Annotated in this window: 55 protein-coding genes; 32 read left to right on the top strand and 23 right to left on the bottom strand. The window is 62.5% G+C overall.

Annotation, left to right across the window (positions count from 1 at the left end; all coding sequences use genetic code 11):
- The first annotated feature begins 638 nt into the window (after positions 1–638).
- The 3 genes from BN1233_RS10335 to BN1233_RS10325 all read left to right on the top strand — a co-directional run bounded on the left by BN1233_RS10335 (position 639) and on the right by BN1233_RS10325 (position 4,005).
- Positions 639–2,291, top strand: a complete 1,653-nt coding sequence (locus tag BN1233_RS10335) for an FAD-dependent oxidoreductase (protein ID WP_046863891.1) — start codon at positions 639–641, stop codon at positions 2,289–2,291.
- A gap of 91 nt (positions 2,292–2,382) precedes the next feature.
- Entirely contained in the window at positions 2,383–3,042 is a 660-nt protein-coding gene (locus tag BN1233_RS10330; RefSeq protein ID WP_046863477.1) for a hypothetical protein, read from the top strand.
- A gap of 108 nt (positions 3,043–3,150) precedes the next feature.
- A complete protein-coding gene (locus tag BN1233_RS10325; protein ID WP_147707123.1) occupies positions 3,151–4,005 on the top strand; it encodes a universal stress protein in 855 nt (284 codons plus the stop codon).
- 330 nt (positions 4,006–4,335) lie between these two features.
- On the opposite strand, the gene BN1233_RS42740 is transcribed toward BN1233_RS10325, so the two are convergent.
- The 4 genes from BN1233_RS42740 to BN1233_RS10305 form a co-directional block, all read right to left on the bottom strand.
- Positions 4,336–4,647 carry a hypothetical protein gene (locus tag BN1233_RS42740; RefSeq protein ID WP_048707674.1) on the bottom strand — a complete coding sequence of 104 codons (312 nt, stop codon included), beginning with the start codon at positions 4,645–4,647 and terminating at the stop codon, positions 4,336–4,338.
- A gap of 539 nt (positions 4,648–5,186) precedes the next feature.
- On the bottom strand, positions 5,187–6,293 hold the full coding sequence (locus tag BN1233_RS10315) for an AI-2E family transporter (RefSeq protein WP_048707670.1): 1,107 nt from the start codon (positions 6,291–6,293) through the stop codon (positions 5,187–5,189).
- A gap of 91 nt (positions 6,294–6,384) precedes the next feature.
- On the bottom strand, positions 6,385–6,960 hold the full coding sequence (locus tag BN1233_RS10310; RefSeq protein WP_046863475.1) for a DUF421 domain-containing protein: 576 nt from the start codon (positions 6,958–6,960) through the stop codon (positions 6,385–6,387).
- A 260-nt stretch (positions 6,961–7,220) separates the two neighbouring features.
- Complete coding sequence (locus BN1233_RS10305; RefSeq protein ID WP_046863474.1) at positions 7,221–7,697, bottom strand: YidB family protein; 477 nt, start codon at positions 7,695–7,697, stop codon at positions 7,221–7,223.
- Positions 7,698–8,041: 344 nt separating this feature from the next.
- Here BN1233_RS10305 and BN1233_RS10295 point away from each other — a divergent pair, with 344 nt between their 5' ends.
- Complete coding sequence (locus BN1233_RS10295) at positions 8,042–8,425, top strand: response regulator (protein ID WP_046863472.1); 384 nt, start codon at positions 8,042–8,044, stop codon at positions 8,423–8,425.
- 101 nt (positions 8,426–8,526) lie between these two features.
- On the opposite strand, the gene BN1233_RS10290 is transcribed toward BN1233_RS10295, so the two are convergent.
- On the bottom strand, positions 8,527–9,222 hold the full coding sequence (locus tag BN1233_RS10290; RefSeq protein WP_046863471.1) for a TetR/AcrR family transcriptional regulator: 696 nt from the start codon (positions 9,220–9,222) through the stop codon (positions 8,527–8,529).
- Between the two features lie 116 nt (positions 9,223–9,338).
- Here BN1233_RS10290 and BN1233_RS10285 point away from each other — a divergent pair, with 116 nt between their 5' ends.
- From BN1233_RS10285 to BN1233_RS10265, 5 genes are all read left to right on the top strand, one after another.
- A complete protein-coding gene (locus BN1233_RS10285; RefSeq protein ID WP_046863470.1) occupies positions 9,339–10,526 on the top strand; it encodes an HlyD family secretion protein in 1,188 nt (395 codons plus the stop codon).
- A gap of 134 nt (positions 10,527–10,660) precedes the next feature.
- A complete protein-coding gene (locus BN1233_RS10280; protein ID WP_046863469.1) occupies positions 10,661–12,253 on the top strand; it encodes a DHA2 family efflux MFS transporter permease subunit in 1,593 nt (530 codons plus the stop codon).
- A 142-nt stretch (positions 12,254–12,395) separates the two neighbouring features.
- Positions 12,396–12,923, top strand: coding sequence for a GNAT family N-acetyltransferase (locus BN1233_RS10275; RefSeq protein WP_046863468.1), 528 nt, complete (start codon positions 12,396–12,398; stop codon positions 12,921–12,923).
- Positions 12,924–13,043: 120 nt separating this feature from the next.
- Positions 13,044–13,259: a hypothetical protein gene (locus tag BN1233_RS10270; protein WP_046863467.1), complete on the top strand. Its 216-nt coding sequence runs from the start codon at positions 13,044–13,046 to the stop codon at positions 13,257–13,259.
- 179 nt (positions 13,260–13,438) lie between these two features.
- Positions 13,439–14,473: a uroporphyrinogen decarboxylase family protein gene (locus tag BN1233_RS10265; protein ID WP_046863466.1), complete on the top strand. Its 1,035-nt coding sequence runs from the start codon at positions 13,439–13,441 to the stop codon at positions 14,471–14,473.
- Between the two features lie 129 nt (positions 14,474–14,602).
- On the opposite strand, the gene BN1233_RS10260 is transcribed toward BN1233_RS10265, so the two are convergent.
- From BN1233_RS10260 to BN1233_RS10230, 7 genes are all read right to left on the bottom strand, one after another.
- Positions 14,603–15,790, bottom strand: a complete 1,188-nt coding sequence (locus BN1233_RS10260) for an ABC transporter substrate-binding protein (RefSeq protein ID WP_046863465.1) — start codon at positions 15,788–15,790, stop codon at positions 14,603–14,605.
- Between the two features lie 68 nt (positions 15,791–15,858).
- The gene (locus tag BN1233_RS10255; protein WP_048707666.1) at positions 15,859–16,581 is read right to left on the bottom strand and encodes an ABC transporter ATP-binding protein; all 723 of its coding nucleotides are present in this window, start codon (positions 16,579–16,581) and stop codon (positions 15,859–15,861) included.
- Positions 16,578–17,306: an ABC transporter ATP-binding protein gene (locus BN1233_RS10250; RefSeq protein WP_046863464.1), complete on the bottom strand. Its 729-nt coding sequence runs from the start codon at positions 17,304–17,306 to the stop codon at positions 16,578–16,580. Before BN1233_RS10250 ends, BN1233_RS10255 begins: the two co-directional genes overlap by 4 nt.
- On the bottom strand, positions 17,303–18,262 hold the full coding sequence (locus BN1233_RS10245) for a branched-chain amino acid ABC transporter permease (protein ID WP_046863463.1): 960 nt from the start codon (positions 18,260–18,262) through the stop codon (positions 17,303–17,305). The genes BN1233_RS10250 and BN1233_RS10245 overlap by 4 nt, the downstream gene beginning before the upstream one ends.
- On the bottom strand, positions 18,259–19,140 hold the full coding sequence (locus tag BN1233_RS10240; protein ID WP_046863462.1) for a branched-chain amino acid ABC transporter permease: 882 nt from the start codon (positions 19,138–19,140) through the stop codon (positions 18,259–18,261). Before BN1233_RS10240 ends, BN1233_RS10245 begins: the two co-directional genes overlap by 4 nt.
- A gap of 27 nt (positions 19,141–19,167) precedes the next feature.
- The gene (locus BN1233_RS10235) at positions 19,168–20,499 is read right to left on the bottom strand and encodes a phenylacetate--CoA ligase family protein (protein WP_046863461.1); all 1,332 of its coding nucleotides are present in this window, start codon (positions 20,497–20,499) and stop codon (positions 19,168–19,170) included.
- 16 nt (positions 20,500–20,515) lie between these two features.
- Positions 20,516–21,298 carry a citryl-CoA lyase gene (locus BN1233_RS10230; RefSeq protein WP_046863460.1) on the bottom strand — a complete coding sequence of 261 codons (783 nt, stop codon included), beginning with the start codon at positions 21,296–21,298 and terminating at the stop codon, positions 20,516–20,518.
- A 203-nt stretch (positions 21,299–21,501) separates the two neighbouring features.
- Here BN1233_RS10230 and BN1233_RS10225 point away from each other — a divergent pair, with 203 nt between their 5' ends.
- Entirely contained in the window at positions 21,502–22,221 is a 720-nt protein-coding gene (locus BN1233_RS10225; protein ID WP_046863459.1) for a GntR family transcriptional regulator, read from the top strand.
- A gap of 82 nt (positions 22,222–22,303) precedes the next feature.
- Here BN1233_RS10225 and BN1233_RS10220 read toward each other — a convergent pair whose 3' ends face one another.
- Positions 22,304–22,795 carry a flavodoxin family protein gene (locus BN1233_RS10220; RefSeq protein ID WP_046863887.1) on the bottom strand — a complete coding sequence of 164 codons (492 nt, stop codon included), beginning with the start codon at positions 22,793–22,795 and terminating at the stop codon, positions 22,304–22,306.
- 385 nt (positions 22,796–23,180) lie between these two features.
- On the opposite strand from BN1233_RS10220, the gene BN1233_RS10215 reads away from it, so the two are divergent.
- The gene (locus tag BN1233_RS10215; RefSeq protein ID WP_046863458.1) at positions 23,181–23,822 is read left to right on the top strand and encodes a glutathione S-transferase family protein; all 642 of its coding nucleotides are present in this window, start codon (positions 23,181–23,183) and stop codon (positions 23,820–23,822) included.
- 123 nt (positions 23,823–23,945) lie between these two features.
- On the top strand, positions 23,946–24,926 hold the full coding sequence (locus BN1233_RS10210) for a quinone oxidoreductase family protein (RefSeq protein WP_046863457.1): 981 nt from the start codon (positions 23,946–23,948) through the stop codon (positions 24,924–24,926).
- 37 nt (positions 24,927–24,963) lie between these two features.
- On the opposite strand, the gene BN1233_RS10205 is transcribed toward BN1233_RS10210, so the two are convergent.
- The gene (locus BN1233_RS10205; protein ID WP_046863456.1) at positions 24,964–25,359 is read right to left on the bottom strand and encodes a hypothetical protein; all 396 of its coding nucleotides are present in this window, start codon (positions 25,357–25,359) and stop codon (positions 24,964–24,966) included.
- Positions 25,360–26,250: 891 nt separating this feature from the next.
- Positions 26,251–26,508, bottom strand: coding sequence for a GcrA family cell cycle regulator (locus tag BN1233_RS44580; protein WP_147707117.1), 258 nt, complete (start codon positions 26,506–26,508; stop codon positions 26,251–26,253).
- Between the two features lie 734 nt (positions 26,509–27,242).
- Between BN1233_RS44580 and BN1233_RS10190 the strand changes: the two genes are divergently transcribed.
- Positions 27,243–28,595, top strand: a complete 1,353-nt coding sequence (locus BN1233_RS10190; RefSeq protein ID WP_082145343.1) for a DUF763 domain-containing protein — start codon at positions 27,243–27,245, stop codon at positions 28,593–28,595.
- A 39-nt stretch (positions 28,596–28,634) separates the two neighbouring features.
- Here BN1233_RS10190 and BN1233_RS10185 read toward each other — a convergent pair whose 3' ends face one another.
- Positions 28,635–29,381, bottom strand: a complete 747-nt coding sequence (locus tag BN1233_RS10185) for a phosphodiester glycosidase family protein (protein ID WP_046863885.1) — start codon at positions 29,379–29,381, stop codon at positions 28,635–28,637.
- Between the two features lie 711 nt (positions 29,382–30,092).
- On the opposite strand from BN1233_RS10185, the gene BN1233_RS46760 reads away from it, so the two are divergent.
- From BN1233_RS46760 to BN1233_RS42735, 3 genes are all read left to right on the top strand, one after another.
- Positions 30,093–30,593: a hypothetical protein gene (locus BN1233_RS46760; protein WP_147707115.1), complete on the top strand. Its 501-nt coding sequence runs from the start codon at positions 30,093–30,095 to the stop codon at positions 30,591–30,593.
- A gap of 621 nt (positions 30,594–31,214) precedes the next feature.
- The gene (locus BN1233_RS10180) at positions 31,215–33,818 is read left to right on the top strand and encodes a DUF2235 domain-containing protein (protein WP_048707663.1); all 2,604 of its coding nucleotides are present in this window, start codon (positions 31,215–31,217) and stop codon (positions 33,816–33,818) included.
- A 313-nt stretch (positions 33,819–34,131) separates the two neighbouring features.
- Positions 34,132–34,662 (top strand): PRC-barrel domain-containing protein, encoded by a 531-nt coding sequence (locus tag BN1233_RS42735; protein WP_052763748.1) that lies wholly within the window; start codon positions 34,132–34,134, stop codon positions 34,660–34,662.
- A 205-nt stretch (positions 34,663–34,867) separates the two neighbouring features.
- On the opposite strand, the gene BN1233_RS10170 is transcribed toward BN1233_RS42735, so the two are convergent.
- Positions 34,868–36,541: a chloride channel protein gene (locus BN1233_RS10170; protein ID WP_048707659.1), complete on the bottom strand. Its 1,674-nt coding sequence runs from the start codon at positions 36,539–36,541 to the stop codon at positions 34,868–34,870.
- Positions 36,542–37,279: 738 nt separating this feature from the next.
- On the opposite strand from BN1233_RS10170, the gene ybaK reads away from it, so the two are divergent.
- A complete protein-coding gene (ybaK, locus tag BN1233_RS10165; RefSeq protein ID WP_046863452.1) occupies positions 37,280–37,753 on the top strand; it encodes a Cys-tRNA(Pro) deacylase in 474 nt (157 codons plus the stop codon).
- A gap of 495 nt (positions 37,754–38,248) precedes the next feature.
- On the opposite strand, the gene BN1233_RS46755 is transcribed toward ybaK, so the two are convergent.
- Complete coding sequence (locus BN1233_RS46755) at positions 38,249–38,416, bottom strand: hypothetical protein (RefSeq protein ID WP_154678261.1); 168 nt, start codon at positions 38,414–38,416, stop codon at positions 38,249–38,251.
- Positions 38,413–38,739, bottom strand: a complete 327-nt coding sequence (locus BN1233_RS50500; protein ID WP_046863451.1) for a GreA/GreB family elongation factor — start codon at positions 38,737–38,739, stop codon at positions 38,413–38,415. The genes BN1233_RS46755 and BN1233_RS50500 overlap by 4 nt, the downstream gene beginning before the upstream one ends.
- Before the next feature lie 632 nt (positions 38,740–39,371).
- On the opposite strand from BN1233_RS50500, the gene BN1233_RS10155 reads away from it, so the two are divergent.
- Complete coding sequence (locus BN1233_RS10155) at positions 39,372–40,283, top strand: CBS domain-containing protein (protein ID WP_187144272.1); 912 nt, start codon at positions 39,372–39,374, stop codon at positions 40,281–40,283.
- A gap of 254 nt (positions 40,284–40,537) precedes the next feature.
- On the opposite strand, the gene speB is transcribed toward BN1233_RS10155, so the two are convergent.
- Positions 40,538–41,512 carry an agmatinase gene (speB, locus tag BN1233_RS10150; RefSeq protein WP_046863450.1) on the bottom strand — a complete coding sequence of 325 codons (975 nt, stop codon included), beginning with the start codon at positions 41,510–41,512 and terminating at the stop codon, positions 40,538–40,540.
- Positions 41,513–41,891: 379 nt separating this feature from the next.
- Between speB and BN1233_RS10145 the strand changes: the two genes are divergently transcribed.
- A complete protein-coding gene (locus BN1233_RS10145; protein WP_046863449.1) occupies positions 41,892–42,584 on the top strand; it encodes a Crp/Fnr family transcriptional regulator in 693 nt (230 codons plus the stop codon).
- Between the two features lie 232 nt (positions 42,585–42,816).
- Here BN1233_RS10145 and BN1233_RS10140 read toward each other — a convergent pair whose 3' ends face one another.
- On the bottom strand, positions 42,817–43,473 hold the full coding sequence (locus BN1233_RS10140) for a CGNR zinc finger domain-containing protein (protein ID WP_046863448.1): 657 nt from the start codon (positions 43,471–43,473) through the stop codon (positions 42,817–42,819).
- Positions 43,474–43,536: 63 nt separating this feature from the next.
- Here BN1233_RS10140 and BN1233_RS10135 point away from each other — a divergent pair, with 63 nt between their 5' ends.
- Positions 43,537–44,649, top strand: a complete 1,113-nt coding sequence (locus BN1233_RS10135) for a branched-chain amino acid ABC transporter substrate-binding protein (RefSeq protein WP_046863447.1) — start codon at positions 43,537–43,539, stop codon at positions 44,647–44,649.
- A gap of 136 nt (positions 44,650–44,785) precedes the next feature.
- On the opposite strand, the gene BN1233_RS49585 is transcribed toward BN1233_RS10135, so the two are convergent.
- Positions 44,786–45,229, bottom strand: coding sequence for a cupredoxin domain-containing protein (locus BN1233_RS49585; protein WP_244470665.1), 444 nt, complete (start codon positions 45,227–45,229; stop codon positions 44,786–44,788).
- Between the two features lie 208 nt (positions 45,230–45,437).
- On the opposite strand from BN1233_RS49585, the gene BN1233_RS10125 reads away from it, so the two are divergent.
- Entirely contained in the window at positions 45,438–46,619 is a 1,182-nt protein-coding gene (locus BN1233_RS10125; RefSeq protein WP_046863445.1) for an NnrS family protein, read from the top strand.
- A 60-nt stretch (positions 46,620–46,679) separates the two neighbouring features.
- Here BN1233_RS10125 and BN1233_RS46750 read toward each other — a convergent pair whose 3' ends face one another.
- A complete protein-coding gene (locus BN1233_RS46750) occupies positions 46,680–46,934 on the bottom strand; it encodes a hypothetical protein (RefSeq protein ID WP_147707113.1) in 255 nt (84 codons plus the stop codon).
- A 66-nt stretch (positions 46,935–47,000) separates the two neighbouring features.
- Between BN1233_RS46750 and BN1233_RS10120 the strand changes: the two genes are divergently transcribed.
- The 11 genes from BN1233_RS10120 to BN1233_RS49095 all read left to right on the top strand — a co-directional run.
- Positions 47,001–48,143 (top strand): glycosyltransferase family 61 protein, encoded by a 1,143-nt coding sequence (locus BN1233_RS10120; RefSeq protein ID WP_046863444.1) that lies wholly within the window; start codon positions 47,001–47,003, stop codon positions 48,141–48,143.
- Entirely contained in the window at positions 48,136–49,080 is a 945-nt protein-coding gene (locus tag BN1233_RS10115; RefSeq protein ID WP_048707656.1) for an alginate O-acetyltransferase AlgX-related protein, read from the top strand. The genes BN1233_RS10120 and BN1233_RS10115 overlap by 8 nt, the downstream gene beginning before the upstream one ends.
- A 129-nt stretch (positions 49,081–49,209) precedes the next feature.
- Positions 49,210–49,401, top strand: a complete 192-nt coding sequence (locus BN1233_RS10110) for a DUF6494 family protein (RefSeq protein ID WP_046863443.1) — start codon at positions 49,210–49,212, stop codon at positions 49,399–49,401.
- 450 nt (positions 49,402–49,851) lie between these two features.
- On the top strand, positions 49,852–50,496 hold the full coding sequence (locus tag BN1233_RS10105; protein ID WP_046863442.1) for a DUF47 domain-containing protein: 645 nt from the start codon (positions 49,852–49,854) through the stop codon (positions 50,494–50,496).
- Positions 50,497–50,516: 20 nt separating this feature from the next.
- Positions 50,517–51,521: an inorganic phosphate transporter gene (locus BN1233_RS10100; RefSeq protein WP_046863880.1), complete on the top strand. Its 1,005-nt coding sequence runs from the start codon at positions 50,517–50,519 to the stop codon at positions 51,519–51,521.
- Positions 51,522–51,571: 50 nt separating this feature from the next.
- A complete protein-coding gene (locus tag BN1233_RS10095; protein WP_046863441.1) occupies positions 51,572–52,033 on the top strand; it encodes an NUDIX hydrolase in 462 nt (153 codons plus the stop codon).
- Positions 52,034–52,470: 437 nt separating this feature from the next.
- The gene (locus BN1233_RS10090; RefSeq protein ID WP_046863440.1) at positions 52,471–52,773 is read left to right on the top strand and encodes a hypothetical protein; all 303 of its coding nucleotides are present in this window, start codon (positions 52,471–52,473) and stop codon (positions 52,771–52,773) included.
- 218 nt (positions 52,774–52,991) lie between these two features.
- Positions 52,992–53,879 (top strand): PIG-L deacetylase family protein, encoded by an 888-nt coding sequence (locus BN1233_RS10085; protein WP_147707110.1) that lies wholly within the window; start codon positions 52,992–52,994, stop codon positions 53,877–53,879.
- A complete protein-coding gene (locus BN1233_RS10080; RefSeq protein ID WP_197094526.1) occupies positions 53,873–54,904 on the top strand; it encodes a glycosyltransferase in 1,032 nt (343 codons plus the stop codon). The genes BN1233_RS10085 and BN1233_RS10080 overlap by 7 nt, the downstream gene beginning before the upstream one ends.
- Positions 54,901–55,830 carry a GNAT family N-acetyltransferase gene (locus BN1233_RS10075; protein WP_046863439.1) on the top strand — a complete coding sequence of 310 codons (930 nt, stop codon included), beginning with the start codon at positions 54,901–54,903 and terminating at the stop codon, positions 55,828–55,830. Before BN1233_RS10080 ends, BN1233_RS10075 begins: the two co-directional genes overlap by 4 nt.
- Positions 55,831–55,866: 36 nt before the next feature.
- Positions 55,867–56,091, top strand: a 225-nt coding sequence (locus tag BN1233_RS49095; protein WP_210168213.1) for a hypothetical protein, incomplete at its 3' end; no start/stop codon positions are given.

The raw sequence follows: 56,091 nt of genomic DNA, 5'->3' as shown, positions 1-56,091 counted from the left end.
CGTTTGGACTGAAGCAAATCTCCGTGATCGTGAATGGGAATGGGCAGAAAGGCCTCGCGAGACCAGACCGGCCATCTTGTGAATCAAGTCGAGACAGCTGGTTTTGCGGTTGCGGCATAGCCGGCCGGCAAGATAGCAGCGGCTACCCGTCCTGCTACATCGTCCACGGAGGGTGATGCTCACGAAACGCCCGGTTCCGCTGTGACCGGCGCTTGACGTCCAATTGGTCCGGCCAGTGTCGCGAGGCATCCTGGACAAACCGGCCAGTGGAGCTACGCCACATCGCCATCATTGCCGCGGCGGCAAGAGCGCCAACAAGGGCGCCGATGGCCAGGCTTACGGGAAATCCATAATCGTGGTGCTGTCCCGGATTTGGCATTCTTGTTCCTGCATTCGAAGTTCCGGTCACGGCTCCCAACTCTCTCGACAAGAGCATCTTCAGCGTATCTGGCGCATTGTCCTTTGGTTGGAACAGCGGCTTCAGCGCGTCTGGAACAATAATCCGCAGATCTCGTCATCTCTCAGCGCAGTTGCACCGGTCAGGGATGTTCGGAATCGTCGTGAAAAGCTGCGCCCGATGGCAAGGGCCCGACAGCTCGCTCGTGCCTCCGACGCAAGCCCAAACGCGAGAGACGGTCGTGGCGAACACGTTCTCAGTCCTGGAAGAGCAAGCCTTCCCTGTTCTCACCAGTGAGCAGATCGCACGTCTAGGATCATTCGGCGCCAGCAAGGCTACGCAGCCAGGCGACATTCTGTTCGATGTCGGAGATTCCGGCTACAGCCTGGTTGTGGTACTCGAGGGAAGGACGGATATCGTCGACCGCGCCAACGGCGACCACGTTCTCAAGACGAGCGGGCCTGGGGAGTTCAACGGCGAGCTTGGACTGCTGACCGGCCAGAGTACTTTCGCGGCCTGCATCGTGCGGCAGGCAGGAAAGGTGCTTCTCGTGCCTCCTGCGAGTGTGCACGAGATCGTCTCAACCATGCCGGAGTTGAGTTCGCTTCTGGTGACCGCCTTCGCGGCGCGACGCCAACTCCTGATGGCGAGTGCTGTCGCCTCGCTGACGATCATAGGTCGCGATGAGGATCCCGATGTCCTGCGGCTGCTCGAATTCGCTGACCGCAACCGCGTCCCTTATCGTTGGCTCGATCCCGACAAGCCGAAAGACGTGCCCGCGATCACGCAGTGCGGAGTGACCGACCGCGGCACATTCCGGGCGGTGTGGGGAGGCGGGAGGCGCACTCTGGACCGGCCGACACCGCTGGCGCTGGCGCGAGCAATCGGGCTCGATCTTCTGGTGAAGCAGGATGCGCCGAGCGACCTGATCGTGGTCGGGGCCGGACCGGCCGGTCTGGCAGCAGCCGTCTATGGCGCCTCCGAGGGACTTTCGACCCTCGTGGTCGAGGACACGGCCATCGGAGGTCAGGCCGGAACCTCCTCATGCATCGAGAACTATATCGGCTTTCCGGCCGGGATATCAGGCGGGGATCTCGCGTTTCGAGCCGAAGTGCAGGCAGTGAAGTTCGGGGCCCGCATCACTGTTCCCCGTCATGCGACTGCGCTGGAGCGGCGTGACGGTATCTATGCGGTGCAGCTCGACGACGGTGGAATCCTGCTCGGTCGCAGCATCGTGATCGCAACCGGCGCACGCTATCGGCGCCTCCGCTTGTCCGAGCAGGAAGCCTTCGAGGGGGCTGGCATCTACTATGCCGCAACTGAAATCGAAGCGAGACGCTGTCGAGGAGGGGAGGCGGTCATCGTCGGCGGGGGAAATTCGGCAGGGCAAGCGGCGATGTTTCTCTCCGAGCGCGCGCGGCTCGTGCACATCCTCTGCCGCGGTCCCGATCTGGCCCGAAGCATGTCTCAATACCTGATCAGCCGGCTCGAGAGCACGCCGAACATCAGAATCCGCCTCTATACGCAAGTCACGGAAGTCCGAGGCGGCGAGACCCTCGAGAGCGTCACCATAGCCAACCGCTTGACCGGCGAGGTCCGAACGCTTTCGGCCTGTGCATTGTTCGTGATGATCGGGGCGAACCCGTGCACGGAGTGGCTGAGCGGGACGGTTGGCCTCGACGAGAAAGGCTTCGTTGTGACCGGCTCTTCGCGTTCAGACGGACATCTGCCTTACGAGACGGGCCTAGCCGGCGTCTTCGCGGTTGGCGATGTCAGGAGCGGCTCGGTCAAACGAGTGGCCTCCGCGGTTGGAGAGGGATCTGTCGTCATTCAGGGCGTTCACCGGCATATCGCGGCCCTGCGGGATGCCGGAAACCCACCGGAGAAAACGTGAGCCTAGTCCCGGTCCCAAACTCAGGGACCACGGGAACCTGAGGTGCCGAAAGGAACTCAGGAAAAGGCTGCAAACTCGGAGGAATTTCGGAATGGCCGAGACTCACGAAAAATCAACCGTCTCTATCGAGACCGTACGCGTGCGCGAGGCTGTCGGCGTGGTCCATAGTCGCGAACAGCTCGAAGCGCTGGTTGGGAAATTGATGACTGCCGGCTTCGATCGGGCCGCCATCGATTTGATGGCCAGTCAGGATGCAGTCAATCGCAAGCTCGGCACCGTCTATGCGAATCCGGTTGCTGCAGCAGAAGTGCCAGAAGTGCCAAGACGGGAACTCATCCTGCCATCGGACGAGACCAGTTCGACGGCGCTGATCTTCGGGACTCTGATCAGCATCGGCAGCATCGGTGCGGCCATGCCGATCCTGGCATCGGGCGGTGCTCTTGCAGCTGCTTTGGCGGCGGGCGTCGGAGGTGCGGCGGTTGCAGGTGGACTCGCGAAGTTCATCAGGGACCACGTCGTGAAACGGTCCGACGAGATCGATCTCGAGAACGAACTCAGCCAAGGGGGTCTCGTGATCTTCGTGCGCGTGCGCGACGCCGAGCGCGAGGCACGGGCGGTCGCGATCATGCAGGGCTGTGGCGTAGAAAGAGTCCACGTGCATGAGATCGAAATTCCGAAGGCAGCGGAAGATATCCCGCTCGAGAACCTTGCTCCCGACCCGCTGCTGGGCCCGGAAAAGCTGGGCGATTGACCCGGATCACCGACAAAGGAGCGCCTGTTCTCAGTGCGTCGTCGTGCACCGCCTCCAGGGTCAATTACTCAATGACGGGACTTGCCGGCGCCCTAGGGATGTAGTGTGGTGAGCCCCCTGAGAGAGGTGGCTCCGATGGCGATCAAGGATATTCTCGTTCTGCTCGACGCGAATTCCGATGCGACAGGCTCGTATGCCGTCTCGCTGGCATCCGCTTTCCAGGCGCATCTGACCGCCGTGGCGCTCGTGGTCAATCCGACTGCCGGCATGGCATTTCCCAATGTCCCAGCGGATTTCCTGATCTCGGCCCTCGAAAACGCCAGAGACGCTGCTCGCAGGATCCCGGAGGCACTCGCGGCGAAGGCACGAGCCTCCGGGGTCGCACTCGAGACCGATATCGTCGAGACGGCAGTCGCAGGCACGGACCAGGCGATTGGAGCTCTCGCACGGAATTTCGACCTCACGATTATCGGACAGCCCAATCCGGACACACCCGGCGACAGGGAGAGCCTGATCGAAGCGGCCTTGTTCGGGTCAGGCCGGCCCGTGCTCGTGGTTCCCTATATCCAGACTCCGCCACTCCTCCTGGAGAAGATCACGATAGCCTGGGATGGCAGCGCGACGGCAGCGCGTGCGGTCGGCGATGCGGCCCCCTTCCTTGACCGGGCCAAGGAGGTCGAACTCGTTACCGTGGCCGATCCTTCTGAAACCGATGAGGAAGCCGAAGCCGCCACGCACAGGATCAGACGCCACCTGGCTCGCCACGACGTCGAGACGAAATTTCGCACGCTTCCACGAGCCGGAGACGTTGCGGGCACACTCCTGTCCTATGCCTTCGATTCCGGAACCGATCTGATGGTGATGGGCGGCTATGGCCACTCGCGCTTCCGCGAAGTGGTCCTCGGCGGGGCCACGCGCGGCATGATCGAAGCGATGACCGTGCCGGTTCTGATGTCACATTGATCATGCCACGGTTGGACTTGGCGCCTGCTCGTCCGTGAGGTGACGTTTGCTGATTGCGAGAGATGGCTCGGATCAGGCGTGCATAGACGCACTCACTTTGCGCTGTGAATCACAGACGACATCGCGCCGCCTCGTCTGTCGTATTCCCGTCACTGCGAGTCGCAGGCGAGGCGAACCATCCGTTGGCGGGGTCGATTGCTTCACTGCGTTCGCAATGACGAGGAGGGGACGAGGACCGGCGCAGCGCTACCGGAAATTAATACCCGGAAACACTCCGCGGAATTGGCAGCGGGAGGCGCTGCGCGATCGCGAAGCCGCCGACGAGCCGTCCTAACGATCCTTTCGACCGAGCGTGTCGCCAGCGTCACGTCGCGGGGGAGCCTCCTGCTTCTCAGTCGCGCCCTGATCGGCGGGAGAGGCTCCGGGGCGGCGGGGGAGACCTCGCCTCGCCGGATCTTCGAACGCGTCCTGCCCGAGGCCGAGTCCGCTTCCTGCCGTCTCTTTGCCGTCCGAGCCGCCAAGGTCGAATCCCGGGCGATCTTTGGAGTCGGGGCGGGGAGGGCGGTCCGCCGCACTGGGATCGGGATACTCCGTTGGGACGTTCGGCTGCTCCGGGCCGGGGCGCTTGCCGACCTTGTTCATTGTGACCTCCTCATTGGTTGTATGAGAGCAAGAGATATTCCCGGGGGCCTCAACCGAGTCCCGGATCGACGTCGTTACCCTCCGTAGGCAATGGGCCGGCACCTTCAGCCGGGGTTGAAACCTCGCGCGTTGCCGCGGGCGACACAGACGGATTGCCGTCGCGCCTATGAGGACTGATCTCGTGCCAAGGCGGCGTCAGGCCCGGCTCGATCCTGGCGAACCTGGCATGCTCGATCCGAGATTGCAGTCGTGGATCCGTATTCCGTTGGTCCTGGCGGGTAGCGGTCGGCGTCGTTTGATCCCGTGGTAGGGCGTCAGGACCGTCCTCTCGCCGAAGCAGTTCGTCCGGGTCGCCTGGTTTCCCAGGAGGCTCGGCGTGATTGCCATAGCCCGCATAGCCCATGACACGCTCCTCTCGACGGATAACCCGCTGCCGCTGGCGAGGTTGCAGCCGTAGGATGCGCATTTGGCTCATGCCGGGAAATACGCTTCAACAGGATGCCTCCACGGCTCGGCCTCCGGCCTATCAGGGTCAGCCGCTATGAGTGCTCGAGCGCAGCTTTGGCACCCTTGGAATCCTGGAGTGCATCTTCGACCCAAAGGCGCAGCACGACGATGCGCAACACGGCAAGCAGAGGTGCCGCGAGGATGAACCCCCAGATCCCGAAGAGTATCCCGAGGATCGTGAGTCCTCCGATGATCAGAGCAGGCGAAAGACTGACGCTCCAGCGCTCGACCATCGGCGATATGACATAACTTTCGACCAGCTGCACCAGCAGGTAGACACCAAACGCCCAGACCACCATCGTGCCCCCCTGGGCGAGACCGACGAGCACGATGATTGCGCCGGAGACGAATGAACCGATGTAGGGAATGAAGGCAAACAGGCCGGTGATCACGGCGAGAATGAAGGCTCCCGGCATCCCGACCAGCAGGAGAGCCACGAAGGTCAGCCCGGCGATGATCGTCATCGAGACGAGTTGCCCGACAACCCACCAACGGAGCGCTCCGGCTGTTTCGTCGAGCACGGCACCAACCCGTTGGCGCTTGTCGCGCGGCAGCAACAACAGCGTGCCGCTACGATACACCTCGGGGTCGATCGCGACGTAGAGTCCTAGAAACAGGATCACCACGAGATTGCCGAGAACGCCGGTCACGCCCCCGAGTGCCGACGTGACGGACCGCAGGAGCGTACTCGGTTCGGGTAGAAAGCTACTGATCGTCGTATCACTCTGAGCATCTGCAGTTTGCTCGCCCTGCAGGGGCCCGTGGCCACCGAGTTCGCTCCGAAGCGCCTGCAACTGGTCTTGCACCGTCGCCACGAGTTCGTCAGCTTGCTGCACGATCGTGTAGCCGCCAAAGCTCAGCCCTCCGACGCCCAGGAACGCGAGCACGATGCAAACCGCTGCCAGGCGCCAGCCACGTGCTCCGTTCCAGATCAAGCCGAAACCTCGTGTGCATGCGTCGAGGAAGGTGGCAAACAGCAAACCGGCGAAAACGAGAAAGAGGCCACCCGACGCTCGCCAGATGAGGAACAGCACCGCTGCCGTACCGAGCGCGATGGCCACGAGCTCGAAACCGCGCCGAGCGAAATGGTCAGTCAGCGCGACTGCGCGGGTCGGTGATCCGGTTTGAGGATCGTTCATCTGAGTTTTCCATCACCTCATTCGTCCGTTGCTCGTCGCTCCGGAACGTCTCGGGCCCGACATCGGGCCCCACTTGTCCTTGCGGTGAGCTTCAGCTTCCGAATTCGATGCGAACGGTCTGGACACCGTCGGCGATCCTGACTTCGACGACCTTTGGGTCGGCCCTGGCTTTGATCACGCTCAGCTCGCCGCTGCGTTCCAGGTGGGCCAGGGACACCTGTTCGACGCTCGACATGCTCTTGGCACGCAGATCCTCCCAGAGATCCTTGTCCGTCATGTGAGCCCGGCGCATGGCATCTTCGTCCACGTGACCGTCCCGAACGAGGATCAACGCTTCACCCTTGATGGCGTGCCCGAATCCATGCCAGCGCAGAGAGATCCAGGAGAAGATCCAATGCATGCCCACGAGGACAGCAGCCGCCGCGAGCGCCGGCAGGAGCGGAGCATTGCCCGTTACGGCGCGGCTCACGATGGATCCGAGCATGATTCCCAGGATGACGTCGAAGGCAGTCGCCCGGCCCATGAAGCGCTTCTTCGCCATCCGCACAATGAGTAGGGTCACGAGATAGACCAGGGCCGCGCGCAGGCCCATCTGCACGATGGTGATGTCCCGGCTCTCCAGCCCCGCTCCGAGCAGGAGGCGCACCCATCCTTCCACCTCGCTCATATGCAAACCTCGAACGTTGCCATCGAGCCAATCAACGCCCGGTGACGGGGAGCCGTTCAGAGGAGGGCGAGGCGGATCGGAGGCATACCCGACAAGCATTCGGAAATCGGACCTCGTGACTGAACGGGCTCAACTGAGGGCCGTTCAGTCACGTTCTGCCCTGACACCATCATGCCGAGGCGGCCGTGACTGATGTTAGAGGCGTGTTAGTCTCGTCCGAACGATTGACGAAGTCAGCATTCCGGCGCAGCCGCCGTTTCTCAGGTCGGGAGCCTTCCTTCGGGCGTATATTTGTCCACCGCATCGGGCAGCTCTCGGGACAGCCGGGCGAGGATCTCTTCACGGGAGAGTCCAGTGTGCTGTGTCAGTTGCTGCATCGCGTCCGGCCCAATGGCCTGTTCGAGTTGGTTTGGTTCAACTCGTTTGTTGGGGCCGGTTCCGACCCACGAATCCGCAACTTCGCCATATCCATTCTGCCGGAAACTATCGACCAGTTCGCCTAGCCCGCCGCTGAGCAAACCGCCGAGCCCCCCAGCTGCGCCGGCGCTACCCAGATTTCCGAGTAACCCGCCGAGCCCGCTCTGTTGCTGATCGGTTCTTTGCCCAGGAGTACCGGGCGTGTTTGGTGCCGAACCGCCGGCCCCGCCAAGCATTTCGGCCAGCTTGTCACGGTTCTGATAGCCCGCAATGGCGAGAAGGCCCAGAAGGGCCGTCATAGATGGGAATCCGCGATTCATCTCGGTGCTCCTCTCCTTAGCCAATAGAAAGAGCGATGCTGCAAGATCGGTTCCGGTAAAGCCGCGCCGTGAATTCACATTTCGAGCACACCGGCCGGAAACCCGCGTCCGGCCGAGATTTCGATGAGCGCGACCGTATTGGCCTCGACGCGAACCGTCCGTTTCACCAGCGGATCCGGAATTGCAGGAACCTTGGAGTCATCAATGCGTTCCGACCCCTGTCGCGCCTCGCATGCCGTTTTGGGTGCGCGGGGACGGCACCGCAGGGAGGTCACCAGGTCCGAGGAGGCCGCCGGGACCTCCCTGCACCGCCGCATTTTTGATCTCTTTGCGAGGAGGTAGCGATGGGACAGGCAGTTCGGCAGAAGGTTCTCGTGGTCGAAGATGAGCCGGATCTTCGCAGCCTCGCCGCCACGCTCATCGAAGAGACGGACCTGCAGGTCGTGGAGATGGGCAGCGCCGATGCGGCGCTGGCGTTCCTTGAAGGCCACGCCGACGAGGTCGTGCTGGTGTTCACCGACGTGGGCTTGCCCGGCAAGTCCGACGGGGTCGACCTCACGCTTGCCTGCGCGGCGCGCTGGCCTCACATCCGGGTGCTCGTCACGTCGGGGCGCGTGAGGCTGCCGAACGACGGACTGCCGAAGACGGCCCGGTTCATCCCGAAGCCCTGGCGGGCCTTGGACGTCCTGGTCGCCGCCGAGCGGGCGGCCGCTCACGGCCGGCATTGAAGATCCGAACCGGCTGGGCTCCAGGTCCAAAGCCTAACCGCCCGAGGAACTTTGCGAGGTGACGGACGCGCTCTGTGGCCGAACGGAGCGTTGACGGGGTGCTACTGATGTTCTGCACATTCGTGCGCATCGCGAGGCTCCGCCGATGGGCCGTAGGCAGCAAAGAAGACCCTGACGGCGCTCTGCACGTTGTGAGCGATTTCTTGCGGAGTAGCATCATTCCCCGCCCCGAACAGCAAGCGGCGCAGCAGGCCCGACTGGCAGAGGTCGAGGAACTGCATTGCGGCCAGTTCGGTGTCTTCCACGACGAGGCGTCCGGCCTCGACCTGCCTGTCGAGATAGCTCTTGAGGCGAGCCGTCCCTCGCCGCCGGCCAGCTTCATAGAACATCTGCCCGAGCCGCGGGAATTTCTCCGCCACGCCGATGACCATGCGGATCGAGGAGATATGGTCCGGTTGCGCCATCGTGGTCAGATAGCTCAGGCCGAGCCGCGTCAGGACCGCGCGTACGTCGGGATCCTCGGCGTCGAGACTGAACAGCGCCTCGGCGAGACTCTCCTTCTCTTCGATCGTCAGGGCCTCGAAGAGCTTCTCCTTGCTGTCGAAATAGACATAGAGCGTGCCCTTCGAGACGCCGGCCACTCGCGCGATCTGTCCCATGCTCGCTCCGTCGAAGCCTTGAGCCAGGAAAACCTGCCGCGCTCCGTCCAGGATCTGCCGGCGCTTGGCAGTCTCCGTGTTCGCTTCACCGCTATCGCTCCACGCCACTGGCAGGGTTGCATCAACCGCATCACTCATTATGTCCATCGCCCCTTGACCGAACCGTTCGGTCAAAACATATGACCCCAGCGACACGGAATTCAACGCAAGCTGCCAACAGGCGCGTGACCTCGGCAGCAGACGAGAGTTCGAACATGGCCTATCGGGAGGAATACGCAGACGGCGCGAGCGAGGTTCGGCCCAACCTGCGACGGACCGAAGCGAAACAAGCAGACAAGGCTCCCTCAGCCCCCGCGCCTGCCGAGCCACGACCCGAGCGCAAGTTCCGCAAGCGGCCGCTGATCTTTGCCGTTCTCGCTGTTGCCCTGTCTTTCGGGGCGTACGAGGGATACGGCTGGTGGGAGAACGGACGCTTCGTCGTGTGGACGGACGATGCTTACGTCCAAGGCGACATCACGGTCCTTGCGGCCAAGGTTTCAGGCTACGTGACCGACGTGGCGGTGACGAGCAACCAGAGCGTCAAGGCCGGTGATCTCATTGCCAAGATCGATGACGGCGACTATCGCCTCGCCCTCCGGTCGGCGCAGGACAAGCTCGCGACCCAACAGAGCACGATCGCTCGCATCGGACGCCAGATCGAGGCTGCGCAATCGGCGGTTGCGCAGGCTGCTGCTCAGATCGAGGCCAGCCGCGCGGACGCCGAACGCGCGGCCAGCGACTTCGCGCGTCAGCAGCAGCTTGCTCAGTCCGACTTTGCGAGTCGTGCGCGTTTCGACCAGGCCAAAGCGGATCGGGATCGCACGGAAGCCGCGGTAAAAAGCGCAGAAGCCGCTCTCGCGGCCGCAAAGGCGAACGTGGACGTCCTCTCGGCACAGCGGACGGAAGCAGAGCGCGTCGCCTCCGAGTTGCAGACAGCCGTCGCGAAGGCCGAGCGGGATCTCTCGTTCACGGAAATCCGTGCGCCCGTCGACGGCGTCGTCGGGAACAAGGCGGTCGAGGTCGGCACCTACGTGCAGCCCGGCGCCCGCCTTGCAGCCATCGTGCCGCTCGCTACGGTGCACGTGGACGCAAACTTCAAGGAAACCCAGCTCGCCGCCCTGCACCCAGGGCAGAAGGTGCATATCGAGGTCGATGCCTACCCGGATCGCGACATCACGGGATCGGTCGAAAGCATCTCGCCGGCGTCCGGCTCGGTATTCAGCCTCCTGCCGGCCGAGAACGCGACAGGCAACTTCACGAAGATCGTCCAGCGCGTCCCGGTACGGATCGCGGTCGATCCGAAGGTGGCGGACGAGGGCATCCTGCGTCCCGGTCTCTCCGTGGTGGTGAGCGTCGACCGGCGTGATCGTCCGGCGACGAGGATCGCTCAACGAAACGGGTAATCGGCCCAAGCATGTAGGACGAACCCGATCCGGGCTGCTTCCGTGGAGACGGAAGCGGCCCGCGCATCTTCCGAGACATCCGGGCGGGAGCCTTCCCGGACAGGATGCATACCGGAATGACAGGATGAACAATTATGGCCGCTTCAGCTGCCAACCCAGGCATTGACGCCCGATCGGCGCCGACCCGCTCCGCGCCGCTCGACCGGCGCCGGATGGTGGCGTTTATCTGCATGGTGTTCGGGATGTTCATGGCCATCCTCGACATCCAGATCGTGTCCGCCTCGCTTGCCGAAATCCAGGCCGGCCTGTCCGCCTCCGCGGATGAGATCTCGTGGGTGCAGACGAGCTATCTCATTGCGGAAGTGATCATGATCCCGCTCTCGGGCACGCTCTCGCGCATCCTGTCGACCCGCTGGATGTTCGTGATCTCCGCTGCCGGCTTCACGGCCATGAGCGCGATGTGCGCCACGTCCTCTTCCATCGAGGAAATGATCGTTTGGCGCGCGCTGCAGGGCTTCATCGGCGGCGGCATGATCCCCACGGTGTTCGCGGCTGCCTATACCGTCTTTCCTCCAGAGAAGCGCTCCATCGTGTCGCCGATGATCGGTCTCGTCGCGACGCTCGCGCCGACCATCGGGCCGACGGTCGGCGGCTATCTCACCGATCTCTTCTCCTGGCACTGGCTGTTCCTCGTAAACATCGTGCCGGGCATCGTCGTGGTTATTTCCACCTATCTTCTCGTCGATTTCGACGAGCCCGATTTCAGCCTCGGCAAGACCTTCGATTGGACCGGGCTCGGGTTCATGGCGGTCTTCCTCGGCTCACTCGAATACGTGCTCGAAGAGGGACCGTCGAACGACTGGTTCCAGGACAACATCGTGCTGACGCTTGCGATCCTGTGCGGGGTGTCTGCGGTAGCCTTCTTCTATCGTGCGTTCACGGCGCGACACCCGATCGTCGACCTGCGTTCCTTCAGGGACCGGAACTTCGCCGCGGGATCGGCCTTCAGCTTCGTGATGGGCATCGGCCTCTATGGCCTGACCTATCTCTATCCGTTGTATCTCGCGCGGGTGCGGGGCTACTCGGCCCTGCAGATCGGAGAGACGATGTTCGTGACGGGCATCTGTATGTTCTTCATGGCACCCGTCGCCGGCTTTTTGTCACGCAAGCTCGATCCCCGCATCATGATGGGACTCGGATTCGTCGGCTTCGCGATCGGCACCTGGCTGGTCACCGGCCTGACGAAGGACTGGGACTTCTGGGAACTCTTCCTTCCGCAAGTCTTCCGTGGCGTGTCGCTGATGATCTGCATGGTGCCGATCAACAATATCGCGCTTGGCACGCTCCCGCCGGACCGTGTCAAGAATGCATCGGGCCTCTACAACCTGACACGCAATCTCGGTGGCGCGGTTGGCCTTGCCGTCATCAACACGATCCTGGACAATCGCTTCGACCTGCACTTCGCGCGCCTGCGGGAGAGCCTGACCTGGAGCCGATCCTCGGTAGACGAGACGATTGCGGGCCTCACCTCGAAACTGCAGGAGCTCGGCTCGGAAGCAGGATTGGCCGCCTTGAAGACCCTGTCGGACATCGTCAGGCGCGAGGCAATGGTGATGTCCTTCGCGGATGTCTTCTATCTCCTCACCTTCCTTTTCCTGGCCCTTGCCTGCGCGCTGCCGCTCGTCCGGAAGCCTGCGCCGAGCGCTGGCAGCGCTGCGGGTCATTAAGGTGGGATGAGGCTGGCCGGGCTCTAGGCGCACCCGCCGGAAGGGCGCCTGGCCGACCACGACAGATCACCCGAGTTCGAAGAGACGCGCTCCTGTGGCGATGATGCCCGTTGTAGAGCCGTGCCGATGCAGGAATTTCTCCATGCTCAAGAAATCCCATGCCCGCGCGAAGGGCGAATGGCGAAGGATGTCCCCTCGCGATCTTCCGATGGTCTGCGAAATCGCAGCCGTCGTGCACCGGAATCATCCGGAAGATCCGGAAATCTTCGCCGAACGTCTTCAGCTCTATCCCGAGGGGTGCCTGATGCTTGAATGCGGAGGCAAACCGCAAGGCTATGTAATCAGCCATCCGTGGGTCCTGCTGCAACCGCCCGACCTGAACACGAAGATCGGAGCAATCCCGGCCAGACCGGGAACCTACTACATTCATGATCTTGCCCTGCTGCCCGATGCGCGCGGCCTCGGGGTTGCGGCTAAAGTCGTCGGAATGCTGATCGACCACGCGCGGGCAGTAGGGCTCCCGAATGCATCTCTCGTCGCGGTCAGCGGATCTACGCCATTCTGGCAGCGCTGCGGTTTTCGTCCCGTCGACGATTTGGACTTGGCCGAAAAGCTCGAGAGCTACGGAATGGCACGCTACATGGTCCGGACCGTCGAGTCGCGACCGTAGATCTCCAGAGAGCTTACGGGAGCAGGACCGGTAGAGCAGGGGAGTAGTGTTCCTATACAGTCCGACAAGCCCGGTTTAGTTCAGTTTGCTACCGAGTAACTGAGGGTCCTGGAGGGAAGCGTGCCGGAGTTCATCCTCGACGAGATCCTCATGGCCGAGCGCAAGCCCGAATGCCGGCCGGTCGATGTGGCCTACTACTGCATGCTCGATCAGTTGTTCCGTCCAGCGACTGTTCGCAAAGCGGGTGGCAAAGCGCCCGATGCGATGGACGGTGCAATCGGTAGCGCCGAGCAGAAGCGCGTCGGCATCCAGAGGGATCAAGCTCCCGTCCAATAAGGCTGCAATGAAGGCGGCCCGTGATAGGTGCAAAACCGAACAAACCTGCACTACACTGCGTCGGCATCGGGGAGTTTCTCCGGGATGAGACAAGTTGTTGCCGCACAACAACGTTGGCTCGTTCAGAGCCCCGATGCATCCCAGCCACTTGTGAAACTGGGGCTAAAGGGAGGGACCTGATGCTTTTTCCAACGACGCTTGTCGGTAGCTATCCGCAGCCCGAGTGGCTGATTGACAGAGCAAAGCTGGCCGGACGTTTTCCACCGCGGGTGCGTGCAAGAGAACTATGGCGCATTCCTGAGCCGTTCCTGACCGAGGCTCAGAACGATGCTACGATCATCGCGATCAAGGCTCAGGAAGAGGCTGGCCTCGACATCATCACGGATGGCGAGATCAGGCGAGAAAGCTACTCGAACCGGTTCGCGACAGCGCTTGAAGGGATCGACGTCGACAATCCCGGGACAGCGCTGGACCGCTCGGGCCATCCCAATCCCGTGCCACGGATCGTCCGGAAAATTCGTCGAATGCGTCCGGTCGAGATCGACGACTTGAAGTTTCTGAAGAGCCACACCACGCGAAAAGTAAAGATCACTGTTCCCGGCCCCTTTACCATGAGCCAGCAGGCGCAGAATGACTTCTACAGGACTGAAGCCGAAGCTGCGATGGACTATGCGGCGGCTGTAAATGAGGAAATCCGGGATCTCTTCGACGCCGGCGCAGACTATGTCCAGATCGACGAACCGTACATGCAGGCGCGCCCGCAAAAGGCGGAGGAATACGGGCTCGAAGCACTTAACCGTGCACTCGACGATATCGCCGGGCCTACCGTCGTCCATATCTGTTTCGGCTACGCTGCCATCATTCATGAGCGGCCAAGCGGCTACTCTTTCCTTCGACAACTGAAGGGCTGTTCCTGCCGCCAGGTCTCAATCGAGACGGCCCAGTCCGACCTCGACTGCTCGGTGCTCAAGGATCTGGGTGATAAGACGATCCTGCTCGGCGTGATCGATCTATCGGACATGAATGTCGAGTCTCCTGATAGGATTGCGGCTCGAATTCGCCGTGCTCTTCCCTATGTGGACCCGGAACGGATTATCGTCGCACCGGATTGCGGGATGAAGTATCTGCCCAGGGATGTCGCCGTCGGAAAGATGCGCGCTATGGTTCTCGGCGCCGAGATCGTCAGGCGGGAGATCCAGCCAACCTTCGCATAGGTCGGTCTCTTGGGGCTGAAGCTTGATGCAGCCGTCTGTAGCCACGATCGAGCCGGTAGGCGCAGGATCACCGTGCACTTCTGGAGTACCCGGCTGCCGAAGCGACCGCCGGGTACTCTAGAAGCGGTTCTAGCGAGCCGGATAAGTGATCTGACCGGTAGCCTTTTCCGCAGGCCACACCACCTCTTGCCCGCCATCAGGCTTGTACTGGACAGCGATCATGCTTTTTTCAGTAATGAGTTGGTGCTTTCCACCCATTTCCGATGGCGTGTAAGCGACCTTCCCATAGGGAGTATCAAAGGTCATCGATGATAGATTCGTGAGAATCTTGTTCCGATCCCAAGAGCCCGCCGCTTTTGCGGCATCCATCAGGGTCTGCATCGCGACGTAGCCCTGGACGGCCGAAGATACGACTTCGCCGCCACGCTTTGCCTCCGCCTTCTTTACCCACTCCGCGAGGCCGGGAGTTTTCTGCTTCGCGGACCAAAGGTCCACGACGACGACGTTGTCGCCTGCAGGGCCATAATCGGAACGCTTCTCCCCGGCTCCTTGGGTGACCAGCAGCTTTGGCTTGATCCCAAGCTGTTGTGCCTGCCGAGCGATCTGCAGATTGTCGCCAGAATAGCCGATGATGAACAGGATATCCGGGTCGAGACCCTTCACGCGATTCAGGATCGGCGAGAAGTCCGGCGTGCCGGCCCGGAAGGGCTCGTTCATCACGATTTCCAACCCGGCTTCCTTTGCGTATTGCTGTGTGAACTTGGAACCGTCGGTCCCGTAAAGCTTGTCTTCGTAAGCGATGGCCAGAGTTTTCACGCCTGGAATGCTCTTGAAGAAATTCACCGCCGCCTTCTGGCGGTGATAATCCCAAATATAGACGTGGTAGTACCAATCGTTCTTACCGTAGGTTTCCTCCAGCCGGACGGAAGACGAGCCGGGATGAACGAAGATGGGTTCATAACGCTGCAGTGCGCCAAGCAGTGCAAAATCGGAGGTGCTGCCGAAGCCGCCAACGAACGCGTCGGCCTTATCCTGGCTGGCAAGTTTCGCCGCGACAGTTGCAGAGGTGTTGGGTTCGCCCTTTGTATCTTCGATGAGAAGCTCGATCTTACGTCCGAAGAGACCGCCTGCCTCGTTCACCTCGTCGGCTGCGTATTGAATACCCCACAGGATCTGATTGCCACCTCCGGCCAGCGGCCCAGTCAGCGGCAGGGGCACGCCGATCCTGATCGGCGCCTGCTGCGCCATGACTGGCGCTACAGCTGCGGCTCCCGCCACGACCGTTGTGGCAAGAATGCGCTTGATGCTCTTCCACATGATCACTCCTCCCTTCATGACCGGCCCGCCGTTCTGACGGACCTTTGCTCTGTGCCGCCCGGAGCGGTTCACATGCCCAGATACGCAACTCTCAGCCGCTCGTTGTGACGCACCTCCGCGATAGGCCCGGCCAGCGCCACGTGGCCTTCATCGAGGACCAGACAGGTATCTGCTATGCTCATTGCAGCCGCAAAATTCTGCTCTGCCATGACAATCGCACAGCCGCTCGTGGCCTTGATCCGCCCAAGTGCCTCAAAGAGCTCCTCGACGAGCTTGGGAGCGAGCCCGGCAGAAGGCTCATCGAGCACGAGAACCTTCGGCTCGATCATCAGCCCACGTGCGACCGCCAGCATCTGGCGCTGCCCTCCGCTCATCGAGCCGGCTAGTTGCCCAAGACGCTCGCGCAGAATGGGAAAGAGATCGAAGACGAGCTCGAAGAGGCGCTGGCGCTCGGCGTGTGCACCGCGCGGCCGAAGCGCTTCGAAAGCGCCGCGGAGATTCTCCTCTACGGTGGCATTGCTGAAGCAGCGTGCACCGTCGGGTACGAAGGCAAGCCCCGATCGCGCGAGTTCCCAGGCCGATAGCCCCGAGAGATCCCGGCCATCGAGCCTGATCGTTCGTTGAACCGCATCGGCACTCCCTACCAAGGCCCGCAGGGAGGTCGTCTTTCCGGCTCCATTCGGTCCAAGGAGAACGAGGAGTTCACCGCCGGAGACCTCGAATTCGAGGTGTGGGAGAACCACTAGATCGCCGTAGCCGGCCATCTCGATCCGAGCCTGGAATTTGTTCACAGGGTGAAGCCCTTTCCCAGATAGGCCTCGCGGACGCCGGGATCAGTCAGGACCTGCCGTGGGGATCCTTGCGCGAGGAGACGTCCTTGATTCAGGACGATTGCATGGCCGCAGAGCCGGGCAATGATGCGCATCACGTGCTCGATCACCACCACTGTTACGCCCGATGAATTAATCTCCCGGACCAGTCCCATCACCTGGTTGGCGTCTTCCAGACTGAGTCCGGCCATCGACTCGTCCAAGAGAAGAACGTTCGGCCGACAGGCGAGCGCACGAGCAATCTCGACGCGCCGAAGATCCGAGACCGAGAGGCGGCCGCAGGGGGTGCTGACAGGCGGTCGCAACCCGCAATAGCGGGCCACATCTGCTGCGGTCCGGAGCCCCCCGGGCAGCGCACGATCAGACCTGGCGTAGAGCAATGGGACCGAGATCACCTCTCCGATCGTCAACTCCTTCGGCACCTTCGGGACCTGGTAGGTTCGCGCCAGCCCGCGATGCACGATCTGGTCCGAACGCATCCCGGTGATGGGCTCGCTATGGAGGAGGATCCTGCCCCGTGAGGGTGGGATCTGGCCGGAGACCATATTGACGAAAGTGCTTTTGCCCGAGCCATTCGGTCCGATCAGCGCAGTGATCGTGTTTCCTGGCACGACGAGGGTGACGTCATCGATGGCTCTCAAACCTCCAAAGGCCACCGTGCACCCGTCGATGTGCAGCGCCGTCATGATACGAGCCTCGGTTTGGCCGAGGATGGTTCGGGCACCGCACGGCGTTTTAGCGACTGGGCAAATCCCACGAGGCCTTTTGGCATGCCGACGATGAACAGGATGATCACGGCACCATATACGACTTGGTAGCCAACCCCTCCGACGAAATGACGGGCCACTTCTTCCAGGGCCCGCAGCACGACCGCGCCGATGATCGGCCCCAGCGTCGTATCCATGCCGCCCAAGACGGTCACGGCCAGAGGAAGCACGTTCCAGTTTATGGTGAATACATCCTCGGGAATCACGTAGCCATAGAGGCCGCAATAACAGGCGCCCGCGAGACCAGCGATCATGCCCGAGACCGCGAAGGCCAGGATCTTGAGCCTTGTCACCGGCACGCCCGAAGCCGCTGCGAGATCGGGATTGTTCCGGATCATGAAGAACGCCGGCCGAAATCGTGATCCGAGAAATACGTCACTGACAACCGCGGCTGCGACGAGGCACGCCGTGATGAACAGGAGTTGAAGCGAGGGCGATCCCCCTGCGATGACAGGCGGCATGATGCCAGTCGAACCACCCGTCAGGCCCGGCGTCACGAGAATCAAGACCTGAATGGACAGGCTGAAGGACAGAGTTGCGATCGTGAAATAGAGGCGTCGCAGCCGCAAGGTCACGGCACCGAGGAGAATGGCCACCGCTCCGCAGAGCAGAATGCCCGCCACCCAGCCGAGCACGGATCCCAGGATCGGCGTCAGCAGCGCCGACCCGTAGCCGCCGATTCCAAAGAACGCTGCGTGCCCGAGCGAGACCTGTCCCGTACGGGACAGGATATCCCAGGCGAGAGCAAGAATGGCCGAAATCGCGACGCCGATCGCAACCTGCACCAGAAAGGGCCGGTCCGAGACCGCGATCAGCGCCAATGGTGCCGCGATCGCGATGTAGAGACCTATTCTGGCGGCAGATCGTGCAATCATGCGTGCACCTGTTTTCCGAAGAGACCGCTCGGGCGCACGATCAGGACGATCAGCAGGATCAGGAATGCGACGCCGAAGCCCCAACTCCCTCCCTGCGGGACGAAGGTGCTGGTCAGCCCCTCCGCAAGCGCAAGGATCGCGGCGCCGATCAGCGCGCCCGGGATGTTGCCCAAGCCACCGAGCGCAATGATTGCGAAGGCGCGGATGACGAGGTCGATTCCGACCGTCGGCTGCACATAGAGAATGAGTGCGACGAGCCCGCCCGAGATCCCGGCTGCGACGCCACCGATGACAAACGATAGTTCGAATACCCGGTCGACATTGATGCCGGCATGCGTGGCAAGTTCAGGATCGTCGCTGGCGAACCGCATCTGTGTGCCGTAGCGGGTGTAGTTCTTGATCCCCAGCATCGCCAGGAAGAGAAGAAGGCCGACCAGCGCCACGACGATGTTGTTGCCCGGAATTGTCACCTCGCCGAGTTGCAGTGAGGGAAGCAGGGGAGCAGCCTGCATGACCCGCGGATCGGGCGACCACAAGATCACCGCGATGTTCAGAAGCAGGATCGAGAGGCCAAGGGTAGCAAGCAATTGATTGTGCTCGTCTTCCTTGAGCACACGCGCCAGGAAGGCACGATAGACCAGCATCGAAAACAGGCCGAGCGCGATGCCGGATGCAGCCATGCCGAGCCAGGGCGACACTCCGTAACGGGTATGGAGCCAATAGGTGAGGAAAGCGCCCAGCATCACGAACTCGCCATGGGCGAAGTTGATGATACGGGTAACCCCGACCGTCAGGGTCAAACCGGCAGCTACCGCGGCGTAGAGACCGGCGATCGTGAGAGAGAGCAGGACGGCCTGTGCAACCGAGGCGGCAGTCATCGCTGCTCCCCAATCGTGGGAGACGGCTCAGTCACCGAGCGCCTCCTTGGCTTCGGAGAAGTCCAGCAGCTTCGACTTGTATTCGCTGCGCGGCAGCGTTCCGGGCGGAACCAAGTGGACGGCAGTGGTGACCACCAGGGTCGCTCGAATGTCGTTCTCGATCCGATTGCGAAGGTCGTCCGAGGGGGCAGCGTCTTCTGCGAGTTCAACCACGACCTTCAGCGGCGGAGATTGCTTGACCCCTTTCGCGGACGGCCGCACGGATACGACACCGCCGACGGCAGGCGCAAAACGGTTGACCACTTCGCGTATGGCTGACGGGAACACGTTCACGCCCCGCACGATGAGCATGTCGTCGGTTCGCCCGATGCAGCGGACGCGGGGTGCGGTTCGGCCGCAACGGCAGGGCTCGGTCCAGATCACGACGTGATCACGGGTGCGGAAGCGCAGCAACGGCGCGCCACGGTGCCTCAAATGGGTCAGCACAAGCTCACCTCTGGCGCCATTGCTGATCGGCACCTGCTCGCCCGTATCCGGATCGATGAGCTCGAAATGAACGAACCCGCGTCCGGAAAAGTGCATTCCCTGCTGCTCTTCGCACTCGCCCCACAGCGAGACGGAGATGTCACCGATGCCCATGGCCTCGGTAACCTGCGCATTCCATGCATCTTCGAGTTTCTCGCGCATAGCCGGTTCGCCCCCGCCGGGCTCGCCAGCCACCATGATGCGCTCGAAACTGCTGTCCTGCAGATTGAGGCCGCGTGCCTGTCCGATCTCGGCGAGGTGCAAGGCGTAGGACGGCGTGCATGCCATCACCTGCGGCTTCAACAGCTTGATGGCAGCAAGCAGCCGCTCGGTGTTGCCCGTGCCTACCGGGATATGACAGAGGCCGAGCCTCGGAAAGGCATCGAGTGCCGCGCCTGCAACGAAGGGCCCTGCATTGTAGGTCGTGACGATCCGCTGGCGGGGAACGAGCCCGGATGCACCATAGCTTCGGCAGGAAGTCCGGATCCAGTTGTCAAGATCACCCGCCGTCAGCGGGATATAGCTGGGAATCCCGGTGGTGCCGCTGGTCGAGAAGATCCGAACGACGTCGTCAAGCGGAGCTGCCAGGTGACTGCCGATCGGATCTGCCTCGCTCCGGCTCCGGCGGAGCTCGTCCTTCTCGGTGAGCGGCAAATTCCCAATCTCATCGAGGCCGCCGACGGACTCGGGTGTTTCGAACCCACTTGCCTTTAGCTTCTCGCAGAAGAAGCGTGACTGGGCAAAGAGGTAACGGATCTGCTCGCGGTAGAGCGGGTCGTCATGCCGGCGCTGCTCTGACCAGGGCAGTGTCTCGATCTCGGGCTCGTAAAGCATCGTGCTGATCTTTCGCTCAACCGGCAGGGTCGTAGGCGATGGCTTCCTCGGCGTAGTGGGCGAGGAGGAAGCCCAGCGGGCGTCTTTGCTCCTCGGCGAGATGGCCCAGGATGCCGGCCGTGCGGGCAAGGATCGGAACGGCCTTGATCATCGTGGGTGGAAAATCCAGGTCCATGAGCACGGCTGCTATCGGACCCGAGACGTTGAGGGGCAACGGCTTGCCCCATGCCGTCGCTACGGCCGGGCGCAGCCTCTTCAGCAGATCGACGTGACGTCCAGCCACGCCCCGTTCTTCCGCGAGAGCCAGAATGCGCTCAGCCCGGGGATCCACGGGATGGTGGATGGGGTGGCCGAAGCCCGGCATTTTCCCGCCCTGGCGCCGGGTCGTGCCGGCTATATCGGCGATAACCTGATCGGGATCCTCGCCCGCCTCGACGCGGGCCGCAGCCTCGGCGAGGACCTTGGCACAGAGTTCCGCGGTGCCCAGAACCACCGTCCCGCAGCCCAGGATACCTGCGGCGACCGCTCCCTGGAGGCTGTCTGGCGCTGCCGCGAGCGTCATCCGTGCGGCTTGAGCCGTCGGCGTGAGTCCATGCTCCGCAATGGCGATCAGCAGCAGATCGAGGAAGAACCGCTGGTCTTCGGTAGGCTTCTTGCCGGTCACGAGGAAGAAGAAGAAGTCGGTGAAACCGTAATGCCCCATGATCTCCTGGGTGAGATCTCTGCCGCGGATCTCGATCCTGTGAGGATCGGACGTGCACATCCCGCTTACTGCCGGACCAGGTTTCCCAATCAACATGGTACTTCTCCACTCATGCGCCGCGGACGGTGAGCAGAGGGAACCCAGCGCGGCAGGCGCGCGTCAGCCGAGCGAGAGCGGGCTGAAAGGCGTTTCCTCATTGTCGCGGTCTGTGGCGCTTGCCAGTTATTATTGTAGGACAATATAAGCCGACAATGAGTTGTCAACGGGTGTCATGACGATACGCAAACAGGCTCGCATCCATGCCCTCGCTTAACGAGTCACTGCACAGCCGTCCGTCGGTGTCGCAGGTGGTCGATAGCGGACCGGCGCGGGGAGGAACGGTCGACTACGTGCTGGAACATCTCCGCAGCGGTGTTCTTCAAGGCCGTTATGCTCCCGGCCAGCGCTTGATCGAGGCCGATCTCACTCGTGATCTCGGGGTGAGTCGTGGACCCTTACGAGAGGCCTTTCGCCGTCTGTCGGCCGAAGGCCTGCTCGAGATTGTTCCGAATCGGGGCGCGCTGGTCCGGCGCCTTTCGCTGCGGGAAATGCGAGAGCTATTTCAGATTCGTATCGGACTCGAAACACTCGCAGCGCGTCTTGCCGCGGAGGCTATGGCGGATCCGGACATGCGATCGCGCTTTATGGAGAATGTCCAGCCAATCTGGCAGGATGGCCCCCGCGCCCCCGGACCCGACTATCTCGAGGAGAACCATCACTTTCATGACGCGATGGTTGCGGCAAGTGGCAACGAGCAGTTGCTGCGATTGACGCGCCAGCTGCGGCTTCCGCTGCTCATGTATCAACTGGTCGGGACCCTCAGGGCTGAGAACATTGCGGCATCCTTGGAAGAGCATCGTGCCATCGCGCGAGCGATTCTCAACGAGGACGGCTGCAAGGCAGAAGAGCTGGTGAGGGCGCACCTACTGCGCGCGCTACGCATCACGGAAGCTATGCCCCCAAGGGTGTTTGGACGCTGATCGGCACCGAGCGGCAACAATCACATCGAGATATTGGTGGTAGATGCACTCCCGCCTGTAATTTCTCAGTTGTCCAGACCGATCAGAAGATACCCATCGCCAGACCAGTGGCGAGCGCTGCCCCGAGTTCCTCGCAGCGGGCAAGGTCATCAGGGGAGATCACCTTCGGGGCGAAGATCGCTTCCGGGGTTTGGGCGTGAGTGCACACGATGATCGGCTCGGCGATGGTCCGCAGGCGCCAGCCGGTTGCAATCCGCTCGATCTGCCGCGCCGCATTCTGGCCGTCGCTGCCAGCACAGACCAGAATAGCGTAGGGCCGGCCGTTGAGCCGCTCCAGGACCGGGTAATAGGTCCGGTCGAAGAAGTCTTTCATCAGACCGGCCATGGCTGCCAGGCACTCCGGTGTCGCGAAGATGTAGCCGTCCGCTGCGAGCACGTCCGCGGGCTGAGCCTTCACGGCCAGCAGGAGCCGCACTTGCACGTCCGATTGGGCCTGCCCTCCCCGAGCCGCCGCCTCGGCCATCTGGCGCGTGCCTCCCGTCAGGGAATGATACACGAGCAGGAGGGTCTTCATCGCAAAGCCATCGTGATTCTGTTGCTCGGGCGAACCTTCCAAGCGGTGCTGATGAACTGACGCATCCAAACTACTCCCTGCCAATTGCCAAATCCCACAAGTCCGAACAATGCGGATTCCGGCCCAACTGAGCAAAGGCGCACGTGTTTACCGCCAAGGCCCCGGTGGTCGACTGGCGACATTGCGGTCGCAATTGCCCTTTCCGTGCTGCGCAGTCGGAACTTGATCGAGCCCGAGACAGACAAGTGCGAGCCCAGGCGCTCGAACCTCCGATGCCGAGGGCTGAACCAGGAGCCGGAAAGAGTGTTTGCACTCTCGTCGATTTCGGATGGCCGCCCGGCGCAACCTGTGACAAGTCAGGATTCCCTTTGGCAGGAGATGACCTGTGATCGATCTCTATACATGGACGACTCCGAACGGGCGGAAGGCCTCGATCCTCCTCGAGGAGCTGGGGTTGCCCTACACGGCTCACGCCATCGACATCACCAAGGACGAGCAATTCCAGCCCGGTTTCCTGGCCATCAGCCCGAACAACAAGATCCCGGCTATCGTGGATCATGAAACTGGGATCAGCCTAATGGAATCCGGGGCGATCATGCTCTACCTCGCCGACAAGACTGGACAGCTGCTCCCGCGTGAGGGCGAGCCCCGCTATCGCGTGATCGAATGGCTGATGTGGCAAATGGGCGGGGTCGGCCCGATGCTGGGCCAGGTCCATCACTTTGCCCGCTTCAACAAAGGGGCCGCACCCTACGCGGAGGAGCGGTTCCTGAAGGAGGCGCAGCGCCTCTACGGCGTTCTTGATCGCCGGCTCGCCGACCGTGAGTTCGTAGCCGACACGTATTCCATTGCCGACATCGCGATCTGGCCGTGGATCTCCCGGTTCGAGTGGCAGACGATCGATCTCGATGACTTTCCAAACGTGAGGCGTTGGTACGAGGTGATTGCACATCGGCCGGCTGTTCAGCGGGGCTATCATGTCCCGAAGAAGGTTGGGGACATTCCTATGCCGGAACCGCGCACGTGACGAAAACCCAGATGGACCGGATCACCGGCGATCGATAAGTGAGCAGTATCTCGCTTCTCCTGACACGCGACATCCTTCGGGCGCTCGTGACAGGACATTGGTGATGATGAAGGGGAGGGCGGTATGAAGGCGGCTGTGGTGACTGATGGCGGGCTCGAGGTGAGGGAGGTTCCGGCGCCCAGCCCGAAGGCCAACGAGATCCTCGTGAGGGTTCGCGCCGCCTCGCTCAACCGCGCGGATCTCGCCGTTGCGGCCGGTCATCAACATGGCGCGATCGGCGGCCCTGGTACCACCCCGGGTCTCGAATGGGCCGGTGAGATTGCTGAAGTCGGAGCCGAGGTACAGGGGCTGCGCCCGGGAGACCGAGTGATGTGTTCCGGAAGCAGCGGCTACGCGGAATACGCAGTGACCGACTATGGGCGCGCCGCGCCGATTCCGGCGGGCATGTCCTTCGAGACCGCAACCACACTGCCCATCGCGTTGCAGACGATGCACGATGCAATCGTCACCAATGCACGCCTGCAGCCCGGCGAAAGCATCCTGATCCAGGGGGCCAGCTCCGGTGTCGGGCTGATGGGACTGCAGATCGCCAGGCGGTGCGGCGCGGCCATCGTGATCGGGACCTCGACCAATCCGGATCGGCGCGCTCGTCTTTCCGAGTTCGGAGCAACCCTCGCGCTCGACACCGGGGATCCGAGCTGGACCGATCAGGTGCGCGAGGCAACGGGCGGCAGGGGCGTGGACGTCATCATCGACCAAGTCTCCGCCCCTGTTGCGAACGCCAACATGAGAGCGGCGGCAGTCCTGGGGCGCATCGTCAATGTCGGGCGCCTTGGCGGGGTCAAGGGCGAGTTCGACTACGACCTGCATGCTCTCAAGCGTATCAGCTACATCGGCGTGACGTTTCGGACACGTTCGATCGAGGAGGTGCGGGAGATCAACCGCAAGATGCGTGCCGATCTCTGGGAGGAGGTGACGTCTGGGGAACTGCGCGTTCCGATCGACCGCACGTTCCCGCTCGACAAGGTCACGGAGGCGCTCGCCTACATGCGGGCGAACCAGCACTTCGGGAAAATCCTTCTCATCCCCGGGCAGGGCTCCTGAGCAGCGACGAGCTGGCTTGTGTTACCGTTTCGCGAACCTACGTCGGCTGCATTGACGACCGCTGCAAGCCGATCTGTTGGAGCGCTGCATACATCAAGGCACAACCAGCCTGAGCGAGGACAAGCGCCAGGCCTGGCCGCGTTGCGCTCGGCAGGTGGGCAACGACGAGAATACTGGCCAGAGCCCAAACGATGTTGAAGCCGATCACCGCTCGAACGTGAGCGCGCGACACGCTCTGGCGAAGCGCTAGCGTCCCGAGCACAAGGCCCAAGCTCAAGTGGGTAACACCCGCGATGATGAGCAGAGGCGAAGGCAGCCCAAGTTGACGAGTCAGCAGGCCGGCTGCGAGCATCATGAAGAGGCTCAGGCCGATGTTCGTGGTCGCGTTCGACAGGAGCCCTTGGCGGAGATAGGGAGACGGATGGAACGGCATGTCGCTCTCCCAAAGGATTGGAGAACTTCCGCCCGACAGTCGAGCGGGATCTGATGATCAGGCGTGAGCTGGCCGATTGAGGGTCGGCATTCTGAGTTTCTGTCCTGGAGACCCTGGGAGTCGTTCGGGCAAGTCGAGGACATCAGTCAGCCGTTTGGCTCCCGCGTAAGCTGGGAAACCCGTTGCGCCGCTGGCGAGCGCCTCAGCCAAGAAGGCGTCGCGAGGGAGTGGGATCGGTTGGATCGCCGTCATGAGGAAATCTCCTGGTTTCGGCCTGTTCAAAAGATGATGGGATAATTGTCTGCTGTCGATTACGCGGCAGGTAATTGGGTGCACTCGAACAATCGCTTTTGGTTCGACCATACCTTTCGGCACTCCCCTGTAGTCGTCACAGGCGCCGGCGAGACAATTTGCGATTTAGCGGCAATCTGCGAGTGGCTCGATGTATCGACGAGCGGTCGTGTTATGACCTGGAAAGTCAGTCGCGTCGGTGGCGCGTGCTGACGAACCACGTTCTCGCACAAGGCACGTGGGAGTTGGCCATTCCGATGCAGTACGCGTCGTTGCTTCGGCCCGAGGCAGCTCACTGATTCATCTAGGTCGATGATCGTTGAGCCAAGATTCACTCGGGCCACCATTCCGGTGCGTCCCGGCTGAGTGGATTGCCAAGTCATCATTCGCTAGTGGCGTGTCGCCTGCGCATCCGAGCCGCAGCGGATGCATGTCACCGTCCTTCAGCACATTGGTCATCGGGCCGAACGGTTGAACTCCTGCCGCTCGCTCTCGCTGCCAGCGGGCCGGTCCTCGTTTGCAGCAAGAGCGAGCCTCTCCTGTGACACCTGTCGCCCGATTCTGCTCTACCTCCTGACGCTCGGGCCGAGTGCCTTATGATCAGCGTGCGTGGCTCTTTGGCCGAGGTTTTCTCTGGGGCCGCCGGCTCCCTGGCTTCGAAGTCGATATCCGCGTCCGTCTGGAAGCCGCGCGTTTGCTGCCGTGCTTTCCGGTGAGTCCCAGGCGGTGAGCCTTTCCAATCACTGCATTTCGGGTGATGCCCCCACCGAGCCGCTCGGCAATCGTGCGGGCGGTCTCACCAGAGACCCAGAGAGACTTCAGCAGTTCCATTCGTGGCTCATCCCACTCAAAGCTCATGCTGAACTCCTGAACTGATGCGCATCCGAACAGACTTAGCATTCAATCTGCCCACGCGGCCTGGATCCAACCCTTGCTGTCAGACGGCAGGGATTGGACCCGGTCAGGGCGTCTAGGACGTCGATCACCGACCAGAAACCTGGTACGCCAGACTCGATGAGGCGTACCGAGATCCATACCAAAAATACCCACAAAAACGTCGACGGCGCCCAGCAGCATCGTCACAGCTTCAACGCGGAGATTTCCTCCGGCCGTTTGTGGCGGGCTTCTTTGAGGATCGAGGCTTGGCCTTGGGGCCCGTCTTCGGCTTCGTCATCGCAGTCAGCATGGCTTTCTGCTGACGATGCGTCTCTGCCATCCAGAAGCCCCGGGCAGCACCAGCCCAGGTGTTCGCTGCACTCAGCCACAGGCTCATCCAAGGGTTCTTTGTCATCTCTGTTCCCGCAAAGCGGGCCAACGCCCCTCCGTGAGCAGCGTTCCGACAGCCCATGGTCCAGCGTCTCGTGACCGATCCATGGCTGAAAGCCTTTAATCTCCCTCAGCAGGTATCTTGTGCACTCTGCGAGTGGCAGGCCGAAATGCTTCGCCACCTGCCCGGGGCTGAGTGGATCAGCAGCGATCCTGGTGATAGCCCGCCCCGCAGGCGATGTAAGGGCGGCAGATGGGAGCCCTGGACCCTGGGCATCCTGCTGATCGCGCGTTATGCGGTGAGCCAAAGTAAGGATGTCTGGTCGATGGCTCAACGGGCGGGAAGCGCGGATCTGCCGCTGCACGGCGGCTATGTCCCGAAATGGCTTGCGGACCGGATGACACGGTTGGGCGCCGTGATCAGCGAATCCATCGTGCATCACTATGGCCAGGATGAGTTCCTGCGGCGATTGGCGCACCCGTTCTGGTTCCAGTCCTTCGGAGCCGTCATGGGTATGGACTGGCATTTCTCCGGCATCACCACGAGCGTCATCGGTGCGCTGAAACGCGGACTGACGCCACTGTCCCACGAACTCGGCATCCACGTCTGCGGCGGGCGCGGCAAGCAGTCCCGGCAGACACCGAACGAGCTGATCGCAATCGGCGAGCGGGTCGGGATCGACGGGCCAGGGCTCGCCGGTGCCAGCCGGCTGGTCGCCAAGGTCGACAGCGCTGCCGTGCAGGACGGGTTCGATCTTTATCTGCATGGCTTCATCGTCACGAATAATGGCAAGTGGGTCGTCGTGCAGCAGGGTATGAACGGAGATCGCAGGCAGGCACGGCGCTATCACTGGCTCTCCGAAGGTCTGAAGAGCTTCGTGGACGAGCCTCATGCCGCCATCGAGGGGCCCGAGCAGGGCGAGATCGTCAATCTCACGGATCACCGGGCACATACGTCGCGCCAGAAGCAGATCGAGGTGCTGGGGTCTCTCGGTCCGGACGGGATCGCCCGCAAGCTGCTGGCGCTCCGAGCCAGTGATGGGGAGCGCGCAGGAACCGAGCAACCATTGCTGCCCCACCTTGTCATGCCGGCTCACCACGATGTCCGCCCGAGCGATGTGGTAGTGCGCCGGCTGCATGGGACCCTTGCCGCGGCAGCCGATCGGGGACCCTCGGATTACGCGGATCTGCTCCTCACGCCCGGGGTGGGCGCGCGCACCGTCCAGGCTTTGGCCATGGTAGCCGAGGTCGTTCATGGCGCACCCTACCGCTTCAGTGATCCCGCGCGCTTCTCGTTCGCCCACGGCGGGAAGGACCGGCACCCCTTCCCGGTGCCGTTGCGCGTCTACGACCAGACCATCCAGGTGCTGAAATCGGCAGTCCAGAAGGCGAAGCTCGGACGCGATGAGGAGCTATCCGCTCTCAAGCGCCTCGACGAGCAAGCCCGACTCCTGGAGCACCAGGCCTTCGGGCCAACCGTTGAGGAACTGATTGCTGAAGAGCGGGAGAAATCGCATTCCCTCGGAGGGCGGAGCGTGTTCGGGGATGAGCCACCTGCCGCCCTCTCGGATGCCGATGCCTATCGGATCGCACAGGGAAAGCGACAGGCCTCGGAGGAGACGACGCCAACCCAGCCCGAGCTGATTCCTGGTCGTCGGCAGCCCGAGAGAGTTGGATGAATTCGAGGCAGGGCGAGCGTTCAGCAAAGCTCCATCCCGTCAGCGATAGGGGAGGGCACCGATAATGGGGCCCATGGGCAGCAAGCCATCCGCCCGCCCGAGCTCCGGGGCATAGAGGCTCGAAACGCTCCCATCCAGAAACAGGGCGTTCGCACAGCCTAGTTCCTCTTTGAACAGGCGCGCGAACTCGGCGAACGTGACGGGCTCATCCGAGATGGCAAATACGGCCGTGTGCTTGTCCCGAATGCCAACGCCGTTGCGGATTTTTCGCGAGGTTCCGTTCCTGGAGAATTTCGGGTGGATGCGGCCGTTGATCACCAGCATCGGGCCGGATTGCGTGGCGTAATCGGCCCTCGGCCGCTGCTCGAGATAGCGACTGGTTTCGAGAACGCCTGCTGTCCGGCCTGAGACGAAGAACACGCCATTCGGCTTCAGGTGGAAGTTGCCGGGACCATTGGCCGTGTTGGCCTTCTGGATCTCACGGCCATTCTCCACGTAGAGGCCGACTGGCGACCGGTCTTCGTGGTACATGCCGGCATTCATCGCGAACACGAGCCTCGATCCTTCTGGCGAAGAACGGAGACGATTGAACGGGCCGAGTACCTCGCCGTCGGCCCCCTTCCAGAAGAGGCGGATTGCGTAGCGTCTGAGATCGATGGTGCAAACCGTATAGGAGCGGTTCTCGGCCTGTCGGGGAACACAGATGTCCTGCGCCGACACAGGACCGGCCCAGATCGCCAGGCCGAATGCCAGCCCGGACCAGATCCGCTTCCATTGGCAGAACATTGCTCCTCCAGTCATAAGTGCGCCGGTGTCGCGTCCCGGACGAGATATGGATGCCTCATTTCCGATGGGCAGACCTCCGGAACGATGAGACATGCGAGCGACGTGCAGAGGTTCGATCCGCTGGCAAGGATGTCGAGCCGGGGCAACGTGTTGGACCAATTCTTTCTCCGCACGACGCATGCTGTCGGTCCGGGACTCAGCGAATGCGCGTTCCCGCATGCTCGATCGAGAGAGAAGACTGTCAGCTTGCGGCTGCGATCGTCCATGTGCCGAATCGATAACCCGAAACCTTGCGCACGACTCGATTTGAACCCTGTCGGTCCTGCGTTCTGCCACGACCTCCGCCGGCTCCGTCTCCGATCTCGTGATCTCCGTCGTACCGTCCGAACGGCAACTCATCCGAGCAGGATCGACCAGCCGATGAGCGTTCCCTTCACCAATTGAATTGAATCTTGAAAACTTATCCGTGCCCTGCACGTCCTTGCCGCCACCGGACGGCTTTCTCGGTGAGAGCCAGGACCGCCACTCACGGCTGACAATCGTCACCCGGTTCGGGAGGTTCGGGAGAAATGCTCGGCGGCGCTCCTGGACGGAGATCAGCTCGCTTCGCCGTGCCTTGGCGAGTGCGTAGCGAACCGTCCGCTCGCTGACGCCGGCCCGGCTCGCGATCTCCGGGACTGTCATCTCGCAGGCTCTCGAGCGGCGCACGTCATGAGCGATGACGCTCATGGCAGCGCGCTCCGCTTCGGAGAACAGGGCGGCGACCTGCGGCGGCATGGCCCCGCTCGATACCGTCTTGCGGCGACGGGTCAGGGCACCGGTATCGGCCCGTGGCATGGATGGCTGCTGTCGAGCAGGGAGAATGCTCCTGGTCAGGGCCGGCAGGTCATTCGTGCCCGGCACCCTCGGCTCGAGCTTGATGTGCCGTGCAATCCGGTGAGCTTTTGCTGCGATTCCCTGTTGGGCTTGGGCCCAGGCGCGTCGTCTGTTTCGCCGCTCGTGGGCGGCCTCGCAGATGGCCTGAAGCTGCTCGTCAGTAATCAGGGCCTGTCCCCAGGCCGAATAGACCCGTTTTTGAACAAACTCATCCAGCGCCGGAATCGGGCATTGCCCGACGGCGTCCAACAGCTGCGCGAACACGAACGCACCTTCCTCGTAGGTGCCGCGTCAGGACAAACAGAACCGTTGCGAGAAACGGGGTTTCTCGCTTGACGCAGTCTGTCGGGCATGGGAGGAAGGGGTTGCGACACACCGGTCCTCTCAGGGCCAACAGAACATCGGCCTCCCAAGTTGGCGCTTGGGGGGCCGTTGTCGTTTTGGGTTACTTATCCGGAAGCAGGCACGTTTTCTCCTCGACACCGATTCTCGTGAACCGAACTGGAGGCGAGAGACTCACCACGCGCCTGAATGAGTCAAGGCAACGGGACAGGAGGTTTTCAGGAAAGCTTACACGCCGCCGAGACAAGCCTGAGGATAACCTCGTGGGTGCCATGACGATACTCTGAAGCACCAAGTCGATACTTCGCTATACTGGAGAGGGCAGAGTCTGGGGCTCCGCCCCGGTATCGTGAGTCGCTGGCCGACGGCAAGGTCACGGAAGTGTAAAAGATCTCTGAATGCCCATCAGAGTTCGGTTGCCATGGGCTGGCGGAGCGTACTTGCCATCTGCGCGACGGATCCGGTGAGTCGCGGCCAAGCCCCTGCCGAAGACCGGCGCGTGCAGTGTTGATCCTCACGCCCCAGCACCGTACCGAGGTGTAGGCTGAGCATCCGTCGGCCGATTCAGAGCGCAAGTACCGCTGGATTGCCGTGGGACGCCGTACGGGGACCTCCGTGGACAAGCGTGAGCGCATCAGGAAGATCGTCATCCTGGCGGATGGAACCGGCAATGCGTTCCGGAACCGGGAGTCAAACATCTGGCGGCTGTATACCGCCCTCGATCTGAAGGATCCGGACCAGGTTGCGGTTTACATCCAAGGCGTGGGGACCTCCGGATTCAGGCCTTTTGCCGTGCTCGATGCAGCAACGGGCATCGGCGTGCCGTCGAACGTCCGAAAGCTGTATCGCTTCCTGTGCTGGAACTGGCACCCGGAGGCCAAGGTCTACATGTTCGGCTTCAGCCGCGGCGCCTTCACGATTCGCACACTGATCGGCCTGATCGCGAGCCAAGGACTCGTCCCCACGCAGATTGATGGAGCCCCGGTCTCGCGTGCAGAGATGAAGCGCAACGCCAGGGCGGCCTGGCGGGCATACCGCGCCAAGCAGGTGACCTGGCGCAACAGCTTCCCGACGATCCTGATCGCCCGTGCGATTCGCGACGCCATTCTGGCGATCGCTCGATTCATCTCCGGCCACAGGAGCTATGCTTCGGTCCGGGCAGCCATGGACGCCCCCCGGCGGACTGTCCGCATCAGGTTCGCCGGTCTCTTCGATACGGTCGAGGCCTACGGTGTCCCGGTCGAGGAGATGCGGTGGGCAATCGACCGGGTGATCTGGCCAATATCGTTCCGCAACCGGGTCCTCAGCGACAGGGTGGATTTCGCCCGGCACGCCCTCGCCTTGGATGACGAACGCACGACGTTCCATCCCGTTCGGTTCGACATGACGGCTGAGTTGCCTCGGGCCGGAGAAGCGCGCATCCAGGAGGTCTGGTTCGCGGGCGTTCACTCCGACGTCGGCGGTGGATATCCGGATGACGGGCTATCTTACCTGCCCTTGACGTGGATGATCGACGAGATTGCTGCAACCGCAGCCGGGCCGGACAGCGGGTTGCGTTTCCTGCCGGGCACGGCGGATGCCTTCCGTGCGCAGGCCTCACCGCTCGCACCGATCCACGATTCGCGGACGGGCCTTGCCGTGTTTTACCGCTACGATCCGAGGCCTGTCCGATCGGGCGTCGAGAGCGGCGGCCCGCCCGTCATCCACCATTCGGTTGCCGAGAAGATGGTGTTCGGCACCGGCAACTACGCGCCCCTGACACTCCCGGAGAGCGTCCATGTTCTGATGCCGGACGGCAGTAGATATCCGATCGCGGGCTTCGAGGCCGAAGCGTATCGGAAAAGCGCGCCTCCGGCGCCGGGAGGTCCGGCCGCCGAGGCCCAGGCGATCGAGGCTGTCCGGCAACTGAATGCACCGGACAACGCCTTCGTCGAACTGACACGCGACCTCATCTGGTGGCGGAGAGCAGGGTACTTTGCCCTGCTCGCAGGAGGTCTCGTCCTCATCGCGCTTCCGGTGACCGCGCCGTGGTTGAGTGATGGCATCGCCACCGCTCTACGCGGCCTCGCTTCCATAGTCGGACTCGAGGACCTTGCGGCCCTGGCTCAGAGAAAGCTGGACGATGCCCGCGATGGACTCAGCTCGAACCTCAACGACCTGTCCACGATGTTCGGCGGCCTGATTCCAAGCTATGCGAAGGGGTGGGTCGGAGCCCTCGTGGCCCAGCCGGTCGCCTCGTTCGCGATCATCGTCGCGGTGATCAGCCTTTATCGCCTGAACAGCAACCTTCGCGACCGTATTGCCGACAGTGCCTGGTGCGCCTGGTTCTTCAGGAAGCGGCCGCATCTGGAGACATCCGGGCAGGACCACGGGCGAGCGCCGGCAGAGCCGGGTCCCTTCGACACCTTGGCCCGCCGGCTGAGGAAGTCGCAGCTGGCGGGGCTTCTGCACTATCTGACATCGCGCATCATCGTGCCGGCGGCGACGCTCATTGTGCTCGTCGGATTCGCGGCGGTTCTCGTTGGTCGCACGGTAGTCAGCTATCGATCGGGCACGGGCGGTGTGTGCCCGGAAACCGCGCCGGAGAACCTCCTGCGCCATCCCAAGGAGGGCGTCGCGAACCTCGCGGAGGGGTTCCGCACCAGCAATCCCTGCTGGGGCACCGGGATCTACCTCGTCAAGGGACGCCTCTACACGGTCTGGGTCGAAATGGCCGAACCGTATCTCGACGGTCCAAAGGTCGCCGATATCATGGGCTTCCGGGACAACTCCCTGCGCTACCTTGCCGGGCTGCCGCTCCGCCGCTGGTGGACAGCCGACTGGTTCCAGCCGATCGCGCGGATCGGCAACCGGGGCGACGTGGAGTGGGCGCTACAGGCGAGCGATGGCGCCACGGCCCCGGAACTGGCCGGCGACGCCGAACTTCCGTGGCAGGCTACTTCCTCGCTCTGCGAGGGGACACCCGCCCCGGACCCTACCCTGATCCGGGACATTCAGACGCGCAAGGCCATCCGGAGGAGCTTCGTATCCCAGTTCCAGGCGGCCGCGACCGGGGAACTCTTCCTCTACCTCAACGACGCGATCACGGCGGTCCCATTCGGACCGCTCGTCACATGCTTCTACGGGAATAACGGTGGCGGGGCGAAGGTCACGGTCGAGCTGATGCCCGGCCCGCAACCGCCGGCGCCCGAGCCGTATGATTTCTCCCAGAATCGCTGATCGGTCCGAGAGGTCGCGGCACCGTCAGAGCGCAGCACGCTTGCTCATCTCGGCTGATCACCACGCCCTGCATTGCCATCCGGCGCTGCAGCCAAAGGCGAGCATTGCTTCGAATCGGCCATATCGGCGCCCCTTTGCCGGTCAGACTCATCGGGTGAGACCTCGTTTGCAGCGAAGCAGTGATCTACATCGGGACCTTCACGCTGAGACCATTCCCGCCATCGATTGGCTCTTGGTGTAAAGGGCCGAAATGGACCGTGGAGCGGAGGAGGCATTCGCGGTCGAGATGCAACGAACTGAAGGAGAAGCCGCCATGAAGCGGAGAATCGCTTTGGGCGTGGCCCTACTGGCCGGAAACATCGCGGATTCGCACCTGTCCTTGGCCCATGCCCAGACACCACCCGCCCAAACGCCTGCATCGAGTGCAACCGCAACACCGGAAACATCAGAACCGTCCGGACCAGGGACCACGAATGCCGTCGTCGCTCCGAGCGCGACTCCTCCGGCAGCGCCCAGCCCGGCTCAGCCCACATGGCAGCTGAGCGTCGTGTCTCTCAATGGCATGAAAATCCTGACTGCCGACGGCAAGGAGATCGGCAGCGGCACGGTCATGGAAAACACCTCCGAGGCGAAGCAATTTCTCATCGTGAGACAAGGCGGCTTTCTGGGGTTCGGGGCCAAAGAGATCGCCGTTCCTCTCGAGGATATCGTCGTTCAGAACGACAGGATCGTGCTGCGCGACTTGAACGAGGCCCAGATCGCGGACATTCCTGAGTTCCGCGATGATGGGAACGCATTCCGTGAACTCGATAAGGAGCAGCGGGTTACGGTGAAGGTTCGATAGCGGAGTGACCTGGATGCTGGAGCGGTTCGCTGGCAGCCGAGCGCCAAGAACATGGGCAGGGCGTCGCTCCGACGCGGGGAGAGCATCGGGAGTGCACGCGCGAACTCGCAGAATGGGCTCCCTCCAGGTTCGTACTTATCCCGTTAGACGTGGTCTTCGGCCTGTCTTAACTCGCGCCCGTCCACGCCGGACTGATCCGGGCTCGTCAGCTCGCGCCGCTCACCCCAAGGTCCTCCCGCCGTTGCGCATCAAGCACGGTCGACGCGAGTGCAAAGGCGTCCCGCGCCCGGACGCAGCCAACCAGCGTATGGCTGTCGGCCGGGTCAATGACGGCGAGCGTCGGGCGGTCGTCGTTCTGGAACACGTCAAGAACATCGGCCAGGGAGCTTAGTGAAGTGATCGGAGGGGTGGTCTCATAGACCAGCTCTGCAGCCACGATCGGAAGGCGCGCTTCCTCCGTCTCGACCGCCTCGACCAGGCGAGGGTCGATAAGGCCCACGAAGGCGCCGTCGAGGCCGTAGACGGCCGTGCCCCTCCCGCCGGCGGTCGACGTCGCCCGCAGCACGTCATCGAGGTCCGCCGTGACAGCTATCGACCGCTTGGGCGGCTTGATGATCTCGGAGATGGCCGTCGCACGCAGGCGCGACACGTCGTGTCCGCCTTCGATGGCGAGCCCGCGCTGCTGGAACCGCCATGTCGCGAAGGAATAACCGAACAGGCGATCGGTCAGGAACGAGGCCGTAAGCGCCGCAATCGCGACGACGACCGTCGCCTCGTAGTCGCCGGTCGTCTCCAGGACCAGAAAGATCATCGCAAGCGGGCTGCCGATCACGCTGGCGGCAACTGACGCCATGCCAATCACGGCGCAAAGCTCGATTTGGACCTGCGGGGCCCCAGGCACGGCATCAAGCGTCCATGCGATCACCTGCCCGAGAAGCGCCCCCATCAACAGCGAGGCGCTGAACAGACCGCCGCGGAAGCCCGCGCCGAGGCTCGCCGCAGAGCCAAGCGCCTTGGCCCCCAGCAATCCAAGTGCATGCCGCCCGGCAATGTCCCCATTGACGGCATGCTCGACGGCAGCATGGCCGCTGCCCAGGACGGCGGGGAAACGGACGGACAGGAGCGTGAGCAGAAGACCTGCCGTGATCCGGCGCAGGATCTCATCGGCGAACAGACCTTTGAGAACCCGCTCGAGCGCCGTGACGAGAAGCATGATGGCGATGCCGGCGAGTGCCGCCACGGCCCCGATCAGCACGGCAACCGAGTAGTCGGACCAGACTGGGCTGCCACGCAGCACGAGGTTGAACGGCTTCGCGGGTCCGATGAGCAGCCAGATTGTGAGGACAGCCGAGATGGCAGCGAGCCCGATCGGCGCCAGGGCGCGCTTGGAGTAGCTCCCCAGGACGATCTCGAATGCGTAGAACATGCCGGCGATCGGCGCCCGGTAGGCCGCTGCGATCGCCGCTGCCGCGCCGGCCCCGACCAGAAGCCGGAGGTCGGAGCGCGGCTTCTTGAGCCTGCGGCCCAGTCTGCTCGCCAGAACGGCCCCGAGCTGAGTGACAGCCGCCTCGATTCCGACCGAGGCCCCGAACGACACGGAAGCCAGGATCGGGAGGACGACGGCAACTGCGTCGTACCAGCTCATGGTCCCGCCATTCAGGGCATTGGCTTCCACTGCGTCGAGGGGATCCCTGGTCTTCCAGCGAGAGATCATCTCGGAGAGGACGGTCACGAGCACCGCGGCGCAGCACAGGGCAAGCGCGATTCGCAGAGCGGAAGCACGGTCCGGCAGGGCGATCCGTTGCTCCGCTGCGAAACCGAGAGTCGCACGCTGCGCGAAGACCACGAATTGCTGCACCGCTGCCACGCCAACGCCCACCGCAGCTCCAAGTAAGATGGAGAGAACGACAAGACGAAAGGACCCTCTGGGCTTCCGCAGCTTCGGAGCCGAAGAGAGCCGGGATCCGAGGCTCATGAGAACCCTCTGGCTGCGGGGAGGAACACTTGTTTCAACGACCTCAAGGTATGACGGGCGACGCTTGGGTATCTCGAGACGTGAGGCAGGCCCGTTTGGGTGCGTGAGGGAGTCGGTGCATTCGGGCTGTCGAGTACATGCCGGCTGCTTCGCTCAGGATAACGTAATCGACTTCCGGAGGATCGCCGTCCCTGCGACGCCCACCCGCAGCTGGCAGGTTCCTTGCGCCAACGCCGCTCGCAGTCTTCAGATTACCTCTACGTTCCGGGTGGAGAAGAGAGAATGGAGCAAGCCTGGTGTTGATGACCGGATCGTCGTCGACGCGGCTGCGCGGTCGTCGGAGATTAGTAGCGTCGCCATAAGAGTACGCCCCAGAGCCGCTATCTCCGCCGCGGAAAGATAGAGCCGCCATTGGGGCAAGCCCCTGATCGAACGTGAGAGGATCCGGCAGGTCGAGCCATGGACGCTCAGGCGGATGCGGAGTTAATAGCGGCACGGTCGCCTGCTGTCATGCTTCACCCACATGCTCAACAAAGGGCATATAAGCCTTGAGAACATGGTGCTTATTCTGCACTCGACAATTGCGCATCGCTTCGGGTTGCAGGGCTAAAAAAGGGACCCGACTCCGGAGAATGGATCATCATGGCACGGACAACCCCTGCAACGCTGGCGCTGCGTAGCCGGGGGATCGACTTCGAGATCCTCACCTATGCATACGATTCCGACGCTGACCGTGTGGGCCTCCAGGCCGCCGAAGCGATCGGAGAATCTCCTCATCGGGTCCTGAAGACGCTGATCGCCCAGGTGGATGGAAAGCCCGTCTGCTTGATCGTGCCTTCGGACCGGGAAGTCAGCATGAAGAAGTTGGCCGCGATCTTCGGCGGGAAGAGCGCCGGGATGCTGCCAGTCGCCGATGCGGAGCGACTGACGGGCTACAAGGTGGGCGGCGTCAGTCCCTTCGGGCAGAAGCGCAAGCTCCCGACCGTGATCGAGGAGAGTGCGGCTACCGAGCCGTATGTCTACGTGAACGGTGGGCAACGCGGTCTCCAGCTCCGCCTTGCACCAATGGATGTCAGGAAGGCGACGGACGCCCAACTTGCATCTATCTCAGCCTGATCGGCAGAGGCAGCTTTTAGACAGCCGCTTACGCGAAGCCTGCCAGCCCAAGGGACACCGACAGCGGGCCCTTCACGAGCCTGTGCGCTCCTCACTCTGGGAGCTCTCGTACACCTGCACGATTGCCTCACGGGGCTATATCCGCAGCACGTCGCCCAGGTCGACACCTGCACTGTCGACCGTGATGACGGGACGTCCTGCCGCAAATGGCATGATCACTCTTCCGCAGAACGCATATTGCGGATTGTCTTTCGCGCGGCCCGAATCCAATCCCTCAGCAAACCTGCATCCTGTCTGTCGAACGCCGCCGGTCGCCTCAGGTCGTCGAAGATGTCACCCAGGCGGACTCGCTCGTACCTTCCGCAGATCTATCTATCCGCCTCCGAGGGCGAGTCGGCGCTCAGAAGCGAGCCAAATGCCTGTCCTGCACTCTCGCCGGCCCATCCGACTTGTCTCCGGCCGCACACCGTTGCATTCGCAAGGCTCCGGTGCAGCTCACGGGCCATACAGGAAGGCCATGGCGGTTGTCGCAGCCCGGTAGGTCTCCTGCACCTTGCCGTCCGCCAGCATCAGGACCGCGGACGCGGCAAGGCCCACCGTGGCGACCTTGAGCAGAAGCAGTGCGTCTTCGATGTCCATCTGCCGTGATCGGAACTCGTTCATAACCGTATCCTCCTTTCCGGCTGACTGTCGATGTCGAGCACCCTGAGCCATCGCTCCTCGCCAGTGGCGCTGTGCCACCGCACCGACTGTCCCGCCGCCATGCCGATCAGCGCTGCCCCGAGGGGGGACAGCACCGAAATCCGGCCGGAGTCGCCATCCTCCGGTATGGCGTTCTGGAGGTGGCGATCCCAGCAAGGCGGGCATAGTCGGTTGAGATCGTCGGGATGTCGTGGTTTTCGCGCATGGCGCCTTTCTTGATAGGCATCATCACCCGAGCATCGGATCGCTCGGCCCGGTTCTTGGGGATCACAAGCACATCGCAAAGAATTCGTCCGCGCGCTTACGAAGTTGAACCGAGTAGTGCGATGTTCCCAAAGCGCAAGACAGGCGTCATGCGCCCGGGATTACGCGCCTGACTTGAGGCGCGTGGCGCGGTCAGTCAGGCGAATGTTGTGCGATAACCTGAACGTAGCATCTTCAGCATGGGATCATGTCGCCGAATTTTCAAGGACTGCAAAGGCTTGCCCTGAATGCGGTGAGGAGCACGTTGTCTCCGCTGCTGCGGAACGACGGTCACTCTGCGTCAACATCGAATATCCGCACCAGTGACGGATATGCAGCGGCCGATCCTTCGCGGGAGATATGCTGAACGGGTCCGACTCCGAGCGAGAGCGCTGGGACCCAGGTCTCCGCAGGATCATGTGCGCCCGCCCAAGCTTGTTTTTGCGCAGCTTCTACATACCTTAAGGAGGTCATGAACACGCTGCATCAATTTATGGGACCCCGCACGGGGCGTCTTCCCGCAGGCTATTAGCCCCCGGAGGCCGGCTCGCCTAGCGCGCCAATCCGCCCTTCGGGGTTCATGACCTACTCCATCCCGAAATCCACACCCGACGCGCACGCGACGGAAGCCTCGTGCTTCGCAGCGATCCATGCCGTTTTGAAGGAGAACAGATTGAACGCTGACTACCGCCGACCATTCACCCCTTTCTCGCCGCACCTCCTCCTCACTGCCGCTAACGCCAATTATCCCGTCCGTGACCGCATCTCCCTGTGGCCATGGGGCATGCGCAGGAAGGCCTTGGAGGAGGCCGCACGAATGGAGTTGGATACGGCGGAAGTCGTGCGCTTAGAGCCGCAGCGCTCCATCCATATCCCAGCGAGGTCGGCCGGAGCGCCTCCCGCCACCGTTGCCGATATCATGACCCGCGAAGTGGTCTCGGTATTGCCGGACACCCCCATTCATGAGATCGCGAACACGCTGCTCGAGAAGCGCATTCGCGCCGTGCCGGTCACCGATTCCAAAGGACGCCTGTTAGGAGTGGTGAGCGAGGCCGACCTGATACGCCGGGTCGAACTCGGCACCGATGAGGATGGATCCTGGTGGCGCAAGGTTTTCCGGGATGCCAGCACAGCGGCTGTGGACTATGTCAGGTCGCACGGTCGGCGCGCCCGCCACGTGATGACAGCCCGCCCGGTTACCACCACCGCCGACACACCATTGCACGAGCTCGCGCGAGCTCTCGGGAAACGGCGTCTTCGATGGCTGCCGGCTGTCGCGGGCGACCACGTCATCGGGGTTGTCAGTCGCAGCGACCTCGTCAGGGCGCTGGCACGCCTGAGCGTGCCTCGGGATCCGGGACCGAGGTCGGACGAGGCTGTCCGCAAGGACCTCGAGGCGCGCATCGGGGGGATCCTGTCAGGGCCGAAGCTCATCAGCGTCACGGTGCACAAGGGCGACGTAAACCTCTGGGGGCTCGTGTCTTCGGGGGAGGAGCGGGCAGCGCTGCACGTTGCAGCGGAGAACACGCCGGGGGTCCGGGCGGTGAACGACCAAATGTTCACCCGGCCGTCTTCCATGTCGTGACGAGTGAGGATGTGACTTTGAAGGAGATGCGCATGAACCGCAATCGATCGAATGACCAAGCCCTGGATAAAACCTTGCGGGTGAGCGACCCGATGCCGATCATCCGCGGCTAACCGAGAGCCAGGGATATCCGGCGTCGACCACGCACGCCGCGCAGCGACCGCGCGGCGTGCGGAGAGACAGAATGAGACATGCGATCTCAACTGACACTGCCGCGCAGCATGGTGCGTGCCTTTGCATCGCACGGTTCGTGATCAACTCTGTGCGCTTGCCTCGCGTGCGGCGGCGACCTGCTTGGCGATGAGGCAGGTCAGCTCAAACATCATGGTCGCGCCGGCGAGGGCCGTCATGCCGCCGACGTCGAAGGGCGGCGCGACCTCGACCACGTCGGCCCCGACAATCCGCACGCCATCGATCAGTCGCACCATCTGTTGCGCCTCGCGCGTGCTGAAGCCGCCGATCTCGGGCGTTCCCGTGCCGGGCGCCATGGAGGGATCGATGCTGTCGATGTCGAACGAGACGTAGGTCGGGCCTGCGCCCACGATCGACCGTGCCTCGGCCATCACCTGGACGGGGCCCCGATCCAGGAATTCCTCGATGTAGATGACCCGGATGCCCTGGCCGCGCGCCCAGTCGTGCTCGCCGGGATCATAGATGGAGCCGCGAATGCCAATCTGGACCACCCGCCTGGGTTCGAGCACACCCTCCTCGATGGCCCGGCGGAAGGGCGTGCCGTGGGTATACCTGTTGTCGCCGAAATAGGTGTCGTTGGTGTCGGAATGCGCGTCGAAATGGATCATGCCGACCGGCTCGCGGCGAGCGAGGGCGCGCAGGACGGGAAGGGTCGTCAGATGGTCGCCGCCGGCGATCAAGGGCACGGCACCGTGACCCATGATCTCGGCGATGCCAGCCTCGATGCGCGCCAGGGTATCCTTCAGATCGATCGGGTTCACCGAAACGTCCCCGACATCGGCGATGCGCGCGAGGGAAAAGGGCGCGAGGCCCGAGACGTGATGTACGCGCCGCATGAGCGTGGACTGGTTGCGGATCTCGCGCGGGCCGTGCCGCGCGCCGGCCCGGTTCGTGGTGCCGCCGTCCCACGGAATGCCCACGAGCGCGATATCGAGACCGGCCGCCGACGGGACGTACGGAAGCCGCATGAAGGTCGGCAGGCCGGCGAATCGAGGCACGACGGCAGCATCAACGGGTTGGAATGTCTCGTATGTCATGTGCTGGAACTTCCTTATCCGAGGTACGCACCGAGCGGTCAGGTCGATGACCTTTGTCGCTTCCGGCGATAGCTTTCGCAACTACACGTCGCGACTGAGCGCCCGGGCTCGGCCAAGGATCTCCTCAACGTGGTTATCCATTCCCGCGAGCGACGCGGTCATGCGGGTCGAGGTGTCCGTTGGGCCAGCGGAATGAGGCGCCGGGCGCAATCCGATTTGATATGCAACAAAGCAGCCCACCGTCCGCTGAGCGACAAGCTACGCTTGAGGCTCTGCACGGCGCCAATGAGCGGGTTACTGGATTGTTCTCTTTTTGAGCGATGTCACTCATGAATATACTGTCGGAGTTCTACCGACAGTTGCTGATTTGGCGCGACCCATGTCCGGCGACGCGGCGATAGGCTTGCTTGCGGGCCTGGACCCCGAGTTTGCCGGGAGCCTCCTCGAGCAGGCGGAGCGGCGCATCCTCCAAGCTGACGAAGTGATCTTCACGGAAGGAAGTCCCGCGCAAGCGGTGCATGTCCTCGTGTCGGGCGCCGCCCGGCTGGTCCAGACCACGCCCGACGGTGCGCGAGTCATCATCAAGCACGTTATTCCTGGCGAGATCTTCGGTAGTCCTGCCCTGCTGAACGGGAGCTATCCGGTGGACGCCGTGTCCGTCACCGACAGTGTCGAACTGCAATGGCCATCACAACTCATTCAAGACGTCGTCACCGGACATCCACCCATAGCACTGAACGTCATCCGCGATCTCGAGGTGCGCCTGCGTGAGATGGAAAGCAGAGTCAGGGATTTGTCGAACGAGCCTGTCGAGCAAAGGCTGGCGCGCACGACCCTCAGGCGCGTCGACAAGTTTGGTGGTCAAGGCCCGGGTGGCGGCGAAATTCCGTTCCCGGTCAGCCGCCAGGATCTGGTCGATCTGATCGGCTGCACGCTGCATACGGCCAGCCGGACTCTTCAGGCCTGGGAGGCACAGCGCCAGATCAGGCGACGTCGGCGGCGCCCGGTGGTCGCCGACGTGGATGCCGTGGCGAAGATCCTGGAAGCGCCTTCCCCCTCGAAGCAGAAATAACGGCAACGGATTTGGGTTCTTGCTCATCGCGGGAGAGTTTGAGGTTGGCGGTCAGGCCATCCGGCGCGAGCGTGGCATAGATGCGCGCAACCTTGAACGCCACGCGCTCGAAATGCGGCGCTTCTGTCGTCCCATCGAGCGACAGTGCGATGTGCCGGAAGTGCCGTGCCGTGGGCATGAGACTACCTCCCCATATCTTCGGCGGAGATGATCCGATGAAGGTCTGCCCGTGCTAACGATCACCGTTGCCCGATCTCATCCTCCGGGCAAAGCGCCTCGCCTTTGCCCGGTTGCCGCAGACCGACATCTCGCACCAGCGCCGGCTCTTGTTCTTGGTGAGGTCGAAAAAAACCCATCCGCAATGCTCGCCGGCGCATTGCTTGATCCGCGACAAATCACTCTCCCGTAAGAGCCCCGTGGCGGAGAGGGCCACCGGACCGAGCAATATGTCGGGCCGCGGCGGGTCGATCGGCCAGGTCCAGCGGAAACCCTCTGCATTGGGCGAGAGTTCCGCAGCCGCGATCGCCCGCGCGCAGGAGTCCTTGATCACGGCGAGATCGGCTTGGGCCGGCCCAACCCCATGGGCCAATGCCGATATGACCCGGTGAATCGCTTCGCGTAAGGCAAGCGCATCTTCGAGCAAGCTCCCGAAGGCCGGATCCCTCTCGGCGAGCCTGTCCATGAGCCGTCGCGCCGTCCGGCTGTCGACTATGCCAGCGTGTTCCGCCCACAAAATGACGTGTTCAGGCGCGCGCAGATGCTCAAGATGGCTGTCGCTGCCGCGCCCGCTCGCGGTGTTGGCGAAATCCAACGCCAGCGCCCCGCCGATCAGGCCAAGCGAATCGGCACGCGATGGCGCGCTGGGACAATATTCGGAATTGATAACCATCAAAAGCCGTTTTACTGGTTATGCGGCGCATCGCAATCCCCCGCGCCTCATGGGAGGTGACCCATGCTGTTCCCTCGACTCCTTCTCGCTCTGTCGCTGACCGCCGGCCTCGCCGGACCGGCCTCGGCTGACATTCTCATGGCCATCAATGGCCCAATGACCGGCTCCTACGCGATCTTCGGCGACCAGATGAAGCGTGGTGCCGAATTCATCGTCGATCGGCTGAACGCCAAAGGCGGCGTGCTCGGCCAGAAGATCGCGATCATGGTCGGAGACGATGCCTGCGACCCGAAACAGGCCGTGGCCGTCGCCAACAAGGCCGCGACGGCCGGCGCCAAGGTGGTCATCGGGCACTACTGCTCCGGCTCGTCCATCCCAGCTTCGGATGTTTATCACGAGAACGACATCCTTCAGATCTCGCCCGCCTCCACAAACCCGAAACTCACCGACGACGCGGCCACGAAAGGCTGGAAGAACGTCTTTCGCACCTGTGGGCGGGACGACTACCAGGGCGTGATCGCCGGCCGGTGGATTGCGGAGCACTTCAAGGACAAGAAGATCGCGATCCTCCACGATCGGTCGCCCTACGGCAAAGGCCTGGCCGATGCCACCAAGGCAGAACTCAACAAACTCGGTGTGAAGGAAGCGCTCTACGAAGCCTATAATCCGGGCGAGAAGGACTACTCTGCCATCATCTCGCGCCTGAAATCGCTCGGCGCCGACATGGTTTATATCGGCGGTTATCACACTGAGGTCGGGCTCATGCTGCGCCAGGCCCGCGACCAAGGCTTCAACGCCCAGTTCATGTCGGGTGACGCCAACGCAACCGACGAATTGCTGGGCATTGCTGGCCCTGCGGTCGAGGGTTTTCTGTTCACCTTCGGGCCTGACCCGCGCAAGAATCCCGCCGCGAAGGAAACGGTGGAGGCCATCAAAGCTCAGAACTTCGAACCAGAAGGCTACACCCTCTACACAGTCGCAGCAGTTCAAGTCTGGGCCGACGCCGCTGAGAAAGCCGGGACGGTGGACATGCCGAAGATTGCCGAGGCGATCAGAGGCCACAGCTTCGACACGGTGCTCGGCACGCTCGCCTTCGATCAGAAGGGCGACATAAAGGATCCGAAGTACGTGCTCTACGAATTCAAGAACGGGAAATACTCGGAAGTCGGCCCGTAAGGCTCAGTCGCGGATCTGAACGAGCACGGCGGCGAGATGATCAGCTTCACAGCCGCGATCGCGGTCTGGCGGCCGTGATCACCCCAGGGTGCGCAGGGCTGTAGGCGGTGCAGCCTGGGGCGCGGGTCAAGCAGGCCTATGTCATCTTCGATGTCGCGGAAGACATCGCCGAATCCAGGGGTGCGCATCCCGGATCCGCTAGAAGAAAAAGCCCGGGCGTAGGCCCAGGCCTTGGCGGCTTGGAGGAGGGGGGCGGGTCAGTGGCCGCCGGCAGCTTGCGCGGCGCGCTGCGGGATGGGGTCCTGGAACACGCTCGGGGGTCGGGTCCCTCGACCTCGAGGATGCCGGCCAGGCCGCGCTCGACCCGGCTCAGGGCATGGTCGACGAGCACATACCGGCCCGGCACCTCGAGCTTGAACTCCACCACCGCGGCCCCGCCCGGCGGCGTCGTGATCGTCTGGACGTCGCTCAGCGGCGCGGCCGTGAGCGAGCCCATGCTGTAGACCCGATCGAAGATCTCGCCGATGACGTGGAACGACGAGGTGTAGTTCGGGCCCCCCACTCCAAAGTAGAGCCGCACCGTCTCGCCAACCCGGGCCTTGAGCGGGAGGCAACACCAACGGGCTCAGCAATTTCGTTGTTGTGACAAGTATCGCTGCGGCGCTGCGACCGTGCGGTTTTTCGCATGGCGATCTCCGGCATCCATCCCGAGCCAGCAGGGTCCAATGTCGGATCGAAGCACTATGTAACAAGATGGAATTTGTTCACTTCCAACGATTGAGGCTGTGATGGCGCCTATCCCCAGGTTGCGGGACTATAAAGGTCCCGCGCTGCTCTCATACGGATTTCGTCCATTCTTCCTATTCGGATCGCTGTATGCTGGCCTCGCAATCCTCGTCTGGCTTCCTGCGTTTTACGGCGAAATCGAAATCTCGACGGTATTCACTCCGCGGGATTGGCACGTCCACGAGATGCTCTATGGCTATCTAAGCGCAGTCATTACCGGGTTCCTGCTCACATCGGTTCCGAACTGGACCGGGCGCCTCCCTATCCAGGGCAGACCGCTTCTGGTTCTGGTACTGGCCTGGGTTGCCGGTCGCATTGCGGTGACCACCTCGGCATGGATCGGGTGGTTTCCGGCGGCGCTGATCGATCTCTTTTTTCTTGCACTCGTCGCCGCTGCCACCGCGCGCGAGATCATCAAGGGGCGGAACTGGCGGAACCTGAAAGTTCTGGTCATTGTCGCTGTCCTCCTTGCAGGCAATGTCATCTTTCACGTGGAGTCGCATGTTGATGGTGTGGCCGATTACGGTGTTCGGATCGGAATCGGCGCGAGCATCATGCTCATCATGCTGATCGGCGGCCGTATCGTGCCGAGCTTCACGCGCAACTGGCTCGCTCGCGAGAATCCGGGGCGGCTGCCCGCATCCTTCGGGACCTTCGACGTCATCACGCTGATCTGCGCCGGGGCAGCCCTCGTGGTCTGGGTAGTAGCCCCGGATTGGGCGATCACCGGGGCCGCACTGATCGCCTCGGGCGTTCTCCAGGCGGTGCGTCTCGCGCGCTGGGCCGGGGACCGCACCTGGCGCGACCGCCTCGTGCTCATCCTGCACGTCGCCTATGCCTTCGTTCCGCTCGGCTTCATCCTGGTCGGTGCATCCTCGCTGGGGCTCGTACCCGCGAGCGCCGGCATTCACGCCTGGACCGGTGGCGCAATCGGCGTCATGACCCTTGCCGTCATGTCCCGCGCGAGTCTCGGGCACACCGGGCGATCGCTCGCTGCAACGGCGTCCACGCAGGCCATCTATGCACTGGCGGTCCTCGCAGCATTGACGCGGGTTTGCGCTGCGCTCGAGCCGCAATGGAACACCCTTTTGCTGCATGCCGCTGGACTTGCCTGGGTGGCGGCCTTCCTCGGGTTCGTGGCCGCATATTGGAAGATCTTGACCGGTCCCCGCTTGGAGAGGTGAACAGATGGCTCACGCCCGATCGGGCTGGCGGAGATCCTTGGAGTTAGCAGAACTGGCGCGTCATAGCGCGCCGTTTGCTGTGCCCTTATCCTGATCGGGAAGTCCGATGGAAACGATACCGTGGTCGGCGGCGGCGGATACGACGTCATACATCTTGTAGACAGGTCGGCGGAGTAGTGCGCCGGAATCGCGGTGGACTCCGCGTCGGATCGGATCACGGTCACCTTTGGTGACCAGTCGATCGAGCTGCATGGTATTGCCAGGATCATTTTCACCGACGGCGATACCATTCTCTAGGTCCGAATCTTCTCTCATGACCCTCAGATCTGCGGCGGCTCTTTTGGTGGATCAGAACATGTTGGCTCAACGGCGCGAGAAGTCATGCCTGAAGCATCACGCTCTCTCGCTTCATTGACCGGCCAGCGTGGACTCCAGCCCGCGCTCGGTGCGTCCGATCTCCTCTGGACATTCGCGGAACCGGAGACCTGGCTCGTTCCGGCAGCCGACTCCGTATTCGGAGAGAGCGATCGCAATTATCTTCAGGTCTGCCGTGCGTTCAAGACGACGCGCAGAGCGACCTCCGTCCGTGTATTTGCCGCCGTTCTGAAAGACGTCTTCGTCAGCCCGTCAGGTGTGGTGTTCCGGAAGGACGGAAGCCTGATCTACGAGAGCGTCGCGCCCTGGCAGATCGAGAATTTCGTGGGCCAGTTCGCCCAGAGCATCAGTCGGCGTGCGGACGGCGTCTATGAATCGAGACTTCCGGCGCCGGATGCCTTGATCAGAGTGCCCTTGGCCGTCCACGTCCGTGAGGGTGGCGAGATCGGGTATTTTCATTTCATCAACTCGATCCTGCCCCGGATCGGATTGCTGAGGCGTATAACGACGCCCGACCGTCCCGAAATTCTGGTGAGCCAGCGCCAGCCGTTTGCACGGGACTTGCTGCAGGACCTGGATGTCGAAGCATCGGAGCTGACGGGCCACTGGCTGCAGGCTGACACGCTCGTCTATCTATCGCCTTTCACGTTTCAGGGCGACCATTTTACCCGGCCGCGCTTCGGCTCCCAGCTCATCAGGGAGGCCCTCCAACCAGTCATGCCGCCCAGAGGGGGAGCGCGGCGTATCTATCTCAGCCGATCCGACGCATCGGTGCGGCGCCTCGCGAACGAAGATGAAATTTCTCCAATTCTCGAGGAATTCGGCTTCGAGACTCTTGCAATCGACAGTATGCCCATTCGCGGTCAGATGCAGCTCTTCGCCGAGGCATCACATCTTCTCTCCGTTCACGGTACGGGGCTCTCGAACATGATCTTCATGCCCGAAGACGCGACGATCACGCAGATCGTAAGTCCGTCACGCCTTTGGCCAACCTTCCGAATGCTCGCGGCGAGACACAATCAGCGTTATCACGCCGTGATTGGGACGCCCGTAGCCTCGTCCGATACATCAACGAGAGGCGAGGGGAATGAGGATTTCTGCTGCGATCCGCAGATGCTTCGGATGAGCTTGAGGCAGGTTTATGGCTGAGCAGGAACAGGTTTTGGCCGGAGGCCAACTCAAGGTGCTCCATGGCAAGGCCGGGTGGTTGTTCCTCCACAACGATTCCAATGCGGTCGTGCGGCAACATGCCGGAGAGCGCCTCTTTGCACCCGGATCTCTCGATCTCTGGCGTCGTACTCTGGACATGCGCGCCTCCTGCCGGGTCAGGAGGATCGCCTATGTCAAGATGATCGCGCCAGACACTCATGCGATCTATCCCGAATATCTCCCGGAAAGCCTCGTTCCGGCGCGGGTGCGGCCGATACATCAGCTGATCGATCATCTTCAGGCACGATCCGGCATTCCGTTGGTGTATCCCCTGGCTGAGCTTCAGGCGGCAAAATCGAGAGGTTTGGTCGGACATCAAACCGATTCTCATTGGAGCTCGTTCGGCGCGTTCGTCGGCTACCAGGCCTTGATGCAAGCGCTCGGTGCCGTTCTTCCGATTCTCGCGGAGGATCATGTCGAGTTCAGCAACAGAACCGGAGTGGGCGACCTCGGAGCGAAACTGTTCGAGCAGGCCATGGGCGCCTATTCGCATTGTTCCGTAAAGCGGCCACGAGCCCGATTGGTCTGGTCGAACGGTGTCCCGAACAGAGGCAATATCGCCCTCTGGGAGAGCAGGGATGCATCGCTTCCCACAGGGCTCCTGTGCTCGGACTCCTACGGGTATCATCTTCAGCCATTCCTCGCGGAGTCGTTCGGTCGGATGATGGCCGTCCATTCGCCGCTCATGGAACTGGAATTCATCGAGCGATACCGACCGGCTGTGGTCATCAACCTTCTCGCGGAGCGATTCATCCTCGTCGTGCCGGATGATCTCCGGGGCGAGGGAGCACTTATGCTCGTGCGCAGGAAGCGACCGGAAGCCGCCGCACCCTGGAGTGCAGCCATTCCAGGAATCCCTGAAGGGGCTCTTTCCTGAGCTACGTAGGCTGCCGGCATCCAGTTCACAGTCGGCATCGGCGCACGCTCCTTGAGCAATCGCCACAATGCTCTAGGGTGAGGTCTTGATGCCCGAATCGGCGAGTCGACCCTTCAGTCGGAGGCTGCAATGGATGAGGATCGCTTCAACATCGAGCTTCGGAAGTTTCTCAAAGAGGTCGGCGTCACCTCGCAACGTGAGATCGAACGTGTCGTTCGGGACGGAAAAGTTCAGGACGGCAAGCTCAAGCTCCGCATGACTCTGGTTGCCGAGAACGCGCCTCTCGAGCATGTCGTCGAGCGCACGATCGACGTGGGCTGAGCTGCGCGACGGATCGGCCCGCAGGTGCTGATGGCAGGGAACCGCAAGGACTTGCCATTCCGGACAGCGCTGGCGATGCGGATCGCGGCCCGTTTTCGGCTCCGAGGCAGGGAGGTCCTTGGTCGCCCGGCTTGACTGTCGGGCCACTCCGGCGCGGAGAGGGGCGTTTGCCGGAGGCGATCCATGAGCCGGGTCAGATGTCACGATCGGGACGAGTCGGTCCCGCGGGCCTTCTGGAGTAAGCCTCGCGGTGTGATTGCCCTTGCCCCTTCTTCCAGGGCCGGTTCTCCGAGGGCGGCCCGGTCCGGGTGGGACTTGTCCATGGCCCATTGGGTCGGCTGCCCGAGCGATTGGCTGTCGGAGGAGAGGGCTTTGAAGCCGACAGGGTGGTAGGAATGCGCCAGGCTGTCATGTATGACGACAGCCCATCACCACCCGTCGAGGCTGCTCATGGTCGCCTGGTTTCGAGCGTTCCTGCCGAAAGAGGAGCGCTTCTTCACCCATTTCAACAACCACGCGCAGATAGTCGTTGCGGGCGCCGAAGCGCTCAGGAGCCTGCTCGACGGCGGTGACGAGGTTCCGCATTACTGTCAGGTGATCAAGGCCAGAGAGAACGAAGCGGACGAGATCACCCATGAGGTCCTGCTCGCGGTGCGGCGTACGTTCATCACGCCATTCGATCGAGGAGACATCAAGGACCTTATCAACGCGATGGACGATGCCATCGACCAGATGCACCAGACCGCAAAGACGATCATGCTGTTCGAGGTGCGATCGTTCGAGCCGGAAATGCGAGAGATGGGCGATCTCATAGTACAGGCCGCTCGCCTGATGGCCGAGGCGGTCCCGCTGCTCGCCTCGATCAACAAGCAGGCCGCGCGCCTTGGAATCCTGACGGACGAGATCACCCATATCGAGGGGCGCGCCGACGATATTCACGACGAGGGATTACGAAAGCTCTTTCACGCGCACCGCCACAATGACCCGATGGCCTATATCGTCGGTACCGAGCTCTATAGCCGGCTCGAGCGAGTGATGGACCGGCTCGAGGACGTTGCGAATGAGGTCCACGGCATCGTGATCGAGAACGTGTAGAGAGCATGGGACGCACGCTGATGGATGCCGCCCTGACATTTCCTCTGCTCCTCGGCCTGATCGCAGTAGCCCTTCTGTTCGACTTCCTCAACGGCTTGCATGATGCAGCGAATTCGATCGCGACGATCGTCTCGACTCGCGTGCTGCGACCGCAATATGCGGTAGGATGGGCGGCCTTCTTCAATTTCATCGCGTTTCTATTCTTCGGTCTTCACGTCGCTCAGACCATCGGTACGGGCATCGTTGCACCCGATCTCGTCGACCATCGTGTCATCTTCGGTGCATTGATGGGCGCCATCTCGTGGAATGTCATCACGTGGTGGGCCGGCATTCCCTCGAGCAGTTCGCATGCATTGATCGGCGGGCTCGTCGGAGCAGGGGTGGCGAAGGCCGGACTGGACTCAATCGTCTGGTCCGGCCTGGGGAAGACTACAGCTGCGATCGTGCTGTCGCCTTTGACCGGCTTTGTTCTGGCGCTCGTGCTGGTCTTTATCGTGTCATGGCTATTCCTCAAGTCCACACCCTACGCGGTCGATACCCTCTTCCGTTCGCTCCAATTCGTGTCCGCCTCGCTCTATTCGCTGGGACATGGCGGCAACGATGCCCAAAAGACGATGGGTATCATTGCGGTTCTGCTCTACTCGCAAGGCATGCTCGGGAGCGAATTCTACGTCCCGTTCTGGGTCGTGATCACCTGCCAACTCGCGATGGCGCTGGGTACCCTCTTCGGCGGGTGGCGGATCGTGCATACGATGGGATCCAAGATTACCCGCCTGACGCCCATGCAAGGTTTCTGTGCGGAGACCGGTGGCGCAATCACCTTGTTCATGGCAACCGGGCTTGGCGTCCCGGTTTCGACGACTCACACGATCACGGGTGCGATCGTCGGTGTGGGGGCGGCACGCCGGGCCTCGGCCGTACGGTGGAAGGTCGCGAGCCGCATCGTGGTGGCCTGGGTCGTCACGCTCCCGGCCACGGCTTTCATCGGCGCCGTGTTCTATGCTCTCGCGGGAGCTTTTTCCTGAGACTCCCATGACCATCATCGGGCCGATCTAGAATGGGTACAGTAGTACGGATGGCTGCTTCCAGTGAGAAATCCTTCAAGGTCCGGTTGCAGTACGCCTGTCTACCCTACCGTAGGAAGGCGGGAGGCGAGGTCGAGTTCATGCTCCTGACCTCCCGCGAAACGAAGCGCTGGGTCATTCCGAAGGGCTGGCCCATGAAGGGCAAGAAGCCTCACGCATCGGCCGCGCGGGAGGCCCTGGAGGAGGCAGGCCTCGTTGGCAAGGTGGGCCGGGAGCCCTTGGGATCCTACGATTATCAAAAGCGGCTGAAGGGAGGGACGGCCGTGCCATGCCGCGTGGATGTCTTTCCCCTCGCGGTGAAGAGTCAGCGCAAGGACTGGCCCGAGAAGGGACAACGCACGCTCCGGTGGTTCAGCAGGGAGGAAGCCGTCGAGGCCGTCGATGAGCCGGAACTGCGGGATCTGATCAGGACGTTCGGCGAGCAGCTAGTGACGGCAGAGGGTGAGGGCTGATCGGGCGTGACTCTGTAGGCTTCGACTTTACGTTCTCGCTGTTATCGTGAGTGGAGAGAAGCAATCCAGGCTGAGGCCTCAGGATGAAGCACTTCGCTTTCGGGCCGTAAGGATGGAATACGTGGATCGTCTTGGGCTTGACGACCTTGGCTAGGGAGCCAGTCACAGGAATCGGAACCGAGTTGTCGGAGGGCGCTTACGGACCGTCGACGTGAAGCCGCAGCGTGGAAGGAGCCATACTGCGCAGGAAGCGCCCAAACTCGACCCGGAGAACGCCCCCGGGTCGCTCGCCTCGGCCCGGCTCAGCGGCCCCTAATCTTCCGGGTCAGTCACCTTCGCGCTCGCCGGATGGAACCTGTCGTCGGCCCTCAGGTTGAATGACTCGCTCGGGCCGATTGTAAGTCCTGCCAAATCTGGTTCTGGCATTGGAGGTCGCGATGGCTGAGACGACCACGGATCATGACACCATCCGGAAATGGGCTGAGAAGCACGGCGGAAAGCCGGCTGCAGTCGAACGAACCCATCAGAAGGGCGATGTCGGCATCATCAGGGTGATGTTCCCAAAGGCGCCGCAATCCGAGCACGACAATCTGGTCGAGATTTCCTGGGATGAATTCTTCAAGGAATTCGACAAACGGAAATTGGCGCTCCTGTATGAGCCCGATGGAATGTTCAGCAAAATCGTCGGGCGCGACACGGCCGAAAAGCGCGAGCATGGGGACCACAAAGCTGCTCGATAGCGATTGCATAATCGAGCGGAGCGGTGTGAAGCATGACGAAATCCGCGCATGATTACGGTTGCGCCGTTTGGCACAAATCCGGTGGCCTCGCAGAAACATGGGGCTCGGGTACTCCGCCGAAACGTGTGTATCCCATGTATTCGCTTCTAACCGGAGCAGGGTACTAACTCGAATATGCATCCAGTCTCTCGGCGAACTCGGAACACTCGTGAGATTGGGTGCATTCGGGCACGATTACCGTTCGGGCCAATGTCAGAGGCCGGGAGTTGATGGAGGATCAGGTGCGGGACGGCGTTCGCGGCGCACCGGAGCGTTCGTTGCTTCTTCAGAGGTCGGGAGAGCGGATCGCGGTCATCGCCGCTCATCCAGACGACGAGACGATCGGCGCCGGTGGGCATCTCCCTAGAATGGAGGATGTTCTTGTCCTGACCGTCACTGACGGGGCTCCCGCCGACGAGGCCGATTGGAAGGCGGCCAACTGCTCCCATCGCGACGAATACGCCGCCCTGCGCCGGGCAGAGCTCGTCTCGAGCATGGCCCTTGCGGGGATCTCGGCCGAGCGGCTGGAATGCTTTCACGTTCAGGATCAGCAGGCCTCGGCAAATATTGAAGCTATCGCGCTGCGCCTGGCCCGGTGGCTGCGCGAGCACGAAGTCGGCCTCGTGCTCACCCATCCTTTCGAGATGGGGCACCCCGATCACGACGCGGTGGCCCTCGCGGTGCACGCGGCCGTCGCTCTGAACGGGCGGAATGGCGGGGCTCCTCCACGCTTGGTGGAGTTCACGTCCTACCATCGCGGGCCGAGCGGAGAGCTCATTGCAGGTCTCTTCGCACCGGGAGGCGACCCGGGCGAAGTGCGCGACCTGGACGGGACCACCCGAACGCTCAAACGTCGGATGCTCGCAACATATCGAAGCCAAGCCCGGGTTCTTGCCCCGTTCCGCACCGATGTCGAGCGGTTCCGTCCGGCGCCGACCTATGACTTCACGGCACCGCCCCACGGCAGCGGCGCGTATTACGACATGTTCAACTGGGGCATGCGCTCGGAGCACTGGTTCTTGATCGCCGGAGAGGCCCTGAAAACTCTTGGACTCGGACCGTGCTGAGGGTCCTCAGTGTTGCTTTCCCATCTGCTCCCGTAAGCCCGGATGCAGTGGGCGGTGCGGAGCAGATTCTCAGTTCCCTTGACCGCGCATTGGTCATGGCCGGGCACGAGTCGCTCGTCATCGCCTGCGAAGGCTCGCAGGTGGCCGGCAGGCTGATCCCGGTACCGGCATCGGATGGGCTCATCGACGCGGCTGCGCGACAGCGGGTCCATGCGAAGCACCGGGAGGCGATCACCCACGCGCTCACGCGGAACAGGATCGATCTCGTTCACCTGCACGGCATCGACTTCTGGGCATATCTGCCAGCGCCGGGAGTGCCCGTCCTCGTCACCTTGCATCTGCCACCGTCATGGTACCCGCGAGAGGCGCTTTCGCCGAACAGGTCGAGCACCTGGTTGCATTGCGTTTCTCCGTCACAGCACCGGATGTGTCCTCCCTCGGCCGTCCTTCTGCCTCCGATCGAGAACGGCGTTTCGGTGGAAGAATTCGCCCGAGCGCGGCATGCCAAGCGGACCTTCGCGCTCGCTCTTGGCCGAATCTGCCCGGAGAAGGGCTATCATGTCGCGCTGGATGCCGCTCACCATGGGCGACGCCCACTGCTGATCGCCGGCCAAGTCTATCCCTATGGCGAGCACCACCGGTATTTCCACGAGGAGATCGAACCCAGGCTCGACCGGCACCGGCGCTTCCTGGGGCCGGTCGGCTTCGCTCGAAAGCGGCGCCTTCTCGCCGCCACACGTGCGCTTCTTATTCCCAGCCTAGTGGAAGAGACGAGTTCTTTGGTGGCCATGGAGGCGCTCGCCTCCGGCACGCCCGTCATCGCACTGCCGAATGGGGCTTTGGCGGATATCGTCGAGCACGGACGGACAGGTTTCCTGGTCCGCGATGCCCGGGAGATGTCCGATGCGATCGAGGCTGCGGGCAACGTTTGCCCCGAACGTTGCCGCAAAGTTGCCCGCGAGCGGTTTTCCATCCGGCAAATGGTCGACGAATATCTCCGTCTCTATCGATCGCTGGCCACATGACGAGAACGGAGATTCATTCCGATGTCGCCGGGCTGGAGGACAAGTGGTGGGATCTGTGGAACCGCGACGCTGCTGCGACCGCGTTCCAGAGCCCTGCCTGGCTCTTCCCGTGGCGTGCATATTTCAGCGAAGGAGAGAACCGAGTCCTGACGATCGCGCGTGGGCAGAAGCTCTTGGGGCTGCTTCCCCTGTTCCGCTACGAAGGCCGGTTGCTCCCGTGGGGGACCGGAACAACCGACTGGCTCGACGGCATTTTCGATCCTGATCTCGATCAGGCCGAACTGACGGATGCTCTGGGGCAGCTCACGGATGCGGTTGATCTCGTCCAGCTCCCCGCGACGTCGCCGCTGCTCGCGGCTCCTTTACCCGACGGCTGGACCGAGCGACGGGGGCCGAGTGAAACGTGTGTCGCTCTGCCCCTTCCGACACGGCTGCCGCGCAACATCGACGAGAACCTGCGCTACTATCGCCGCCGTGCCGCTCGTGCAGGAGTTTCCGAGCCGGAGCGAGCCTCGCCGATCGTCTTCGACGAGATCGTGGAGTTGCATACGCGGCGCTGGCGCGAGCGGGGGCAACCGGGCGTACTTTCCGATCCACGAGTCCTGGCCTGGCACCGAGACGCTCTGCCGGCACTCGAGGCCGCCGGGCTCTCGCGCCTCTACGTGCTCAGGTTCCGCGAACGGATCGTCGGAGGTCTCTACGTCCTGTGCTCGAAGCATAAGGTTTTCTATTACATCGGCGGCTTCGATCCGGACCTGGAACAGCTTGGATTGGGAACCATTCTGATCGGGCACGCCATCTGCGAGGCCGAGCGCGAAGGAGCGCGTGTCTTCGACTTTCTGCGCGGCCAGGAGGCTTACAAATATCGCTGGGGCGCCGCCGATCAGCCGAGTCAGGCGCGCTTCCTCCGCCCACCCGAGAGGTAGAACGCGAAGGCCCGTCATGATCGGGAAGAGCAGAGAGTGACAGACGCTCTGTCCGCCGCACCAAGCGGCGGTGAGTCCGACTTCACGATACGGGAGGGATATGAGGAAGAGATGAGGGACCGAGGTTACGAGCCCTCGACTCTGGCCTCCGCGAAGAAGAGCGGCCGCTCGACAGGTGATCCGGAGCCAGGTCCTGACGCGTTCGATCCTGCAGGAGAGGCTCCAATCCGATTTGGCGCGATGGCGACAAATCTTCTACGT

Origin of the sequence: Microvirga massiliensis, assembly GCF_001006805.1 — a bacterium.
Classification (GTDB): Bacteria; Pseudomonadota; Alphaproteobacteria; order Rhizobiales; family Beijerinckiaceae; genus Microvirga; species Microvirga massiliensis.
The sequence above is the reverse complement of the archived record's forward strand: the minus strand, read 5'-3'. Positions and strand labels throughout refer to the sequence as shown.

Excerpts from the sequence above, each read along its gene's own strand:
- BN1233_RS10185 (WP_046863885.1), bottom strand. The coding sequence starts at position 29,381 with ATGTTCTGCCAATGGAAGCGGATCTGGTCCGGGCTGGCATTCGGCCTG.
- BN1233_RS10140 (WP_046863448.1), bottom strand. The coding sequence starts at position 43,473 with ATGGTTATCAATTCCGAATATTGTCCCAGCGCGCCATCGCGTGCCGAT.
- BN1233_RS10075 (WP_046863439.1), top strand. The coding sequence starts at position 54,901 with ATGACGAGAACGGAGATTCATTCCGATGTCGCCGGGCTGGAGGACAAG.
- BN1233_RS10105 (WP_046863442.1), top strand. The coding sequence starts at position 49,852 with ATGGTCGCCTGGTTTCGAGCGTTCCTGCCGAAAGAGGAGCGCTTCTTC.
- BN1233_RS10290 (WP_046863471.1), bottom strand. The coding sequence starts at position 9,222 with ATGAGTGATGCGGTTGATGCAACCCTGCCAGTGGCGTGGAGCGATAGC.
- speB (WP_046863450.1), bottom strand. The coding sequence starts at position 41,512 with ATGACATACGAGACATTCCAACCCGTTGATGCTGCCGTCGTGCCTCGA.
- BN1233_RS10220 (WP_046863887.1), bottom strand. The coding sequence starts at position 22,795 with ATGAAGACCCTCCTGCTCGTGTATCATTCCCTGACGGGAGGCACGCGC.
- BN1233_RS10120 (WP_046863444.1), top strand. The coding sequence starts at position 47,001 with ATGCCTGAAGCATCACGCTCTCTCGCTTCATTGACCGGCCAGCGTGGA.
- BN1233_RS10310 (WP_046863475.1), bottom strand. The coding sequence starts at position 6,960 with ATGAGCGAGGTGGAAGGATGGGTGCGCCTCCTGCTCGGAGCGGGGCTG.
- BN1233_RS10235 (WP_046863461.1), bottom strand. The coding sequence starts at position 20,499 with ATGCTTTACGAGCCCGAGATCGAGACACTGCCCTGGTCAGAGCAGCGC.
- BN1233_RS10115 (WP_048707656.1), top strand. The coding sequence starts at position 48,136 with ATGGCTGAGCAGGAACAGGTTTTGGCCGGAGGCCAACTCAAGGTGCTC.
- BN1233_RS10190 (WP_082145343.1), top strand. The coding sequence starts at position 27,243 with ATGGCTCAACGGGCGGGAAGCGCGGATCTGCCGCTGCACGGCGGCTAT.
- BN1233_RS44580 (WP_147707117.1), bottom strand. The coding sequence starts at position 26,508 with ATGAGCTTTGAGTGGGATGAGCCACGAATGGAACTGCTGAAGTCTCTC.
- BN1233_RS10330 (WP_046863477.1), top strand. The coding sequence starts at position 2,383 with ATGGCCGAGACTCACGAAAAATCAACCGTCTCTATCGAGACCGTACGC.
- BN1233_RS42740 (WP_048707674.1), bottom strand. The coding sequence starts at position 4,647 with ATGAACAAGGTCGGCAAGCGCCCCGGCCCGGAGCAGCCGAACGTCCCA.
- BN1233_RS10145 (WP_046863449.1), top strand. The coding sequence starts at position 41,892 with ATGTCCGGCGACGCGGCGATAGGCTTGCTTGCGGGCCTGGACCCCGAG.
- BN1233_RS42735 (WP_052763748.1), top strand. The coding sequence starts at position 34,132 with ATGAAGCGGAGAATCGCTTTGGGCGTGGCCCTACTGGCCGGAAACATC.
- BN1233_RS10260 (WP_046863465.1), bottom strand. The coding sequence starts at position 15,790 with ATGTGGAAGAGCATCAAGCGCATTCTTGCCACAACGGTCGTGGCGGGA.
- BN1233_RS10315 (WP_048707670.1), bottom strand. The coding sequence starts at position 6,293 with ATGAACGATCCTCAAACCGGATCACCGACCCGCGCAGTCGCGCTGACT.
- BN1233_RS10245 (WP_046863463.1), bottom strand. The coding sequence starts at position 18,262 with ATGATTGCACGATCTGCCGCCAGAATAGGTCTCTACATCGCGATCGCG.
- BN1233_RS10280 (WP_046863469.1), top strand. The coding sequence starts at position 10,661 with ATGGCCGCTTCAGCTGCCAACCCAGGCATTGACGCCCGATCGGCGCCG.
- BN1233_RS10285 (WP_046863470.1), top strand. The coding sequence starts at position 9,339 with ATGGCCTATCGGGAGGAATACGCAGACGGCGCGAGCGAGGTTCGGCCC.
- BN1233_RS10265 (WP_046863466.1), top strand. The coding sequence starts at position 13,439 with ATGCTTTTTCCAACGACGCTTGTCGGTAGCTATCCGCAGCCCGAGTGG.
- BN1233_RS10095 (WP_046863441.1), top strand. The coding sequence starts at position 51,572 with ATGGCTGCTTCCAGTGAGAAATCCTTCAAGGTCCGGTTGCAGTACGCC.
- BN1233_RS10100 (WP_046863880.1), top strand. The coding sequence starts at position 50,517 with ATGGATGCCGCCCTGACATTTCCTCTGCTCCTCGGCCTGATCGCAGTA.
- BN1233_RS46750 (WP_147707113.1), bottom strand. The coding sequence starts at position 46,934 with ATGAGAGAAGATTCGGACCTAGAGAATGGTATCGCCGTCGGTGAAAAT.
- BN1233_RS10275 (WP_046863468.1), top strand. The coding sequence starts at position 12,396 with ATGCTCAAGAAATCCCATGCCCGCGCGAAGGGCGAATGGCGAAGGATG.
- BN1233_RS46755 (WP_154678261.1), bottom strand. The coding sequence starts at position 38,416 with ATGAACGAGTTCCGATCACGGCAGATGGACATCGAAGACGCACTGCTT.
- BN1233_RS10225 (WP_046863459.1), top strand. The coding sequence starts at position 21,502 with ATGCCCTCGCTTAACGAGTCACTGCACAGCCGTCCGTCGGTGTCGCAG.
- BN1233_RS10305 (WP_046863474.1), bottom strand. The coding sequence starts at position 7,697 with ATGAATCGCGGATTCCCATCTATGACGGCCCTTCTGGGCCTTCTCGCC.
- BN1233_RS10110 (WP_046863443.1), top strand. The coding sequence starts at position 49,210 with ATGGATGAGGATCGCTTCAACATCGAGCTTCGGAAGTTTCTCAAAGAG.
- BN1233_RS10210 (WP_046863457.1), top strand. The coding sequence starts at position 23,946 with ATGAAGGCGGCTGTGGTGACTGATGGCGGGCTCGAGGTGAGGGAGGTT.
- BN1233_RS10240 (WP_046863462.1), bottom strand. The coding sequence starts at position 19,140 with ATGACTGCCGCCTCGGTTGCACAGGCCGTCCTGCTCTCTCTCACGATC.
- ybaK (WP_046863452.1), top strand. The coding sequence starts at position 37,280 with ATGGCACGGACAACCCCTGCAACGCTGGCGCTGCGTAGCCGGGGGATC.
- BN1233_RS10125 (WP_046863445.1), top strand. The coding sequence starts at position 45,438 with ATGGCGCCTATCCCCAGGTTGCGGGACTATAAAGGTCCCGCGCTGCTC.
- BN1233_RS10250 (WP_046863464.1), bottom strand. The coding sequence starts at position 17,306 with ATGACGGCGCTGCACATCGACGGGTGCACGGTGGCCTTTGGAGGTTTG.
- BN1233_RS10205 (WP_046863456.1), bottom strand. The coding sequence starts at position 25,359 with ATGCCGTTCCATCCGTCTCCCTATCTCCGCCAAGGGCTCCTGTCGAAC.
- BN1233_RS46760 (WP_147707115.1), top strand. The coding sequence starts at position 30,093 with ATGAGCGATGACGCTCATGGCAGCGCGCTCCGCTTCGGAGAACAGGGC.
- BN1233_RS10295 (WP_046863472.1), top strand. The coding sequence starts at position 8,042 with ATGGGACAGGCAGTTCGGCAGAAGGTTCTCGTGGTCGAAGATGAGCCG.
- BN1233_RS10090 (WP_046863440.1), top strand. The coding sequence starts at position 52,471 with ATGGCTGAGACGACCACGGATCATGACACCATCCGGAAATGGGCTGAG.
- BN1233_RS10135 (WP_046863447.1), top strand. The coding sequence starts at position 43,537 with ATGCTGTTCCCTCGACTCCTTCTCGCTCTGTCGCTGACCGCCGGCCTC.
- BN1233_RS10230 (WP_046863460.1), bottom strand. The coding sequence starts at position 21,298 with ATGTTGATTGGGAAACCTGGTCCGGCAGTAAGCGGGATGTGCACGTCC.